Here is a 57,671-nt window from a genome sequence, read left to right as displayed (position 1 = left end):
ATTGATTAATTGGGTTTTCATCTGACAGTTCATCTAATTTGGAACGCATTTTTTTCAATGATACAGGCGATAAACTTAATAATTGCCAAGCATCTTGTGCTTTTAAGCAATGTGGCATTTCTTGCAATGCTTGTAATATATGGACTGAACGAATCGCTTCTTCATGATCTTCTAGCGATGCTTTTAACCATGCTGATTGTATTATAGCAATCAACGATGGCGATAAACTTGGTTTTGTATTAATGGTATGAGGCAATGCGTCTAGATAATTTAGTAATCCTGTCCAGACTTTATCCATATCAAATTGATAATGCCTTGCAATAATTGTAATATCACCTGAACCCTGTTCTAATAATTTTAATAACCAATGTTCAAGTGTAATTTCTGTATGTGCTCGTGTTTGGCATAAACCAGCCGCAGCTTCGAGTGATTTAGCACAATACGAATTTAGTCGTCTTAATAAAACAGAGGGATCAGCAATCATTACTACTATTCCTTTCTTTAATTCCATTATTTATTAGTTTAAAAATGCTGATCCAATTAAGACTAATTGGATCAGCGCGTTAATTAAAAATTAACCTCGGCTTTCTACCCAGCTATCTGAGTGGATGATGTTGCCATCTTTGTAAGTCCAAGTAATTTTTTCATAACGAAGTTCAACACGCTCTAAGTGATTGTATTGTTCTTTCGTTGGATCTTTGATGTTGTGCATTTCAGGTTTAACAGAAACAACTTTTACGCCATCCATTAAAGTATTGAAATATTCAACTTCTTGACCTGCATCGTTGATTTTGTACCATTTGATCTCAACTGATTTTAAGTTTTGACCAGTAGTAACAGCTTTGTAAAGGTATGGTGATGAAGCGTCAACTTCTTTAACAAATTCAAGTGCTTTATGAACACGAGTACCTGTTAATTTACCTGTATTACCATCTGTTGGGATGTATACTTTGTGATCAAACTCAACCACTTCTACACTACCTTCACGACCTACAACGGTTACAGAACCTTTAATTTCAGCACCGCCATCATCTTTTAAAAACATATATGCTGGAACAGCCATTGTTTATCTCCTTTTGTTGTTTTTGTTTCAAAAATTAGTTCTCTTTCATCAATATACAATTTGATGTTTGAGGAACTAAGTTTATTTCTACCCTTCGGTTTTTTGCACGATTCTCTGGAGTATCGTTACTTACCAAAGGTTTTTTTGCGCCATACCCTTGTATAGCGAAACAGGTATCAGGAATATCACTGGTTTTTAATATCCAGTCACGCACCGACATCGCTCGATTAAATGATAGTTGACTATTTTTGGCGTCATCTCCAATTGAGTCGGTATGTCCTGTAATTATGATTAACCAACCCGTTTCCGGATTAGCATTCATCTGTTTTTTTATTTCAATTAATGCATTGATTAAGAGCTTTTCTGAACCAGATTTTAAGCTTGATTGTCCACTTTCAAACAAGGCCATACTATCTAAACGAATTGGTGGAAGTGGATCTACTGTCACAATTTTAGGTTCAACAATGACGACTTCTCTTGGTTTTGCAACATAGTCGCTCATGGTCACATTGAGCGGTTCAGTTAATCGCAACCCTTTATAAAGCCCCAAACCTAAGCGAACTGGTTCACCCTTTGTATAATATTCATTTAGCATTGATTTATCTTCTTGTAAGGCCTCAAGTGCCTGACGTTTTGCATCATAATTATCCATTGGAATCAAGCGATAATGATGAATATCATTTTTTATTCGTTCGATAAGTTTTGCATTATTCCAAAATGATGCCCCTAGGCACCCCATAATAAATAGAGATGTGATAATCACTAAACCACAAATCATCGAGCTAATTGGTGAAAATGGGTAAGCAATAGGCATGAATTTCACTAATGCATCCGGAGGACTTACGTTGTCTTGTATGCTATGAGTATTAGGAAGCGATAATGTAGTCACACTTTCCCACAATTTTTGCATGACATTATTTTTTACTGTCGATTTATTAGTAGGATAAATTGCTACTCCCGATGGTATGCATTTAGCAATCGGTTGTTTGTCATTTACTAAAGTAGCTAATACTGTGCTTTCTAGCCAAGTTTCAGTTTCGTTTAAAAATGGGCGAATTCTTAATCGGCGTTCACGTTCATCAGTTGGGATTTTAATATCATTGACCCAATTATCTATTGGCGATAAATACTGATCAAGTAGATATAACTTTTGATTTAAAGATCGAAACCAATAAACTGGTAATGAGTTATATTCATCGTAGATTAAATCGTTAAGCCCGATATGCGTTGATACATATACCGGTAATTGATATTTTGCAATTCTACAGGTATCGACCCATGATTGGCGGAATGCCTGTAATTTAGCTATGAAAAACCCATGTTTATCTTCCACTTCTGGCGTAATTGCAAGAAATAGCCCTACTCGTCCTAACATGTCTGGCCATTTGGCAATTAATGAGTCATAAACTATAGGTAAATGCGAAAACTCGTCAACATAAATCCAAACGGCTTCTGAAGAAATAACTACATTAGATTCAGCTAAGGACAAATCTTCCGGGAAGAAATCTTTTGCCGCACTGCCTGAAACCAATAAAATTGGTAAACGGTAACGTTGCCTTGCTGGTAATAAGTCAAGCTTCTGAGTTAAAAACTGAATATTGGCTGTTGATGAGGCAAGTACTTTTCTGTAGCGTTGCATCTGCCAAAGAATTCCACCAGCAATAGCAAAAATTAAGCCAGTACCTATAATTTTCCAGCCAATTGCTACTGGTAAAAAAACAAACAATAGCAATAGGCTTAATATAACAGCATAGATAACCTGAATGCGCTTAGGATAATCGCTCATAATGCACCTTTAACCAACTAATTGTTTAACTAAATTATCTAGCTGATTATTAAATACAAAATAAAGGGCAAGAACCGAAATAACTGACAATACAGTACATGTTAATAACACTGTTTTTCTTCCCTTATATCGGTAAATTTTTGTTTGTTCGATAATTGGGTAAGATTGTTCTGGCTCGTACTCTCGTAAAGCTTCACGTAGTGCTATGATTAGGTGTTCTCGTTCCATTTGAGGTTTATCAAGATAGCATCCCTGAAAACCAAGTCCAAGAACTCTGTCAAAACAAGCTAATACAAGACCTTCTTTTTTATCCGCCTTTAAACGAGCTCGGATTTTTTCAAACAGATCATAACCTGCATTATGTGTGTTGAAAAAAATCACTTGCAGCGGAGAACCCAACCATTCATCATAGTCTTGGTTTTTCGGATTGTCTCGATGACAAAGTAATACAGTCTCATCTAATAAAGCACATAATGCATAACTGATATCGTCAATTACATCTTGGCTGTATTGTGCGTTATATAATTTTTCACGTACGCTTGTAACTTGCTGTTTACAAAGTTCGTATAATTTGTGTCCTGAAGGAATATCCGCTTTTGCTTTAAGTTGGACAACCACTAAGATTGAATCGCGTAATAATTCATCAATAACAATTGGTTTTGGTTCTATACTCATAATTTAATCCTATGTTCGCAAAACTGCGAATAGCTCCAATGAAATATCTTGCATTGCTCGAGGTACATAAAATTCACAACACCTTGTTTCTAACATATTTTTTGCCGCACTATGGGTCAAATCCAATGCAAAATATTGATTATCTAGACGCACAGGTATTGCTGCGGGTACATGGCTTAAGGCTTTAATTGGAATTCCAGATAGTGCTGAGTGGATGATTTGTTTTACATCATCTGGTGCACCGGCTTTACACAAGATTGGGAATCGAGATTGTAACTGATGTCCTGGCATGCTTGATCGAACAGAAAGATAGAAATCTGCATCTTCGACGATGCGTGAATCATTTAATCGTCCTGTCCATAGTGTATCTTTGTCATGAACTAGTTCAATCTTAATTACTCTTGATGGTAAACTTTCTTCAAGCAAATTGCGAATTAATCCAAATAGTGGTGGAAAAACTTCATTAAGCTTGTCATGTTTATAAGTCGGAATACCATCAACACTATTTAATAACGAAAATGTTAATAGTGCCCCTGTAAATGAAGTTAATACTTGATAAAGTCTTTCTGGATGTAAGGATGGATTATCACGTAAGAATTTAAGTTGAGGCTCAAATGTGTTTAATGCATTTAAGAGCCAAAATAACGAAACATCAGCAGTCGCAAATTCAGCTATTTGTTGATTACGCTCATGTCGCATTCCTGTTAGATGTAGGCGTTTTGCTTGCACTTGTACACATAAAAGTTCTAATTCTTTTATAAGTGTTCCACTTTGTGTGTAAAGGTTTACCATTGGGTGAAGATAATCAAGATCAAGGACAAATTTACCGTTAAGATCACGTTTTAAACGAGCTATAGGACACGTTAAATAATCATTGTGATTTTCAAAGTCAAATAAGAATTTCAATGCATAACGTTCAACTGCAATCGTTTCAACATTTTGCCCCAGTAAATCAGGTACTTCTACCCATTCTTGTCGATAACGTAATGGACGTTCAAGTCGCTGGTTATCTTGCAGACAGTTACCGCCATTGGATTGCAATAATGGAATAGCAATTAATACAGTTACTTCCTCAAGCTCAATAGGAATATCAGTATTTAATACTCTAGCTTCAGGTAATTTATCAGCGATATCAGTATTAACTACTACTCCATCAGGAAATCGAACACTTATTGACTCAGCTTGTAACCGATCAACTGTCAACGCATTTGTATCAATGGTTAAATGCTCAATTCCCCATGGGTTAGCAACCGACATAGCTGCTAACTTTTGTGAAGTAAATTGTTGCCACAAGCCTTGCTGTTGAAACTGCTGAGGCGTCAAAAAGACGCCTTCATTCCACAAAGGACGAAAAATTTTCATGTATCCTAAATACTCCTAGTTATTAGATATTAATCAAATCAGACTAAAATTTATGATTTAGCCTTAGGCATTTGTGACACCATTGATAAGTTAATATCCATCCCTTCCACTTGGAAATGAGGTACTAGGAATGTTTTAACACGGAAGAAACCTGGATTATCTTCAATATCTTCAACAATAACTTTCGCCTCTCTTAATGGATGTGCGGCTTGGACTTCATCACTTGGGTCAGTCATTTCAGTGACAAGGTTGCCAATCCATTTGTTTAGCTCAAGTTCTAACATTCGACGATCTTTTGTTGCACCAATATTTTCTCGTTGGATTACTTTTAAGTAATGTGCGATACGTGATAATAAGAAAATATATGGTAAACGAGAATTTATACGGCTATTTGATGACGCTTCTTTCGTGTCGTAAACAGCAGGTTTTTGAGCTGAGTTAGCAGAGAAGAAACAAGCATAATCCCTATTTTTATAGAATGAAAGTGGGATAAATCCTAAATTAGCAAATTCAAACTCACGTGTTTCAGGAATAAGTACCTCTGTTGGGATTTTGACTTGATTACCTGTTCCTAAATCGTAAAGGTGGATTGGTAGATCTTCAACAAGCCCACCAGCTTGTGGTCCACGAATTTGAACACACCAACCATTACGAACAAAACTTTGTGCCATGTTAGCTGCAAAAGCATAAGAAGCATTAGCCCATAAGTAACGGTTGTGCTCTACACCTTTAACATCTTCAATATAGTTAAAATTACGTACAGGAACAGTATCTGGACCATAAGGTAAGCGAGCAAGCACTCTTGGAAAAGTTAAGCCAACATAACGGGCGTCATCTGTTTCGCGGAAATTATTCCATTTAGTATATTCAGCACGATCAAAATAGTTACCTATATCTTTAATTGCAGCAACTTCTTCCATTGTTTCTTTACCAAAGAATTTTGGACCAACCGAACTTACAAACGGCATGTGCGCTGCAGCAGCAACTTTTGATACGTTTCTTAATAAAGAAATATCTTGAGGGCTACGATCAAATTCGTAATTCGAGATAGTTACTCCAATAGGCTCTCCACCTGGTGTGTCGTATTCCTGAGTATAAGTATGCCGATAAAAACCTGATTGGCTAATTTCTGGTGCATCTTCGAAGTCTTGACGCAGTTCTTCTTTTGATACATCCAATAATTCAATTTTAACATTACGGCGGAAATCAGTGCGATCAACTAAGAATTTCAATCCACGCCAAGTGGATTCAATTTCTTGGAATGTTTCATTATGCATGATTTCATCAAGCTGACGACTTATTTTTTGATCTATTTGACTAATATGGTAGTCTAATAAGTGTTTATCTAATTTTTCAACTTTATTTGATGAACCTTGTATTAATTGAAGCAAAATATTAATTGCCATGGTAACACGTTCATCTTGTGAAGATTCGAATAATACTTCGTTATCTTCATATCTATCAATTCCGCCCGCTTTTTTAATTGGGTTTAAATTTATTTTATCAAATAAAGATTGGTAAACACTGCTATTTTCTTCAACAACCGTTTTAGTAGCATTGTTTGTTTGATTTTGCACGTTCATTAATTTCTTCTCTTGCTTTTATCAAAACTTTATATTTTGTTTTGAAAATAATTACATTAATTTATTAAAAAAATATTTATTTATCACTTTCCGCTACGATTGATTCCAATTCTGCACGGAGTTCATCTGATAGTTGTTCGTCTTTAACGATTTTTTCTAATTCATAACGAAATGTAGCGTTATCTAATAAATTAGATTTTAAATCTCTTAATAAATTACGCATCGCAAGCAATGAACGTAGTTCTGGAACTTTTTTGGCAACTTGCTCGGGTGAAAAATCATTCATTGACTCAAACGCCAAATTTACAACAATTTCGCTACCATCATCCGCAATTTTGTTTGGAACAGTAATATTGGCTTCAGGTTTAAAATCATTTAATACAGCATCAAAATTATTTTTATTAATCGATACTTTTTGTTTATCTGAAAGTGATCGTTTGTCTTTACCTCGACCATAATCACCTACAGATAAAATTTTGAGAGGTAATTCAACTTTTTTTGTGGCTCCACCTGTGTGTAAATCAAGATTGATACTGACTCGAGCAGAAGGAACTTCGTTTTGATAACTACTAGACATAATTTCTCCTTTAATTTCCTTTTCCTTTAAAATAATGTTTAATTAGCAGGCTTAAGTGGAGAGTAAATTACACGATTTACGAATAAATTACAATCTCATCCTGCAATTTAAATGTATTTAATTTTTATAAAAACTCTTAAAAACTATCGCTAATCAAGTAATATTAAGGGTTTTTAAAATTTTTAGACTATGAAATAGTTGGTTAATTTTTAAACTAGTTTATTGCAAATAATCTTTTGATTGGTGCAATTTTGTCCTTATTGAGTTAGAATTAACAAATAATTTTCATTTTTCTATAATACCAGCTCTTATAAACTTTATTTTTTCTAATTAACTATTATTTTAATAGATAGGAATTATCTGCTATCTATTTTATTTTTTTATAAAATATTCTAATAACTTTGACTTTTTCATTTAATGATAATAATTCTCATTATTATTTTAATAAACTTTTGTATTATCATATAATGCAATAACGTTGTTATAAGATTGCATATGAAACAAGGAGTAGCTAATGAAGCTTATTTTTTTTAAAAGCCGAAAACCGGTATTAAAAGCCATATTGACCTCTTTAATTCTTTTGACTGCTCTTTTAGATTCTGCTTTAGCAATCGATAAAAAATTTAAAGTTGTTACAACCTTTACTATCATTCAAGATATCGCGCAGAATGTTGCTGGCAATGCTGCTACAGTCGAATCTATTACAAAAATAGGGGCTGAAATTCATGAGTACGATCCTACTCCTCAAGATATTACTAAAATGCTTTCCGCTGATTTAGTCTTGTGGAATGGGCTTAATTTAGAATTACGGTTTAAACGCTTTTTTGAAGATATTCAAGATGTACCTTCTGTTGTGGTAACTGAAGGTATTGAACCAATATCTATTCAAGAAGGCACTTATAAAGGTAATCCTAATCCACATGCTTGGATGTCGCCAACACTCGCTTTAATTTATATTGAAAATATCCGTGCAGCTTTGGTTAAATATGATCCTAAAAATGCCGGAGTTTATAATAAAAATGCCAGTGATTACATCGCAAAGATTAAAGCACTTGATACCCCTTTGCGAGAACGTTTAGCAAAAATTCCAGAAACTAAGCGCTGGTTAGTGACCAGTGAAGGGGCTTTTAGTTATTTAACAAGAGATTACAATTTGAAAGAAGCTTACCTATGGCCGATTAATGCCGAGCAACAAGGTACACCGAAGCAAGTTAAAAATCTAATTGATTTGGTTAGAGCTAATAATATACCTGTCGTTTTTAGTGAAAGCACAATTTCGGATAAACCAGCAAAACAGGTCAGTAAAGAAACTGGAGCAAACTATGGAGGGGTATTATATGTCGATTCATTATCAACTAAAGATGGTCCAGTCCCAACTTATATAGATCTATTGAAAGTTACCGTTGAAACAATTGCTAAAGGATTTGAAAAATAATGAATCGAATTTGCCTAAATGTTAATGATATAACCGTGACATATAATAATGGTCACACAGCAATACATGATGCAAGTTTCACTCTCAATGGAGGAACGATTTGTGCATTAGTTGGCGTAAATGGTAGTGGTAAATCAACATTGTTTAAGAGCATTATGGGCATGATACGACCAACTAGAGGAAAAGTGACTTTAAATGATATGTCTGTCAAAGAAGCACTAAAACAAAATGTTATAGCTTATGTTCCTCAAACAGAGGAAGTCGACTGGGACTTTCCTGTTTTAGTGTCTGATGTCGTCTTGATGGGGCGGTACGGTCATATGTCTTTTTTTCGTATTCCAAGTAAAGAAGATAAGAAGCAGGTAGATATTGCTCTTGAGCGTGTCAATATGTTGGATTTTAAATATCGCCAAATTGGAGAACTTTCCGGTGGACAAAAAAAACGTGTTTTTTTAGCTAGAGCTTTAGCTCAGCAAAGTAAAGTTTTATTATTAGATGAACCTTTTACCGGTGTTGATGTAAAAACAGAGAATGCCATAATAGATTTGTTAAAAGATCTTCGAAAAGATGCTCACCTTATTTTAGTTTCGACCCATAATTTGGGTAGTGTCCCTGAATTTTGCGATCAAGTGGTGTTAATTAATCAAACAGTTCTGGCCTTTGGTCCAACTAAAACAACTTTTACACCGCAAAATTTAATGACCACTTTTGGTGGTGCACTACGTTATCTTAGCTTGTCAGGAGAGAAATTGCATGATGATGAAGATCCTCGTAAAGTATCCATCTTAACCGACGATGAACGTGCTGCAATTTTTTATGGAGAAGGGAAAGATGATTCGCCTCATCGAGATTTGTTGGTTGACCATGTCAAAAACGAACCAAAAGGGCAATTATAAATGGAACTTTTATTTGAACCATTCACCTATAATTTTATGCTCAAAGCGATTTGGGTAAGTAGTATTGTTGGCGCTACTTGTGCTTTTTTATCTGCCTTTTTAATGTTAAAGGGTTGGTCACTAATGGGAGATGCACTGTCACATTCTGTTGTACCTGGCGTGGCGGGAGCTTATGCTCTAGGCTTACCCTACTCTGTTGGTGCCTTTTTTACTGGCTCACTGGCTGCTCTGTCAATTACAATAATACGTACAATGACTCGTTTAAAAGAAGATGCCATTATTGGTTTTATTTTTTCAACTTTTTTTGCTACCGGTTTATTGATTATTTCACTTAACCCAACTTCCGTTAATGTGCAAACCATTATTTTTGGTAATATTTTAGGTATTGACGATAGTGATATGTGGCAAGTGCAAATCATTATTTTGATTTCGTTGATATTACTACTGCTGTTTTGGAAAGATCTTTTAGTGGTGTTTTTCGATGAAACTCACGCACGCTCAATTGGCTTAAAACCATTGATGTTTAAAATCCTTTTTTTTACTATTTTAAGTGCTTGTACCGTTGCTGCATTACAGACCGTTGGTGCTATTTTGGTTATTGCCATGGTTGTAACTCCAGGTGCAACAGCTTATTTATTAACAAGTCGATTTTCTAGGCTATTGGTTATTTCGGTGATTATTGGTGCTACGACTAGCGCTATCGGCGCTTGGTTAAGTTACTTTCTAAATGGTGAAACAGGTGGTGTGATTGTTACATTACAAACACTAATTTTTATTGTGGTATTTTTGTTCGCACCGAAACAGGGGTTGATTTCAAACAAACTAAAAATCAGGCAAAGCAGATTAAATAAGAGAGCGAATTTATGACAGATTTATGGGAATATATTTATTATCCTTTCACGCTACCTTTTATTCAACGAGCCATATTAGCAGCATTAACAACCAGTATCGTTTGTGCACTTCTTTCTTGCTTTTTAGTATTAAAGGGTTGGTCATTAATGGGGGATGCGATTTCTCACGCAGTGTTGCCTGGCATTGTGATAGCTTATTTAATTGGTATTCCTATTATTTTGGGGGCATTTGCATCAGGCTTATTCTGTTCGGCCGCAACAGGCTATATCAAGGATAACTGTCGAATTAAAGAAGATACTGTAATGGGGATTGTTTTTTCGGGAATGTTCGCTTTTGGGTTAGTACTATTTTCGAAAGTCGATACTTCACTGCATTTAAATCATATCTTATTTGGTAGCGTGTTGGGTACTAGTTACGCTGAATTGAAACAAATTATTTTAATTGCAACTATAGTGTCGTTATTGGTAATTATTAAACGTCGTGATCTTATGCTTTATTGCTTCGATTCTATTCAAGCCAAAGTAGTAGGCCTACGAGTTAAATTATTGCATTATGGGTTACTAAGTGTTATAGCATTAACTATTGTTAGTTCTTTAAAAACAGCAGGAGTTATTTTAGTTATTGCAATGCTTATTGCGCCAGGCATAACAGCATTTTCATTAACTCGGCGTTTTGAAAGAATGTTACTTGTTGCGGTAATTGTTTCAGTATTTTCTTCGGTGATTGGTACGTTAATTAGTTTTTATTTTGATGCCTCAACCAGCGCTTGTATTGTCATATTACAGGCTGCTATTTTTTTGTTTGTGCAAATTTATCAATTTATTATTAGGAAAATGATACACCGTTAATCTCAATTGTTTGAAATGCAACATGCGTGTAAATCTTTTCAACGCGCATGTTACCCTAACTTTTATCCTGTAAATTGGAATAAAATTATTCATCATCCATATATTTACTGGCATCGGCATAGTTATCAAACCGTGAGAATTGCCCTTGGAATTTTAAACGAACCTTACCGATAGGACCGTTTCGTTGTTTGCCTAATATAATTTCGGCAATGCCTTTATGTTCAGACGCTTCATTATAAACTTCATCACGGTAGATAAACATAATCACATCGGCATCTTGTTCGATAGAACCTGACTCACGTAAATCCGAGTTTACAGGTCTTTTGTCGGCACGCTGTTCTAAACTACGATTGAGTTGTGATAATGCAACAACCGGAATTTGCAGCTCTTTTGCTAAAGCTTTAAGTGACCGAGAAATTTCAGCAATTTCTAAGTTTCGGTTTTCTGACATATTCGGCACGCGCATAAGCTGTAAATAATCAACCATGATCATACTTAATCCTTTATGCTCGCGATAAATGCGTCTTGCCCGTGAGCGCAGCTCCATTGGCGTTAAACCAGAAGAATCATCAATATAGATGTTTTTCTTTTCGAGCAATAATCCCATAGTACTTGAAATTCTTGCCCAATCATCGTCTTGAAGTTGTCCAGTTCGAATGCGTGTTTGATCAACTCTAGATAATGAGGCAAGCATACGCATCATTATCTGTTCTGAAGGCATTTCTAGACTAAATATTAATACCGGCTTTTCCTGTTCTAGCGCAGCATTTTCACACAAATTCATAGCAAAGGTGGTTTTCCCCATTGAAGGTCTTGCGGCAATAATAATTAAGTCTGAACGCTGTAATCCTGCGGTTTTTTTATCCAAATCAATATATCCAGTAGAAACCCCCGTTACGCCATCGTGTGGGCGTTGGAATAGCTCTTCAATTTTAGCTACTGTTGACTCTAATACTTCGGTGATACTTTTTGGTCCTTCACCCTGTTTAGTTCGGCTTTCAGCAATTTGAAAAATTTTACTTTCTGCCAGATCCAATATTTCACTGCTATCACGCCCTTCTGTAGCATAACAGTTGTCAGCAATTTCGTTTGAAGCGCTAATTAGTTCACGCAAAATTGCTTGTTGACGGATGATATCACCATATGCCACCACATTAATTGCACTTGGTGTATTTTTAGAAAGCTCAGCTAAATAAGCAAACCCGCCAACATCACTTAGTAAATCTTTACTTTCTAAGCTTTCTGATAAGGTAATTAAATCAATTGGCGTACCTTTGCTAACTAACGTATGCATTTCTGAAAAAATTAGTTGATGATGACGCGAATAAAAATCACGTTCTGTTATCATTTCGGAAACCGCATCCCAACGTTGATTATCAAGCATTAGGCTTCCTAGCACAGCTTGCTCTGCCTCAATTGAATGTGGAGGCATTTTGATATTATGCAACTTTGAGCTTTTCGACTCTTCATTTCTTGAGTTTCTACTTGAACTTGTTTCGCCAGTATTCATACATTCATCTTTTTAATTCATCTTTAAGCAATGTGCTTATGTTAAAAATAATGGTCCTAATACAAGATTAGGGATTTGATACTCTTTTGGATATTCTACTTGAACTAAATACAACCCTTCTGGTTTAGCTGTCGCCGCGGCTTGAGTTCTATTCCTTACTTGTAAAAGCTCAGCAATCCATTCAGGCGGTTTATTACCAGTGCCAACTTCAAGCAAACTTCCCACAATATTACGTACCATGTGGTGTACAAAGGCATTCGCTTTGATATCAACAATAATATATTCACCCTGCCTTATCACTTCAATATGATGTATATTACGCCAAGGAGTTCGTGATTGACATTGTGCAGCTCTAAACGATGAAAAATCATTTTCACCTAATAGATATTGTGCTGCTTGGTGCATTAATATTTCATTTAAAGGCAAATAATAATGCGATACCCCTTTAGCTAAAATGGCTGGACGATAACGATGATTATAGATCACATATCGATAACGACGAGCTGTCGCACTAAACCTCGCATGAAAACTATCATCAACTATTTGTGACCAACGCACCGCAATATTATCCGGTAAATGAGAATTCACTCCCATTGTCCAAGCACTCGGTGAACGTGTTGATTGGGTTTCAAAATGGATAACTTGCCCTGTTGCATGCACGCCAGCATCGGTTCGACCAGCACAAAATACGTTTATTGTTGAATTAGCAATTATCGATAGTGCGGATTCTAACCTTTCTTGAACAGAATCAACAGATTGTTGTCGCTGCCAGCCAAAGTAATCGCTGCCATCATATTCAATGCCAAGAGCAATCTTATAGGTAGTCATGAATGAGAATCTCTAGTGTCTCAATTAACATTAATGCACCTAAATAACGAATATTATCAGCAACTGACCAAAATTGAATTTGTTCATAATGACCGTAACTGTGTCTCAAATTAGCCAATTTAATAGTTAGCTGACCTTCAGACTCTATACTAACTTCGGTCACTGGAGTTGGCAGATTATCGCTTTGCACTTCAACCCCAAACTCGCTAAAACGTGTCATATCTAACTCAATCGGTAAGCTACTTGATACATTAATAGCTTGTGACACCCCATAAAACACAGGCACAATCACTGATTCAATAGAGACAGGAAGTTCATAATTACTTAATATTTTACGAATTTGATTAACTTGTGACTTTTCACCTAATATTGAATCATCATGTTCGTGCGATACGGGTAATAAGTTAAATGCTAATTGCTTGTCAAATAACTGATTATCAACTGGCATGCCATTTAATAAGCGAGCGCTCTGCCCAGCCAATTCATCAACACCTTGCTTACCATACAATGAGGCAGGAATAAAACTGGTGGCATGCAAATTGGTTAATAACTCAATATCAGTTAACGACGCAACACAACGCAACAATTGGCACACAGTGGCACTAGCTACCGCTATAATGTTTTCATTACGGTATTCAGTTAATACGCTATTATTAACTTTAGGTACTACTAATGGTATATGCTCTTGCTGAGCAAAATAGCCACTAGAATCAATCACTACACAGCCTGATTCTGCCGCAATTTGTGCATATTTTTCACTTGTTTCAGAACTAGCAACAAAAAAGGCAAAATGGCACTGACTCCAGTCCATTTGTGCACTATCAGTAACAGTTAAATTTTTACCAGCAAAGCGAACAACTTCACCAGCACTATTGTCACTGCCGACCAAATAGAGATTTTCAATTTTTAGATTATTGTCTTGTAAACTACGTTTTTGTAGCAATTCAACTAGCGCAGAACCTACTTGTCCTGTCGCCCCAACAACAGCAATATTCCATACAGACATATTTAGAACCTAAATAAAAAAATTTAATGCTGATTATATCACTATATTGTCAAAGATAGCGTAAAAAAGCTGTTTCACTATTTTGGAATATAGATCGATAAAATGAATTTTGGTCAATTACAAATTATGTAATCGTCGTTAAAGTAATAAGCCAAATTAATTGAACTATTTTTGTCATCATGGTAAAAACAACGTTATCCACTATTGCTAAAAAAGCTAATTTATCAATTGCTTCTGTTTCAAGAGTATTAAATACACCCAATTTAACTTCACCACAGACTCAATCAAAAGTTTATCAAGCTATACAAGAGTTACATGTTGATACTTTCAATAATTTTAAACCATATCAAGCTGGACCTGAAACTAAGAAAATTTTAATTATTGATAATCAGCTTTTTTCAAAAAGTTTAATTAACTTAGGTTTAGAACAAGCTTTGAAAAAAGAAGAATATGTCTTTTTTTATTTACGTTTTCCTTATTCTGATAACCATGATATTCATTATTTAATTCGATATGTGACCCAAAATATCTTTGACGGTATTGTGATAATTAATGACGCCCCTTATTTAGAAATACTCAGATATTATAAAAACACATTACCTCCTATAATTTTAGTTAATCATTATTCAATTGATTTTACGTGTATTTATTTTGATCACCTAATGATTGCTTATCAGTTAACTCAATATCTAGTTTGTAATTCACATTCAAAGATCGCTGTTTTATTAAATGATCATGATAAAATTAGTTCAAGTTTGTTTTTAGAAGGCTATAAACAAGCTTTGTTACGAGCAAACATCATTGTTGATCCTAACTACATCATTGAAAATTGTTTTAGCTTTGATCATGGTCGAACTGCAACTAAAAGATTATTTAAGAGCAACAAACCGCCTTCTGCCATTATTTGCGCTGATAATATCAGTTTAAATTACTTAGATGAAAACTATTATAATCAACAAAATTTTTATTCGTCTTATAGCGCAGTGTTGGGCGTTTTGCATCAAGCAAATGAAATCCTATCTAATACAGACAATCCATTGACTTTAACTTATATTAGCCATTCAAAAGATCGACATTATAATGAATTAGATAAATTGAGCAGAATCTATAAGCCTTTATATAAAATGGGGCAAAAAGCAGCAATATTAATTAATGAGATAATTCAAAAAAACGATCCATTAATAAAAAATAATTATCTTATTGAAGCTGAACCAATTTTCTATTAAATAGAATATAGCTAATAGAAAATAATGCTCGCTCCAATAATTATTACTATATTTTAAACTTAAATTTGTTTAAACCACCGTTGAAACTAGGCGTTTAGGTGATAATTGGTCACCCACTAGTATACCTGCACCAATAAACTGATCCCCTTGATATATTCTGACTAGGGTTTCAGTTGGCATGGTATTTTCAAGCGTTATAGTTCGTCCTAATAAAATATTTTTACCTTGTTGTTCGGTAAGTATAACTTTAGAGTATTCATTTAATGGGCTATCACAAGGTAATAATACTTTATCCCGTTCAAGCATCACTTGTAATGCATTTAAAGTGATCATATTTTCTATTGGATAATTAGAAACTTGCAAACGTCTTAAATAAATCACATGTGCACCACAACCCAGCAACTCGCCTAAATCATCAATAATAGTTCGAATGTAGGTTCCTTTAGAGCAGTGTATTTCTAACGTTAATTCACTATTATTGGCGTTAAAATCAATAAATCGATTTTCGTAAATGGTAATAGGTCTTGCTTCACGTTCAATAACAATACCTTGGCGAGCATATTCGTAAAGTGGTTTTCCTTGATATTTTAGTGCCGAAAACATGGTTGGCACTTGTAAAATATCACCGCAAAAATGTGTTAAAGCTTGTCTGATTTGTGATTCAGTCACTTTAACGGGTTTGGTACATATAATTTGCCCATCGGCATCAGATGTATCGGTTCGTTCACCAAGTTTGGCAATCACACGGTAACGTTTATCCGAATCCAATAAATACTGCGAGAATTTGGTCGCCTCGCCAAAACAGATAGGGAGCATCCCAGTAGCTAATGGATCAAGTGCGCCTGTGTGCCCTACTTTTTTAGCATTAAATAACCATTTCACTTTTTGCAATGCATCGTTGGATGTCATGCCTTGCGGTTTGTCTAGTAACAAAACGCCGTTAATGTCACGGCGAATTTTTTTTATATTCATCATCTTTTTATACTGAAAAACATAGCGTTCTGAAGCTTTTTGACAAAATCAGGGCTATTTTTAATCTTAATCTTTATGACGTTCGTTATCTTGTTTGATAACATCTGCTACCAAATTAGACATTTGCATACCTTTAATTAGCGATTCATCATAAAAGAATTTGATTTCGGGAATGATTCGTAAACGCATCGCTTTACCAATTAAAGTTCTAATATAACCTTTAGCATCATTAAGTACTGCTAAACCTTGTTCAATCACTTGTGGATCATCATCATTTAAAAAAGTGACAAACACTTTGGCATACGAAAGATCGCGCGAGATATCAACACCCGAAACTGTGACCATACCGAGCCGAGGATCTTTAATTTCACGTTGTAAGATAATTGCAATTTCTTTTTGCAATTCATGTCCAACTCTAGATGAACGATTAAATGCTTTTGCCATATCTATGTTCCTTAAAATATGAATAAGCAAGGGTTAAACCTTGCTTATAAACTTATTACATGAAATTCGTAATGGCTAAATTGTACGTTTGATTTCGATAGTTTCAAATACTTCAATTGCATCCCCAACACGAACATCATTGTAGTTACGCACACCAATACCACACTCCATACCGTTACGAACTTCGTTAACATCATCTTTAAAGCGACGTAATGATTCAAGTTCGCCTTCATAGATAACCACATTATCACGTAGAACACGAATTGGGTTATGACGTTTAACCACACCTTCAGTAACCATACAACCAGCAATTGCGCCAAATTTAGGTGATTTAAAGACATCACGTACTTCAGCAAGACCAATTATTTCTTGTTTGTATTCTGGTGCCAGCATACCACTCATAGCTTGTTTAACTTCATCAATTAAGTCATAAATAACAGAATAATAACGAAGATCAAGGTTCTCTGTTTCAACTACTTTGCGGGCCGAAGCATCAGCACGTACGTTAAAACCTAAAATAATGGCATTTGATGCTGCCGCAAGCGATGCATCAGTTTCGGTAATGCCGCCTACTCCTGAACCAATAATTTTAACCTTAACTTCATCAGTTGACAGTTTAAATAATGAGTCAGAAATCGCTTCAACTGAACCTTGAACATCTGCTTTTAAGACAATATTAAGTTCAGAAACGTCACCTTCTGTCATATTAGTAAACATGTTTTCAAGTTTCGCTTTTTGTTGACGAGCTAGTTTTACATCACGGAATTTACCTTGGCGATAAAGGGCAACCTCGCGTGCTTTCTTCTCATCACGCACAACAGTGGCTTCGTCACCTGCTGATGGCACACCAGACAAACCGAGGATTTCAACCGGTATTGATGGTCCCGCTTCTGTCACTTCTTTTCCAAGTTCATTACGCATTGCCCGAATTCGACCATATTCAAATCCACAAAGAACGATGTCACCTTTACGTAACGTACCTGATTGCACTAACACTGTCGCAACTGAGCCACGTCCTTTATCAAGGAATGATTCAATAACCACACCACTTGCCATTCCAGTTTCGTATGCGGTAAGTTCAAGCACTTCTGCTTGTAATAAAATTGCTTCAAGTAGTTGATCAATACCCGTTCCCGATTTTGCTGAAACATGAACAAACTGCGTATCGCCCCCCCAATCTTCTGACATCACGCCATATTGAGCAAGTTCGCCTTTAACGCGCTCTGGATCTGCTTCTGGTTTGTCAATTTTATTTACCGCAACTACCATCGGCACATTTGCCGCTTTAGCATGTTGAATCGCTTCAATGGTTTGTGGCATCACACCATCATCAGCGGCGACAACAAGGACTACAATGTCCGTTGCTTTAGCACCACGAGCACGCATTGAGGTAAATGCCGCATGCCCCGGAGTATCTAAAAAGGTAATTTCACCACTTGCCGTTTTAACATGATAAGCACCAATGTGCTGAGTAATACCGCCTGCTTCGCCTGAAGCTACTTTTGCTTTACGAATATAGTCAAGCAATGAGGTTTTACCATGGTCTACGTGCCCCATAATAGTAACTACAGGCGCACGAGAGACTTTTTCAGCCCCAGTATCACGATCACTCATCAGTGATTCTTCTAGTTCATTTTCACGACGAAGTACCACTTTATGCCCCATTTCTTCGGCAACAAGTTGTGCTGTTTCCTGATCGATAACTTGGTTGATCGTTGCCATCGCCCCCATCTTCATCATGGTTTTGATTACTTCTGATCCTTTTACAGCCATTTTATTTGCTAATTCGGCAACAGTAATAGTTTCGCCAATAACAACATCACGGTTAACTGCTTGAGCTGGTTTGTTAAAGCCCTGCTGCAACGCACTTTTTCCTTTCTTTTTATGATTACCACGGGTTGCCGCACGCGCTTCTTCCCGTTCTGCTTTTCCTTCAGATAGCTTACTGTTTTTTTTCTGTTTGGTTTGTTTGGCATTGCGACCACGACCGCGCGCACCTTCAACTTCACGATCAGTATCATCTTCTGCAGCTCTGGCATATTTCGATGTTGTAACATGATAATCATCATCATCATTGTTATTATCGATTTCAACTGCATCACTGTATTTTTCAGCTAATTTACGCGCCTCTTCGGCCATACGTTTAGCCTCTTCTTCAAGTTTACGACGATTTTCTTCTTCGGCTTTACGTTTAATTTCATTAGCTTCTGCTTCTAAGCGTGCTTTCTCTTCTTGCGCTTTTTTCACTTTTGGATCTGTCTTTTGCTCCTGAACCGCTTTAACGGCTTGTTTAGCTTTATCTTCTTGGGCTCTTTTTTTTGCCTCATCTTCACGCTTTTTGGCTTCCTGAGCGGCTAATTTCTCTTTTTCTTCTGCCTCTTGGCGTGCTTTCAATTCAGCTTCTTGTTTCGCTTTTTGTTCAGCTTCTAAACGTGCTTTTTCAAGTTCAGCAGGATCTTGTTTAACAATAGTCCGTTTTTTTCGGACTTCAACTTTAATCTCTTTACTTTTGCCACCCCCGCTTGACACATTCAATGTTGAGTGCGTTTTGCGTTGTAATGTTAATTTTGTCGGGCCTTGCTGAGGATTTAAATGCGCAAGCAAAGCTTCTTTCTCCTTTTGAGTAACAGTATCAGATGCGGTTTTCTTAATACCAGCATCGGCAAACTGTTGCAAAAGTGTTTGCACTGGAGTGTTGATTTCTTGAGCCAGTGTTTCTATTGATACTTTGGTCATGTATTGCTTTCCCTCAATTATTCATTTGCAAACCAACAAATATTACGTGCAGCCATAATAAAATCGCCAGCTTGTTTACTTGTTAAACTGTCTATCCCCACTAGATCATCAGTACCTTGTTCAGCTAAATCTTCCAAAGTAATTACATCATGTTGTGCTAATTGATAGGCTAACTCTTGTGTCATTCCTGGTAGATTTAATAAATCTTGGGCTGGTCGTTTATCGCCACTATTTGCTAATGCTATTGTTGTTAACGCATCTTTAGCTCGATTTCTTAACGCTTCAACCAAATCTTCATCAAGATCTTCAATTTCAAGCAACTCATCAACAGGCACATAAGCAAGCTCTTCTAAAGAAGTAAAGCCTTCTTCAACCAATAACTTTGCTAATTCCTCATCAATATCAAGATGCTTCATTAGATTATTGATTGCAGCAAAAGACTCTGCATGATGTTTTTCTTGCAAGTCTTCGGTGCTCATAACATTTAAAGTCCAACCTGTAAGCTGAGATGCTAAACGGATATTTTGTCCATTTCTACCAATCGCTTGCGGTAAGGTTTCAGCATTAACCGCTACATCCATGGTATGTTTGTCTTCATCAACAACAATGGAAACAACATCTGCTGGCGCCATGGCATTAATAACGTATTGTGCTGGGTTATCGTCCCATAAAACTATATCGATGCGCTCGCCACCAAACTCATTGGATACGGCTTGAACACGTGCACCACGCATTCCCACACAAGCACCAACGGGATCAATACGGCGGTCATTACTGCTTACCGCAATTTTAGCACGCGAACCAGGATCGCGAGCTACACCCTTAATGTCAATCGTCTCTTCGCCAATTTCAGGCACTTCAATACGAAATAGCTCTTCCATCATTTCAGGGTTTGAACGACTGAGGCAAAGTTGCGCAGGTTTATTATCTTGTTCAATAAGATATAAAATGCCTCGAACACGATCACCGATGCGAAAGTTTTCACGTGGTAACATATCATGGCGTGACATCATTGCATCAGCATTATTGCCTAAATCAAGAATCACACTATCACGATTCGTTTTTTTGACGATTCCTGTCACAATATCGCCGAGACGATTTCTAAACATGTCAATCACCATGGCACGCTCCGCTTCGCGGACTTTTTGCACGATCACTTGTTTTGCGGTTTGCGTAGTAATACGATCAAAGGCAACAGATTCAATTTGTTCTTGAACATAATCACCAATTTTTACGTTTGAATCTTCGTATTGTGCAGCATCTATTGTCATTTCTTTGGTTGGTTGGGTTACTTCATTAACAACTAACCAACGTCGGAACGTATCGTAATCACCTGTTTTATGGTCTATTTTTACGATAACGTCAATATCAACAGCGTGTTTCTTTTTAGTGGCCGTTGCTAATGCCGTTTCTAGTGCTTCGAAAATTTTGTCGCGCGTAAGCGCTTTTTCGTTTGATACAGCTTCAACAACAGCTAAAATTTCTTTATTCATCCTTTTACATCCGTACTCTATTTAAGGTTAAAATTAGGTACAATATTTGCTTTTTGTACATTACTAAAAGCAAACACTTCATCATTATCATCGACAGTTAATGTAACCATTTCACCGTCGATAGACTTAATTCGTCCTTTCCATTTTCGACGGTTAGCAACAGGAATACGTAGACTCACTGTGACTTCTTCGCCGATAAAACGCTGGTAATGTTCAAGCGTAAATAACGGCCTGTCCATTCCTGGCGATGAAACTTCAAGATTGTAAGCATCTTTGATAGGGTCTTCAACATCAAGAACTGCACTGATTTGTCGGCTAACATCAGCACAATCATCAACCGTTATACCATTTTCACTATCGATATAGACTCGTAGTATAGGGTAACGACCACGACTATATTCAACCCCGACTAATTCAAAACCAAGTGCATTAACTGGTTCTTGGATAATGCCGGTTAATTGTTGTTCTATATTAGCCAAACAAACCTCCACTGCAGAAAATAAAAAAGGGCATAAAGCCCAACATTTTTTAAACTTACGTTTAAATGATAACACGAAAAAAAACCTCGACATGCGAGGCTTACATTTAAATACTAACTATAATGAAGCCACTTGTTTCGAACTTTCATAAATAAAAAAGGGTAGATTGGTTTATGAATGAAAATTTAAGTGGTTGCGGGGGCTGGATTTGAACCAACGACCTTCGGGTTATGAGCCCGACGAGCTACCAAGCTGCTCCACCCCGCGATAGATGAATGAGAATTATACGGCATTTTAAATAAAATGCAACCGCAAATCACACTGGTTTTATAAGTAAACTTAAAGTTATTAAAAATATGTTACACATCAATTTTAATATACATACCACTTAACTTAAGCATAACTGTTTAACTCATATTGGCACAATAATTTCATTTTCAAGTCTATTATTGTGCCCACTATTTAGTACTATAAAGTAATATAAATTACTTGCTAGTTGCCTGTTTCATTGATTGAACAAATTTGGCTAATTGGCTAAGCATTTGTTCGGGATTGTCGAGGTTTTTCTCAATAATTTTTACTGTTGCCGATCCGCTAATTGCCCCAACTGCACCGGATTTAATCGCTTCGCTAACTTGAGTTGGTTCTGAAATACCAAACCCTTGTAACGCAGGTGGAGCGCCAAACTCAATTAATTTCTTTATCAGATGGGTAAGCGGTTTGTTAGCTCGATTTTCAGCACCAGTAACACCTGCTCGTGATACCAAATAAGTATAACCTTTACCTTGCTTAGCAATACTTTGAATGACTTTATCATCAGCATTAGGTGGGCAAATAAAAATTGGCGCTATATTGTATTTTTTTGCGGCCACTGTAAATTCTTGTGCATATTGAGCTGGCAAATCAGCAATCAATACTGAATCAACTCCCGCTTTGGCACACTTGGCATAAAATTCGTCGATACCATTTTTGAAAACTAAATTAGCATAAATAAGTAATCCTATTGGAATATTGGTGTATTGTGCTCTGACATTGGTTAAAATTTCAAAACACTTTTCAACTGTTATTCCTGCTTTAAATGCCCGAATATTGGCATTTTGAATAGTTGGACCATCGGCCATCGGATCTGAAAATGGGATCCCAAGCTCTAGTGCATCAGCGCCAGATTCAATTAAAGTTTGAATGATTTTAAATGACAGTTCTGGCGTTGGGTCACCGACTGGAACAAAAGGAACAAAAGCGCCTCGTTTTTCGGCTGTTAATGTTGCAAACAGTTTTTGATAACGGCTCATTCGATTTCTCCTTTTGCTTTTAAAATATCATAAACGGTAAAGATATCTTTATCGCCACGCCCTGACAGGTTAACTATTAGTAGCTGTTCTTTAGTTGGATTTTCTTTTATCATTTTCATAGCATAAGCTAATGCATGCGATGATTCTAACGCAGGAATAATACCTTCATGTCGTGATAACGCTTTAAATGCATCAAGCGCTTCATCATCAGTAATTGACACATAATCAGCTCGACCAATACTATCTAAATACGCATGCTGTGGACCAACTGATGGAAAATCTAACCCTGCCGATATTGAATAAGATTCTTCAATTTGTCCTTCTTCCGTTTGCATCATCGGCGATTTCATACCGAAATAGATGCCAAGCTTACCATGTTTTAGCGAAGCTCCATGTTTGCCACTTTCAATCCCATGACCTCCTGGCTCTACACCAATTAATTTGACGGATTTATCATCAATAAAATTAGCAAACATACCAATTGCGTTTGAACCACCACCAACACATGCAATTACTGCATCAGGCAAACGTCCTTCTTTTTCAAGGATTTGTTGTTTAGCTTCACGGCTGATCATCTGTTGAAATTCACGTACAATTGTTGGAAAAGGATGCGGACCAGCTGCAGTACCTAACATATAATGCGCTTTCTCATAACTGCCAGACCAATCGCGTAATGCCTCGTTACACGCATCTTTTAATGTTGCTGAACCCGTTTCAACTGGGATGACTGTTGCGCCCATCAGTCGCATTCTAAATACGTTAGGTGCTTGGCGTTTAACATCTTTGGCGCCCATGTAAATTCGGCATTTTAAGCCAAGTAGTGCGCAGGCTAAAGCTGAAGCAACTCCATGTTGCCCTGCACCTGTTTCGGCTATAATTTCAGTTTTACCCATTCTTTTAGCAAGCAATGCTTGTCCTAAAACTTGGTTAGTTTTGTGCGCACCACCATGCACTAAATCTTCTCGTTTTAAGTAAAGCTTGGTTTTGGTGCCTGCCGTTAGATTTTTACATAAAGTTAATGCTGTTGGTCTACCAGCATAGTTAACTAATAAGTCGTTAAACTCTTTCTGAAAGTTTGGATCGTTGACTGCAGAGATAAAAGCATCTTCAAGTTGTTCAAGCACTGGCATTAATATTTGAGGAACATATTGCCCACCAAATTCGCCAAAGTAAGGATTTAACTTAGACATAACTATTCCTTTTTTTTAAATAAAAATTAAATTTGTTCAAATACAGCTTGGATTTTTTGTTTATCTTTAATTCCTGGGGATATTTCAACACCAGAGTTTAGATCAACACCTATCACTCCTGTTGCTAAAGCTGACTTTATATTTTTTGAGTTAATTCCCCCAGCTAAAATGACATTATTTAAATTGTGATTAGAGAGCATTGTCCAATCAAAACATTTACCTGTACCACCACCGCCGTTATCAAACAGATAACGTGAGATTAAGGGATTATTATGTTTAGGGATGGTGCTACCAATACTTAATGCTTTCCAAATTTGGCAAGTTCTGGGTAATTCTTGTCGCAACGTTTCGATATAGTTTTCATCTTCATTTCCATGAAGTTGGACAGCATACAAGGATAACTGTTTTGTTATTTGAACTACTGTTTCGATCTCTTCATTTCGAAATACACCAACCCAATTAAGTGGTGCTGCAGCAATAACTGTTCGAGCCCTAATTGGCTGTATATAACGCGCTGAATTTGTAACAAAAATCAAACCACCATAGACTGCACCAGCTTGATAAGCACTAACAGCATCTTCGGTTCGAGTTAAGCCACAGACTTTATTTTCGCCTAACATCACCTTACGAATTGCCAAAGTTAAATTTGGTTCAGACATTAACGCACTGCCAATTAAGAATCCATCTGCAAAACAACTGAGTTCTTTAACCTGATTGTGAGTATAAATACCTGATTCACTAATAATAATGCGATCGTTAGGAATTGATTTGGCTAAGACTTTTACCCGATTTAGATCAACCGTTAGATCCCTTAAGTTACGATTATTAATACCGATTACTTTCGCCCCCAGTTGGATGGCTCTTTCAACTTCGTTTTCAGTACTAGCTTCTGTCAATATACCCATATTGAGCTTATGAGCAATGTTACTTAGATGACGATATTCATCATCCGTTAATACAGATAGCATTAATAGTACTGCGTCTGCTTGATAATAACGCGCTAAATAGATCTGATATTCATCAATAATAAAGTCCTTACAAAGTACTGGTTGTGTGACTTGATTACGAACTGTAGGTAAAAATTCAAAGCTACCTTGAAAATATTTTTCATCAGTTAATACTGAAACTACTGAAGCATAATCTTTATAAACTTTAGCAATAGAGGCTGGATCAAAATCATCCCGAATCAATCCTTTTGATGGCGACGCTTTTTTACACTCTAAAATAAAAACCGTTTTAGGTTGATTTAACGCTTGATAAAAATTGCGATCACTAGGGAATATCGCTGATTTAAAGGTATTAATTGGCTTTACTGCTAACTGCTCAGTTAACCATGTTTGTTTATCTTCAATGATTTTTTTCAATACTGTTGCCATTTCAACATTTTTTTCTAATGCTGCAATTGCCATATTATTCTCCACTTATTATCTTGCTGCTAGTTGTTGTAATAATGCATAAGGTTTACCACTTTGCATCATTTCAATTGCCCGTTGTGCATTTTGTTTTAAATTTGACTCGCCAAATAAGCTCATTAACATCGCAACATTAGCGGCAATTGCTGATTGGTGTGCTGGTTTTCCGTAACCTTGTAAAATGGCAATTAACATATCACGATTCTGCTCAGGTGTACCCCCTTCAATATCTTTTAAGGTAAATGTTGGCAAGCCAAAATCGTCAGGTTTAAGCGTAAAATAACGAATTTCACCATCTTTAACTTCAGCAACGTCAGTTTTACCATGAATAGCAACTTCGTCCATTCCTGCACCATGCACCACATAAGCATGTTTATAATTAAGCATTTTTAATGTTTCAGCAATCGGTTGGATCAAATCTGGATGATACACGCCTAATAAAATACGTTTAGGACGAGATGGATTAATCAATGGCCCTAACACATTAAAAATGGTCCGAGTTTTTAATTGTTGGCGTATTGGTGCTGCATGGCGAAAACCTGAATGATATTGCTGGGCAAATAAAAAGCACACGCCAAGTTCATCTAATGCCTTGCGAGATGTTTGTGCTGACATATTTAATTTAATGCCTAAGGCAGAAAGCACATCAGAAGAGCCCGATTTACTTGATACACCACGATTACCATGTTTAGCCACTTTATAACCTAATGCTGCAGCCACAAAAGCACTAGCTGTTGAAATGTTAATGCTATTGGTGCCATCACCCCCAGTACCAACAATATCAGTAAAATCATAATCTGGAGAATCAAAAAGATCGGCATTCTCAAGCAATGCTAAAGCTGCCCCTGCTATTTCATCCGGTTTTTCACCGCGAACTTTCATACTAATTATTGCGGTAGCCAATACAGTTGGTTCAATCTTACCTTGGATAATTAAACTAAATAGTATTTTACTTTCTTCTTGTGTAAGAGCTTGCCCTAAATATAATTTATTAACAATAGGTTGAATATTGTACTCTTGCTTATCAACAATAGCCTCCTGTTTTGGCTTATCTTGTTTTTGAGGAGGATTTAGTGCCCATTTAATAGTTTGTTCTAATAATTCTACACCTTGAATAGTTAATATTGATTCTGGATGAAATTGAAAACCGCAAACCCGATCCTCATCATTACGAACTGCCATGACAATATTATTGCAAAGCGCATTGATGGTTAGTGTTTTTGGAATATTTTCACCTTTTAAAGAGTGATAACGAGCGACCGGTAGCGGATTCGGTAATCCTTTAAACATCGCTTGCTCGTCATGCTCAATTAAAGATGCCTTACCATGCAAAATATCGCCAGCCGGCACAATACTGCCACCATAAGATTCAACAATCGCTTGATGACCAAGGCAGATACCAATAATAGGCAATTTACCTTTTAAACGTTTTAACAGTTCTGGCATACATCCAGCGTCACTTGGTGCTCCTGGACCTGGTGATAACATTAAAATAGGGTTTTGCATTTGTGACAGTTTTTCAATAATTATATTTGCTGGAATAGTATTTCGATAAATTGTCACACAATGCTGACTATTACGTAATTGATCAACTAAGTTATATGTAAAAGAATCAATATTATCAATAAATAAGATATTAGCCATTAGAATACACCTTCTACATTATGCGCCGCCATGATAGCTCGAATTACTGCACGTGCTTTATTACGTGATTCATCAGATTCTGATTGTGGCTTTGAATCTAGCACCACACCACTACCCGCTTGTACTGTCGCTATGCCATCTTCGACATAGGCACTACGAATCACAATACAGGTATCAAGATCGCCATTCGCAGTAAAATAGCCAACAGCACCACCATAGCTACCACGTTTAACTTTTTCTGATTCAGCAATTAATTGCATCGCACGAACTTTGGGGGCTCCTGTTAATGTTCCCATATTCATAGTGGCTTGATAAGCATGGAGCGCATCTAAATCACTTCGTAACTGCCCAACCACACGTGAAACTAAATGCATCACAAAAGAGTAACGATCCACTTTTAACAAATCTTTGGTATAACGGGTACCAGGTTTACAAATACGTGCTAAATCATTTCGCACTAAATCAACTAACATTAAATGTTCAGCTAGTTCTTTTTTATCGGTACGCATTTCAAGCTCTAACCTACTATCTAAATCAAAATCCACTTCACCATTTGTTGTTAATCCACGTGGACGAGTACCGGCAATTGGGTAGATTTCAACTTGATTAGTTGCTTTTGTATACTTAAGTGCACTTTCAGGCGAGGCGCCAAATAATACAAAATCACTATCTTGCATATAAAACATGTAAGGACTTGGATTATTGGTTTTTAATACCTGATAAGCCGATAATGGCTCAGGGCAAGGCAATTTAAAACGCCGTGAAGGTACTACTTGAAAAATCTCCCCCTGCTCAATTGCATCTTGCATTTTTTTGATAACTGTATTGAAATCATCATCACTTTTATTACATGTCACATCAATATTAGCAAGGGACTGAGTATGAATGGCTTTCATTGGGCTATTTAATGTTGCTTGTAAATTAGCTAACCGTTGTGTTAAGCGCTCAGTTTCTTTTGAATCAGAAGTAAAAATCGTCGTTTTTAAAATAGATTTATAATCTTTATGATTTATTTCTAATATTGTTTCAGCTAAATAAAAACAGAAATCTTCACAACGCTGCTCAGTAGGTAAATTAGGTAAGTTTTCAAACCCAGCTACAAGATCGTAACAAAATAGCCCACCAACAAAAATCGCATCTTGACCACATTGTTCAGGGGTATCTACTATAGTCAATAGTGTGCGTAATGCATCAAAAACTGATAGTGACTTTAATCTTGAATCTTCATCTTGCATACTATCAATAGAAGGAAATACCAATTTAAGTGTTTGTTCATCGAGTTGTACATTATCTAACTTGTCAGTAAAAGCCTGTTGTAATAAAGGTAATAGCTTTTCACCATTTGTAGTCAATGCTTTAAAAGTCACTTCATTATTTATTGCCGAAATACGTAATGCACTATCGACAATCATGACACTTTTAATTCCTTGCTTATTATCAATTTCGGCTGATTCTAGTAACAACGTTGCCGGTTTATTATCACACAATTGATAAAACACTTGAGTTGGATCTTGATAATAACCTATCGTCTTGGTTATCTGAGTTAATATTGGCTTATTCATTGTTTGCTCTCTACATTTAAATTTTTATTTAGACTGATTCGTTTAACATCCAGAAACTAAAAAACCCGCATAAAGCGGGTTTTGTAAAAAAACAATATATCATCACATCACCCACAAAAAGTAATGCACCACCAACCAAAACTAGTGAATTGACGAGTAATAAAATGTAAATATTGTGCTATCATCATTTTTATCGGTTTAAAATAAATTATGTACTATTAAACTAGTTCAATAGCACATTGTCAAGAAATTATTTATTCTTAAAAATAAACTTGAAAATGGACGTGAACAAGCCTTTTCATTTATAACTAGCAAAAAAATTCAATAACCTATAAAATGATTAGCTCATTTTTATTATAAAAAATTATAAGGATTTTTGAACTATGCCAGTATTTTATATAGTCATCGGCGTTATCGTTTTACTTGCGTTAACTACTGTTTTAAAGGCCATAACAATTGTTCCTCAAGGATACCAATATACTATTGAACGTTTTGGTAAATATACCCATACACTTGAACCCGGTTTAAATATCATTATTCCATTTATGGATGGTGTTGGTCGTAAAATTAATATGATGGAGCAAGTACTCGATATTCCATCACAAGAAGTCATTTCAAAAGATAATGCTAATGTGCAAATTGATGCGGTTTGCTTTATTCAAGTACAAGAAGCAGCTAGAGCTGCATACCAAGTCAATCAATTAGAGCGTGCAGTAATTAATTTAATGATGACTAATATTCGTACTGTTTTAGGTAGCATGGAATTAGATGAAATGTTATCACAACGTGATCATATTAACTCTAAGTTACTAAGTATTGTTGATGATGCAACTAGCCCATGGGGAATCAAAATTACCCGTATCGAAATTCGAGATGTTCGCCCACCTGCTGAATTGATTGCAGCGATGAACGCGCAAATGAAAGCAGAACGTAATAAACGTGCTGAAATTCTTGAAGCAGAAGGTGTTCGCCAAGCAGCGATTTTACGCTCTGAAGGTGAAAAACAATCTGAAATTTTAAAAGCAGAAGGTGAAAGACAATCTGCCTTTTTACAAGCCGAAGCGCGTGAGCGTGCAGCCGAAGCCGAAGCAAGAGCAACTCAAATGGTATCCGATGCTATTGCTGCAGGTAATATTAATGCAATTAATTACTTTGTTGCCCAAAAATATACTGAAGCGTTACAACAAATTGGCTCATCTGATAACAGTAAAGTTATTATGATGCCACTTGATGCCTCAAGTTTAATGGGTAGCATTGGCGGTATTGCTGAATTAATAAAAAATACGAAATAAAAAATCAATTTTTATACTTAAACATAGTGTTTTCTTAAAACTTTTTGACAAAATCTATAAACGCTATGTTTAAGGTTTTTACTGAATAAATTTTAAAGGTAATTGATAATGAATGATTTTTTTATGGTTTTTTATAATTCACCTCATTGGGTATTTATTGCTTTAGGCGGCATTTTGCTGATTATAGAATTGCTGGGTACCGGCGGATACGGGCTTTGGAGTGGGATCGCAGCCATTATTGTTGGTTTAATTGCTTGGATTTTACCTCTTTCTTGGCCACTTTTGTGGATCTTATTTGCAATTCTAACGCTTGTATCAGCTTACCTTTGGTGGGTTTGGCTCAAAAAGCAAGGAAAAGATAAATCAAGCAAAGGCGAAATCAATCAGCCACAACAAGATTTAATTGGTATTAAAACTATTGTTACTGATGCTATTGTCAATGGTTCAGGACGAGTAAAAATCAAAGATGGAACATGGTCTGCAAGATGTGATAAAGATTTAAAAGTTGGCCAATCAGTAATAATTATTGCTGTAGATGGAATAATGTTAAGCGTTGAACCAATAGTATAATAAAGAAATGTTATTTATTTAATTCGACAAAAAGTGCGCCTTATTTTATTAAATCTAAATTGTGCAATATTAAAAAAATCATTAAGTTTTATAAAAAATAATTTGTTATTTTAATGTTCTTATTATCGTTGGATAAATAATTTATAGTAATATAAGCTGGCTAATGATAAATGATGCCATTAGACTGCTGAGCTCAATTGAAGCATGACATCTTAAAAAATACAATTTAGCTATTTTATTGAAAAAAATAAAATCAAAAATTCATTACAATAAAAGGTGCTTATAAGCACCTTTTAAGTATTCACTAATGTGACATTGACGTCTTTACGCCACCTTCAGGAATGGGTACATAAGCAGTTTCTTTATCGGTTCTTTGTTTATTATTACGTACTTTCAGTGCTGTTTTAATACCAAAAAAGATAATACTGTAAACAACCAATAAGAATAAAATACTTAAACCGGCATTGGTATAATTATTAATAACAATGTGATGCATATTATCGATCTGATGTGGCGTTAAATTACTACCTTGCGTAATGCGACGATTATATTCCTTCGCTAAATAGAAGAACCCTTCTAGTTTTGGATCCTGACTGAATAACTTCAAAGCAAGAGCCCAAGTGGTACAAATTAACAACCAGATAGCAGGAATAATAGTTACCCAAATATATTGCGCACGTTTCATTTTAATTAATACAACGGTTGCTAAAACTAATGCAACTGCAGCTAACATTTGATTAGAAATCCCAAATAGTGGCCACAAGCTTTTAACACCACCTAATGGATCAACAACGCCTTGATAGAGTAAATATCCCCATAAGCCTACACAACCTAACGTACCAATAAAACCTGCAATAAGCGAGTCTGTTTTTTTCAAAAATGGAACAAAATTACCTAATAAATCTTGTAGCATAAAGCGTCCAGAACGAGTACCTGCATCAAGTGCGGTTAAAATAAATAGCGCTTCAAACAAAATACCAAAATGGTACCAAAAGCCCATATTTGCGCCTGGGATAATTTGGTGGAATACATAAGCAATACCCACAGCTAAAGTCGGGGCTCCGCCAGCACGATTAAGTACTGATGGTTCACCAATATCTTTTGCCGTTTGCAAAATATCTTCAGGAGAGATAACAAATCCCCAAGAACTTACAGTAGCGGCAGCATGTGCCGTCACGTTTTTTAATTGCTCCATGATCATCGGTGCATCATCTGTACCTAGCTTATGAAGATCGGGCATAGTGATACCTAAAGCAGAAGGAGGAGTATTCATTGCAAAATAAAGTCCCGGTTCAATAATTGATGCTGCAACTAGAGCCATCATTGCTACGAAAGATTCCATTAACATTGCTCCATAACCAATAAAACGCGCATCAGTTTCATTAGCTAGCAATTTTGGTGTCGTACCTGAAGAGATTAATGCATGGAAACCTGAAACCGCACCACAAGCAATAGTAATAAATAAAAATGGGAATAATGAACCTTTCCAAACTGGTCCACTACCATCAATATATTTGGTGATATCAGGCATTTTTAAGTCAGGATTTAAAATCACAATACCAATAGCTAAACCAACAATCACACCAATCTTTAAGAATGTTGCTAAATAATCACGTGGTGCCAAAATTAGCCATACAGGTAACATTGCAGACACTAGAGCATAACCTATTAATGCATAAGTGATAGTAGTTGCTTTAAATGTTAATGCCGGTCCCCAGTAAGGATCATGCGCTATAACACCACCAAACCAAATAGATAAAATAAGCAATACAATACCAATAATAGACACTTCACCTACACGACCTGGTCTTAGGAATCTCATATAGATTCCCATAAATAAAGCGATTGGAACAGTTGAACAAACAGTAAATACTCCCCATGGACTTTCAGCCAGTGCTTTAACAACAATAAGCGCTAATACTGCCAATATGATTAGCATAATTAAGAAACAACCAAATAATGCAATGGTACCGGGAATAGATCCCATTTCTTCTTTAATCATTTCCCCTAAGGAAGAGCCATTTCGGCGAGATGATAAAAACAACACCATAAAGTCTTGTACCGCACCTGCAAAAACAACACCAGCAAGTAACCAAAGTGTGCCGGGTAAATAACCGACTTGTGCCGCTAGTACCGGACCAACTAATGGACCTGCACCAGCAATTGCGGCAAAATGGTGTCCAAATAATACATATTTATTTGTTGGAACATAATTTAAACCATCATTATTAATGACCGCTGGTGTTGCACGAGTTGGATCTAACCGCATGACGCTTTTGGCAATATACATACTGTAATATCGATAGGCAACAAGGTAGATCGAAACTGAAGCAGCAACAATCCAAAGGGCACTAACATGCTCACCTCGCCGTAATGCAACGACAGCTAAACAACATGCACCAATAAAGGCTAGAACGATCCATGGAATATGCTTAAAAGCTTTATTATTCATAATGATTCTCTTTGTTATTTTTAGGATTTGTTAACATTATAATAACCATTAAATTAAAATAATAAAAATCAAAATGGTAAGCTACAGTCAATAACTGTAAATTTTTTCATAAAAAAAGACACTAAGTAATACCTTCCACTTTTTTTCAATGTAAATAATTATCAGAAAACATAGCGTCTATACCTAATATAGGTTCTGAATTGCACGAGTATTAACAAACAGCTCCATATCATATTTTTATCATGGTTAACATTTATGATCGTTAAGTGAAGATATAGGTTAATAACATAATGCTTTCATTATTAAAAATCTCGTTATTTACAACAGTAGTTATCAACAATTAAATTCTTTTAGCATATAAAACAACACAATTTTATTGCTATAAAATTATTATAATGGAATGACACTATCCTAAAACTAGTTTTCGGTTTGCATGATGGATTTTGAAAGGAAAATCGCCGATGAATATCGGCAAATTATTATTGAAAAAATTAGTCTCTAAAGTTAGTAAATTGAAACGGCTGTCCTAATTCACCATTTTTAACTAACGCTATAACGGCTTGCAAATCATCACGAGATTTACCCGTTACACGAACCTGCTCACCTTGGACTTGTGCTTGAACTTTAAGCTTACTGTCTTTGATCAGTTTGACAATTTTCTTAGCCAACTCTTTATCAATACCCTGCTTAAGTTTAACTGTAACGCTATAAAATTTACCGCTATGTTCCATTTCTTCAGGAATTTCAAGCGCGCCTCCATCAATACCACGTTTAGCCAGCTTATCACGTAGAATATCAAGTAATTGCTGTACTTGGAAATCAGATTGGCTTGTTACTTTAATTGTTTCATTTTTTTCATTTAATTCAAACGATGCTTCAACGTTTTTAAAATCCCAGCGAGTAGCTAACTCTCGAGTGGCATTTTCAACACCATTTTTAACTTCAGGCATTTGAATTTCTGAAACAATATCAAAAGAAGGCATAAATTCTCCTCTTCTAATGGTTATAAATCTAAATTATCTAATTAATAAATAGAATAATTGCCGCCTAACAATAATTAGGCGACTTTAAAATATAAGTGTGAATTAGTCGATAGTACGAAGCAATTCATTAATACCTACTTTACCTAATGTTTTAGCATCCACTTTTTTCACAATAACCGCACAATAAAGACTATATTTACCATCTTTCGTTGGCAAGTTACCAGAAACAACCACAGAACCTGCTGGTACACGTCCATAATAAACTTCACCTGTAGCACGGTCATAAATTTTGGTACTTTGACCAATAAATACACCCATTGAAATCACACTGCCTTCTTCGACAATTACGCCTTCAACAATTTCACTACGTGCACCGATAAAACAGTTGTCTTCAATAATGGTTGGATTTGCTTGAAGTGGTTCTAAGACACCACCAATACCTACACCACCTGATAAATGCACATTTTTACCAATTTGTGCACAAGAACCAACAGTTACCCATGTATCTACCATCGTACCTTCATCGACATAAGCACCAATATTGACATAAGATGGCATCAATACAGTATTCCGAGCAACATAGGCACCTTTACGAGCAATAGCTGATGGAACAACACGGAAACCTTCTTGTTGGAATCTTGCTGCATCATATTCAGCAAATTTTAATGGCACTTTGTCATAATAATTAGTCGGACCGCCATCAATCAGTTGGTTTTCGTTAATACGGAAAGAGAGCAAAACAGCTTTTTTTAACCATTGATGAGTTACCCAATCACCATTGATTTTTTCAGCGACACGCATCTTACCGCTATCTAATAAATCAATAGATTGATTAATTGCATCACGGGTTACTGTATCGACATTGGAAGGTGTAATTTCAGCGCGGCGTTCAAATGCTGCTTCAATAATAGTTTGTAGTTGTTGCATCTCAAGTTTCCTTTAACTTATAAGCCCATTAGGTAATATAAATAGATCCACAGTATAATATAATAATCAGTACTTTTTAAGTGCGTTTATCATATCCCCACTATTTTACTTGAAAAAAAACAAAAATATCTGTGAAACGAAGCCCAACTTTATCTTCTAAAAATAACATTAATCAACTAGCAGTTACAATAACAGCTATATCATCATTTTTAATAAAGAAAAATTTATGCAAAATTCGGGATTTTCATTATTAGAGCTTTTAGTGATTATTTGCATAAGTGCCATTATGATTTCAATCGGTATATCTCATTGGAAAACGTTACATCTTCGTAATGAACTAATGACAACAACAAAACAGCTAGCCTATTTTTTAAATGAAGCTCAGTTTAAAGCTTATACCAATAATAAAACCTACAACATTTATCTTTTTTTATCCCCTTGGTGTTTATCAATTAGTGAAGGAGAACGCCCAACTACTTGTAATCAAGGAGAGTTTCAATTTATCAAACCAAACAACTCAGTTACAATCAGTGGGTTAACAGATAAAAAAACGCTTGCATTTTGGGGACGTCGAAATATGGCACAAACCGCATCATTTCAACTTAAAAATGAAACTGGCGAAACAAAAGTGTTAATCTCCTTTCGTGGGCGTGTTCGTTTTTGCCACCAAAAAAGCTATTTATCTGGTTTACCGCCATGCTAAAAACATCAGGTTTCTCGCTTCTTGAAATGTTAATAAGTGTTATGTTATCGAGTTTAATTATCATTGGCAGCGCATCTTTTTATTCTCAGCTACAAATAAACAGCCAGAAATATTATCAAATGATGCATTTACAACAAACCATTAATCACGCTTTGTCTGGATTATCTAAAGACATAAAACGCGCAGGCTTTATTGCTAACCATCCTACTTCAACAAAAGTAAAGGCTATAGAAATAAATCAACAACAAAATTGCATCATAATCCGATACGATAGCAAAAGTCGCCATGAATGGGTTTATGACTCTATTCACCTCAATAATTCAGATATATTTACCTTTCGATACTATAAAAATAATCTTGAATACAAAACAGGGGCAATTGATTGCCAAGGCACTAACTGGCAAAGGATATTCGATCCTGCTGAAATTAGAATCACTAAATTTTTGATTAAACAACAAACACACACTATCAAAATATTTTTAGCTGCTGAATTAAAAAAACATGAACAAATTAAGTATGAAATAACTAAAATTATCAAAAATGAAAATTCAAATTAAACAAAAAAATATTTCTATCTTGGGATTGAGCGCAATTGCCATGGTAATAATTTTAATGATAATTGGTTTAACTTTATTAACTGGTTTGGACTTCTTGGCGAACTCATGGAAAAAATCAACCATAATAGAACAACATTATTATCAGCAATATAATCAAGCAAGCTCTTCACTCAATTGGGCTGTAACACAAGATTGGCAACCGCCTTCTAATCATTGGCAATGTAAAACCGAGCCAATATTGCACTTAAGAGTATGTATCAAATTATCACTATTAAAAATAGACAATTACACATTAATCCGAGGTGAAGCCGATGATTTTTCTCTTTATATGCTAGCACATTATGATAATCACAAATTACTTGTCGAAAAAGGCCATTGGCTAGATTATTGCCCTGAAAAAAGGAATAGCGATTGTGAATAACCAAAAGGATGCAGGATTGAGCTTAATTGAAATCATGATAGCGTCATTACTTTTTGCCATTGTTTTGCTTGGTCTTACAAAATATCAGCAAATAATGTTAAAAAAATACCACTTTTTTACAAACAGATTACAAGCAGCACAAATTGCTTTTCAGCTGCTTGATAGTTACCCCCAAACAGCTGATTATTTAGTCCCTTCTGATTGGCAATATAATATCAAAATCACCCCATATAATAACCAATGTAAACTTATTATTGTAAAGATAACCACACCTTATAAGAAACAAACGCAACAGCAACGTTTAATTTGTAATTAATATACTTATTCAATTATTATCATTAGTTAATTTAGCTGTTATATTCTAACCAATGATGTAACAATTGTAATACTTCCCCTGTTTTTTCCGCATGAACATTATGACCAGCACCATCAACAACCTCAATTTTAGAAAGAGGAAACTGTGCGGAAATCGCTTCATAATACTCATCAGCAACGTAAGGAGAATTACCGCCTCTTATGAATAATGTAGGAATTAAACAAGGTGAAATAGATTGCCAATCACAGATGTGGCTATATTGATTATTAATAGCTTCAATATTAAATAACCAATGTTGGTCTTTAAACGATTTCAGTAAGAAAAGGATCACAGCATCATTAATTCCAGCTTGTTTCATCACATTAATGATTTGTTTTTTATCAGTGATCTTGTTTGAAAGGCAATACATTAATGCCCTTAAAATAATGGCATTAGGTGAACGAGCATATTTTATTGGCGCAATATCGATTATTCCAAGTTTTTGAATAATAGTGGGAAACACTTGCGATAACTGCAGAGCAACCTTTCCTCCCATTGAGTGACCAATTAAAATCACATCTTTTAATTTCAAAGCATCACAAAGTTCAGCAACATCTTCAGCCATAACCTGATAATTCATTTTATCTGACCAAGGTGAATGACCATGATTACGCAAATCAACTTGAATGGTTTGATAATTGGATACAAAATCTTTTGCTAACATGTTCAAATTGTCTAAACTGCCAAAAACACCGTGCATAAATATAATTGGTTGTCCTTCACCTTGTAACTTATAGTTTAATTTCATTGTGCTACTCGATAGTTGATTATAAAATTTTCAAAGGGATGTAAATATTACCAATACATAAGCGACTAATTCAATAACCCAAATAGACATAAGTATGATAAAATCCAGAGAAAGTTTTCAAATATTGTTAATATAATATGTTTCAGAATAATCCTTTACTTGCACAATTAAAGCAAGAACTGCATCAACAAACCCCACGAATTGAAGGCACAATCCGCGCACATGAAAAAGGATTTGGTTTTTTAGATGTTGATAATAAAAAAAGTTATTTCATCCCTATTGCAAAAATGAAAAGAGTTTGCAATGGTGATAAGGTCTCAGGCACAGTAATAAGCAATAATGATAAAGAATTTTTTGAACCTGAATTATTAATTGAAAGTGCGTTGCAAAAATTTATTGGTAAAATAGGTTTTCAAGATCGAGCGATGGTTATTTATCCTGAAAATATGCCTACAAATCTCGCCATACGCTGCCAAATAAACAAGCAAGTTAGCGAAAAACTAAAAGAAGGTGATTGGGTTGTAGCAACGCTTGTTTCTCATCCTTTGCAAGAAGGACATAATCATTTCCTTGCTGAAATTGTTCATTTTGTTGCTGAAAGCAATTCACCTTATCAGCTTTGGCTAAAAACATTAGCCCGTTACGATTTAGAAACTCACGCCCCAAAAAGCGAAACATTAGTAATTAATGATGCTGAATTTAATCACCGTCAAGATTTAACCGATGTTAACTTTTTCACCATCGATAGCGAAGATACCGAAGATATGGATGATGCAATAGCGGTTTCTAAAAATGAACAGGGAGATTATCAATTAATGGTTGCCATTGCTGATCCCACTGCTTATGTATTACAAGATAGTGAACTTAATAATATTGCTAAGGTTAGAAACTTTACAACTTATTTGCCTGATTTTAACATCCCTATGCTGCCAAAAGAACTTGCTAATGATTTATGCTCATTAAAAGAAAATCAAAAACGTCCAGCAATGATATGTAAAGTGAGCATTGACCAAGAAGGCAATATTATTACTAATGATATCACCTTTATATCCGCTTGGATTGAATCAAAGGCCAAACTAACTTATAACAATGTCTCTAATTTTTTAGAAAACATTGATGAATTAGCATCTAATAGTCCTATCATTAAACAGCAACTTAAGTGGTTATCTGACTTAGCAAAAGCCCGTATAACATGGCGGCAAACCCATGCATTAATCTTTAAAGATAATGGAGATTATCGTTTTGAACTTGATGAAAACCGTCAGGTTAAATCAATAATTAAAGAGTTTCGCCGGATTGCTAATCATATCGTTGAAGAAGTCATGGTTATCGCCAATCAGGCGCTAACCTTACATTTAAAAAATAAAATAGGTTTTGGTATTTTTAATACGCATTCAGGTTTTGACAGCAAATATTTCGATCAAATACTAAAAATTTTAAATGAGCAAGGCATTACTTACTTTGATAAAGATTTATTGTCATCTTTTGAAGGGTATATAAAACTACGTCGATTGATTGATAACAATGAATTTTTAACTGCGCGGTTACGTAAATTTCAAAGTCCTGCTGATTTTTCTATTGAACCACAACCTCATTTTGGTCTGGGATTTGAGGCTTATGCAACTTGGACATCACCAATCCGTAAATATGGTGATATGGTCAATCATCGATTAATCAAAGCTTATTTACAATCCCAACCATTAACTCAGCCAGATAAAGAACAATTAAAGGTAATGAATGAAAGGCGTAAAACGCTTCGTTTAGCTGAACGTGATATAGCTGAAAACCTTTTTGCTCAATACCTATCTGACAAGATTGGCAAAAATTACGCTGCTCAAATCGTCGATATTAATCGAGGAGGAATGCGAGTACGTTTAACTGATATTGGCGCTTTTGCGTTCATTCCACTCTCAATGATGCATTCAGTTAAAGAAGAAATAACTTCCTTACCTGATGAAGGTATTATCAAAATAAAAGATACTATTTGCTATAAACTAGCTGATAATATTTCCGTTTCCATTTACCAAGTAAAACCAGAAAATCAATCTATCATTGCAAAATTAACCAATGATAATCAATAAAGATTTAACCGTATCAAAAAGGTAACCTAATTGGGTTACCCTTTTTCCATCAATAGCATATCAATAGGAACAAAATACTATTTATTGACAATATTTTAACATTGCCCCCCCTTTTTTTTCCTAATGATATCTGATATCTTGCTTCTTATATTAAAGCCATTATTAATCCTTAAATAAACGATATTGAGAGGATATTATGTTATCCATTCATGGGCATGAAGTTTTAAATATGATGATAGGAAACAGCTACACAGAATCATCATTGCTTGAAAGCATTGCACAAAAATTTGGGAACGATGCTAAATTTCATACTTGTTCTCAAGTCGATATGGATGCAAAACAGCTTATTGCTTTTCTAAAATCAAAAGGTAAGTTCAAACCTGTGAATGACCTTAAATTTACAATTAATCTTCAAAAGATTTGTCGTCATTAGTTTTTTAGGTTGTAGTATATTTTTATAGCAATTTTTTATAAATTTAAATGAAACGCTTAGTGTATTTAATACAATAAGGGTATATAATTTTTGCTCAAACTAAATACAACCTGCCCTAAAATAACAATTCAAGAATATGTTCATGGAACTTTATATATGAAAATAGGTAATATTTTAACATTAACCATTGTTTCTATTCTTGTTGCAAGTTGTGCAAATAAATCAACTTCATTGCAAAATCACAATGAACAAAATATAAGCACTAATCAATTGGCGCTATTGAAACAAGAAACAGAGCTTAACAATTCTTTTGTTATTAACGCTAAAAACCAATTATTGAAATTAGTAGGCGAAAAAAATTTCGATAACTATATTACCAAGCATGGTATTTTAGCTTGTAATAACAATCCAAACCAATCGCTTTGTGTTTTAAATTTCTATTTACAAGAATATTATAGGCTTAAATATGATGGGCAAATTAAGAAAATTGTTAAGGAAAATCAAATAAAAAGACATATTGAATTAAGTAAAATAAATGCAAGTAAAATTAATATTCAAAATTATTGTCAGCTTTCTGCTGATTTTATTAATGCAATTTACTTAAACGATACTGTAAAAATATCCTCCTATTTTCAACCTTTATTCAAAATGTCTGAACAAGATATAGCAACATTACGTACTAAGGTCAATAAGGATGGTTATTCTCAATTTTTGATCAACGAAAACCCAAGCATATTACAAGAGATGAAAACCGATTATGTTGAAAAATGCTTAAATGATCCAAAACATAATGTTATCAATTATTTCCATATCTTTAGATAATACTAACGTGAGCATTTTATGTACAAATTTTTAATAACGAATCAATTTAGCAAAAACATCGCTTGCAAAATAATTTGCATATTCTCCGCTTTGCTTATAAGTTTTTCCACTTGGGCTTTTTCATACGATGATGTGGTTAAAAAAGCAGAAAAATTATCAAAACAGGCTTATGAACAGCCATCTAAGAATATTCCAAGTCAATTAGCTTCCTTACAATTTGCTGATTATCAGAAAATTTTATTCAATCATCAAAAAGCCTACTGGAAGGATCAAAATACACGTTTTAAACTTGAGTTTTATCATGAAGGAATGTATTTTGATACTCCCATAAAAATCAATGAAGTTGTTAATAACCAAGTTAATGAAATCAAATATGATCCAAGTTATTTTGATCTCAGCCAAATTAACTTAGGTAATTTAGATACAAAAAATCTTGGCTTTGCAGGATTTAAAGTACATTATCCGATTAATTCATCAAACAAAACTGATGATGAAATTTTTACAGCACTTGGTGGCAGTTATTTTCGTGCCGTAGGCAAGAATCAAATTTATGGTCTATCAGCGAGAGGACTGGCGCTTGATACAGGCGAAATGTCAGGAGAGGAATTTCCTCGATTTAAAGAATTTTGGATAGAAAAACCAGAACCGAACCAAAAACACCTCATTATTTATGCATTACTAGATTCACATAGTGTAACAGGGGCTTATAAAATTACATTAGTACCAAGTGTCGACACAACTGTTACCGTTGAAGCTAAAGTCTTTTTCCGTAATGCGGTTAAAAAATTGGGTATTGCACCATTAACAAGTATGTTTTTGTATGGACCAAATCAGCCATCACCTTTACTTAATTATCGCCCTGCTATGCATGATTCTAACGGGTTATCAATTTTAGCAAGTAATAAAGAATGGATCTGGCGGCCTTTAAACAATCCAAAACGATTATCATTTTCTTCGTATAGTTTAGAAAACCCTAAAGCATTTGGTTTGATTCAACGCGATAATGGTTTTAGTGATTATCAAGATCTTGACGATCATTATGAAAAACGCCCAAGTGTCTGGACAGAAATTCTTGGTGATTGGCAAAAAGGACGGGTCGAACTTGTAGAGATTCCCACTCCCGACGAAACCAATGATAATATTGTAGCCTTTTGGGTACCTGAAAAACAATATAATGCTGGAAATATGCTCAATATTAAATACCGATTGCATTATACATTAAATGAACAACAGCGTTACCCCGATAACGTAGCCAGAGCAGTAAGTACACGTTTATCATTAGGTGATATAAAACAAGCTAATTTAATTCGTAAACTTGACGGTTCTAATGCTTATGTTATTGACTTTGCTGGTCCTCAATTATCAGAAGACAAACCTGTAAAAATCATTTCAAGCATTAACAACGGAACTATTGTTAGCAGCCAATCACAATACAATCCGATTATAAAAGGTTGGCGTGTCATAGTACGATTCAATGTTGAAGATAGCAAAAAAGCAACCGATATTCGTATACAATTAGCCTCAGAAAAAACCAATGAAGTTTTATCTGAAACTTGGAGTGGGCAATATCCTGCACAATAACTTTAATCGAAAATATGAAAAAAGATTACTTTTCAACACTTTCTGACGCTGATTATTGGCGTCAGAAAAATCAAAATAAAGCACCACTATCTAGTGATGTCGAGTTTTTGAAGTATCGCTTAAACCAAATCAGCGATACCTCAACATTTATTGACGAAAGACAGCAACAGCCTAGTTATCCGAAAATAGAACGCGTTGCCATCCAACCACAAATTTGGAAGCAATTTTATAAATCAAAATCGGAGAAAAGCTTCATTGTCACGATTCGACGCTTTATCATGTTATTACTTATTATTGTGCAAACTTATTTAGGAACGGGTTACCTTTCTTCACTATTGCCTTATCAAAGTTGGGACAAAATCAATTTTATGGCAAATTGGGAAATAAACCCCGAACTTGCAGTTTATAGCGTTATACCTTATATCATACAAGGTTTTATTATTGCTTTATTTGCTATTTTATTTTGTTGGATTTCCATAGGATTTTGGACCAGCATTATGGGGCTAATTTTAGCTATCATGGGGAAAGATCGTTATACTGTTCAAATCCCCAAAAATCCAACTGAACATATTGATGCTCGACATCGAACTGCATTAGTAATGCCAATTTGTAACGAAAATGTGGCACGAGTTTTTGCTGGATTACAAGCAACTTACCAATCTTTGGTTGAAACAGATCATGCAGCCTATTGTGATTTTTTCATTTTAAGTGATACCAATGATCCCGACCTTTATGTCAATGAACTCAAGGCTTGGGCTGAGTTTAATACAAAAAAACAAAATAATGGCTGCAATATTTTTTATCGTCACCGTAAGCGCCGGATCAAACGTAAAAGTGGTAATATCGACGACTTTTGTCGCCGTTGGGGACATCAATACGAATACATGATGATTCTTGATGCTGACAGCATCATGACAGGTGATTGTATATTAAATATGATTGCCATGATGGAAATGACACCTAAAGCAGGAATACTGCAATCTCCACCTAAATCAGTAAGAATGAAAACCCTTTATGGTCGTATTCAACAGTTTGCTAATCAAATTTACAGCGATATATTTTGTGCTGGCACCCACTTTTGGCAGTTAAGTGAAGCACAATATTGGGGACATAATGCGATAATTCGCTTAAAACCGTTTATTAAACACTGTATTTTATCCCCACTGCAAAAACGTAAAGGTCCTTTGCACATTTTGTCACATGATTTAGTAGAAGCTTCTTTAATGCGTCGAGCAGGCTATGGCGTTTGGATTGCCTACAATATAAATGGTAGTTATGAAGAATTACCAGGCAATATGATTGAAGATCTAAAACGAGATAACCGCTGGTGTATGGGAAATCTGATTAATCTTAAATTAATTTTCGAAAGCGGAATCACTTTAACCCACAGAGTTATGTTTGCAACCAGTGGTATGGCTTATATATCTTCATTACTTTGGTTAATTTTTCTAATATTTTCAACATTACTTTTATTAGTATTTAATATATCCGAACCGCAATATTTTTATCAATCAAACCAATTTTACCCGACATGGCCGAAATGGGATGAACAATTGGCTATGCAGTTATTATCAACAACACTGGTATTGTTATTTGCTCCTAAATTTTTTAGCTATGGCATTATTATTGCTAGAACAAGAGCAAAGGATGTTGGCGGTATATTTAAATTAACCTTATCCATACTTATTGAAATGGTTTGGTCAATGGTTCTGGCTCCAATTCGCATGATCTTTCATAGTAAATTTGTACTAAAAGCATGGATGGGTAGTAAAATACAATGGAAATCACCATCCCGAAGTGACGATTCTTTAACATGGGGGGAATCATTTTATTTTTGTTGGCCACTTTCATTATTAGGTATTGTCTGGTTAGGAGTAATTATCTGGTTAAATCCACAATTTACTTATTGGTACATAGCCATATTAATACCTTTAACCATTTCTCCTTTAGTAATTAGAGTATCGGGACTTTCAAGTATCGGCATGAAAGCCCAAAAAGCAGGACTATTTTTAACTCCTGAAGAAACGCATCCTACAAGAGCTGTTACTCTTACAGGCGAATATTTAATTAAAACTGAAACTGCATTTGTTGAACATGGCTTTGTTATGGCGTTGGTCGATCCTATATATAACGCACTAGCTTGCGCTTTGTCGACTTCAAGACATAGCGTTAATAATAAAAACCAACAAAAACGCAATGAACTTATTAAACAATATCAACACATAGATTTAGAAAAAATGAGTAAAGAAAAGCAATTAGCCATTTTAGAAGATCCTATTATTCTTTCAGCATTACATAGCCACATTTGGCAACAACAAGAAAAATACGACAATCTATTTGCATTATGGCAAAATAAAGACCAGCAATAAGAGATAGGGTTTTGCCCTATCTCTCACCTTTTAGTAAATAATCAAAACCCATTGGATATTTTTATGACTTGGCAACCTTCTGCACCTATTAATAATTTACTTAAGCGCGCAAAAATTGTATCTCAAGTAAGACAATTTTTTTCTGATCGCTGTATTTTAGAGGTCGAAACACCTACCTTAAGCCAATATGCTGTAACAGATGTACATTTAAGCTCTTTTCATACATCATTTTTAAAACCAGGTGAAATAGACGAGCACAAAGGACAAAAAATGTCATTAATAACTAGTCCTGAATACCATATGAAACGTTTATTAGCTGCTGGTAGTGGACCTATTTATCAAATTTGTAAATGCTTTCGTAATCATGAGGAAATAAGCCGCTATCATAACCCTGAATTTACCATGCTTGAATGGTATCGTATCCAATTTGACATGATGCAAATGATCAATGAAGTTGATGATTTTCTACAAACAATTTTAGACTGTGAACCTGCTGAACGAATCTCTTATCAAAAAGTGTTTCAGCGTCATCTTAATTTAGATCCATTAGAAGCAGATCATGCAAGTTTAGTTAATGCAATCAAACAGCTTAATATTGAACTTGATGCCGAACATTATGATAAAGATACACTATTACAGTGCCTATTTTCCTTTGGCATTGAACCTCATATTGGTCAGGACAAGCCTATCGCAGTATACCACTTCCCTGCATCGCAAGCGGCACTAGCTGCAATCAGCTCAGAAGATCATCGAGTTGCTAGTCGTTTTGAATTTTATTATAAGGGTGTTGAATTGGCCAATGGTTTTAAAGAGCTAACTAATCCTCAAGAGCAAAAAATGCGTTTTGAACAAAACAACATTGATCGTGCTAATCAAAACTTACCACAACAAAATATTGATATTGAATTATTAGCTGCTATGGAAGCTGGATTACCTGATTGTGCTGGTGTAGCTATTGGTTTAGACCGTTTAATAATGCTCGCCCTTGGTGCTAATACTTTAGATGATGTGATTTCATTTACCTTTAAAAGGGCTTAATTATGTTCGGAGTTTTAGGTTTAAGCGAATGGATTGCCATAATTATCGGCATTGTTTCATTCATCTTATTAGTATTGGTTTTAAAGTCTCAACTGACCATTAATAGCCAAAATCAATTATTTGATCTACAGTTAGCACAAAAAAAAGAAGAAAATCAATCGTTAGTTTTTCAGGTAAAACAGTTGGAGCATGAGTTAGCTCAACATCGACAACAAAATCTTGCACAAAATGTCAAAATCAGTGAACTTAAAACACGTTTAGAAGAAACATTAAATGCAACCCACGAACGCCAAACTATTCTTGAACAGAGCGAACAACGATTAACCACACAATTTGAAAACCTGGCTAATCGCATTTTTGAACATAGCGGAAAAAAAATAGAGCAACAAAATAGACAGAGCCTCAACTTTTTACTTTCGCCACTAAAAGAGCAGTTAGAAGGGTTTAAAAAACAAGTACAAGATAGTTTTGGGCAAGAAGCAAAAGAACGCCACACCCTTACTCATGAAATACGTAATTTGCAACTGCTTAACGAACAGATGAGCAAAGAAGCGATAAACCTAACCAATGCGTTAAAAGGCAATAATAAAACTCAAGGCAATTGGGGAGAATTCGTTCTTAGCCAAATATTGGATAATTCAGGATTACGTTTAGGCTATGAATACGACACACAAGTAAACTTAACTAACGAAAATAATCAACGATTACAGCCCGATGTTATTGTACACTTACCACAAGGTGGCGATGTTATAATTGACTCAAAAGTCACATTAATTGCTTATGAACGCCATTTTAATAGTAATGATGAAACCATTAAGGCTAAAGCCATGACGGAACATTTAGCTGCAGTACGTAATCACTTAAAACAGCTTAGCCAAAAAGATTATCATAAACTTATAGGGGTTAATTCTTTAGATTACATACTAATGTTTATTCCTGTCGAACCTGCATTTTTAAGTGCGATAGATCATGACCCAACACTCATCAATGAGGCATTAAAAAATAACATTATGATTGTAAGCCCAACTACTCTTTTAGTCGCATTGCGTACTATTCATAATTTATGGCGATTTGAATACCAAAATCGAAATGCCGAACTTATTGCCGATAAAGCAAGCAAATTATACGATAAAGTGCGTGGATTTGTTGAAGACATGGAAAACCTAGGAAACTGCTTAGACAAAGCACAACAAACTTATCAAAATTCAATGAATAAATTATCTAAAGGTCGTGGTAATGTAATTGGACAAATTGAACGATTCCGTGAACTTGGCGTTGAAGTAAAAAAAACAATCAACCCCAATATAGCTATATCATCTAAAGATGAACTAAATGGCGATAGTGAAAACGATTTGCATTAGCTAAATTACACACGGCTGATTATTGTCACCAGTTAAAATACAAACGCCTTAATAAACAAGCTAACATTAGTATAAAAAACAGTATAAAAGCATGATTCACCATTATCCAAAATACGTGTATACTCACTTAGCATGAAGAGGAGTAAAAAATGGCAAAAAACCAAAATAAAGAACCCAGTTTTGAAGAGATACTTAAACAACTTGAAACGATTGTGTCCCAACTTGAAAATGGTGATTTCCCTTTAGATGAAGCTTTAAATGAATTCGAAAAAGGGATTAAATTAGCTAAGGCAGGGCAAAAACAATTACAGCAAGCAGAACAACGTATTCAAATTTTATTATCTGAAAATAGTGATGCACAATTATCAGAATTCTCATTGAAAAATAATGAATAGCTTACAACCATTACAACAACGAATTGATTCGTTTTTAACTGCCTATATTGCCAAACTTCCTTCTTCTAAATTACAAGAAGCGATGAGTTACAGCTTACTTGCCGGTGGCAAACGAATTCGTCCTATTTTGGTCTATTTAACTGGGCAAATGTTCAACTGCCCACTTGCTAAGTTAGATGAGCCTTCAGCAGCCATTGAAGCGATTCATACCTATTCACTAATTCATGATGACCTACCTGCAATGGACAATGACAACTTAAGAAGAGGAAAACCAACTTGCCACATTCAATTTGGTGAAGCGCAAGCCATTTTAGCAGGTGATGCCTTGCAAAGTTTAGCCTTTTCATTATTAGCAAAAAGTGAGCTAATTGATACTGAAACTAAAATTAACATGATAGCCGAACTTGCCCATGCTAGTGGGGTTAATGGCATGTGCCTTGGTCAATCACTAGATTTAGCGGCAGAACGCCAATTAATTAGCATTGAACATTTACAAAAAATCCATTGTTATAAAACAGGTACCTTAATCAAATCTGCAATTAGATTGGGTGCTTTTGCCAGTGGTGATATTGCAAAACCCTATTATAAATTGCTCGATAATTACGCAGAATCGATTGGATTAGCATTTCAAATTCAAGATGATATTTTAGATATCGTTGGAGAACCGACTATCATGGGCAAATCTCAAGGTTCGGATATAACTCATGAAAAGAGTACTTATCCAGCACTAATTGGGCTTGAAAACGCAAAAAAATTAATGCAACAACTTTATTATCAAGCTATCGATAGCCTAAATCAGATACCATATAATAGCCAAACATTACACGACCTTGCTAATTTTATTATTCATAGAACTAACTAACAAATAGCGAAAATAAATTTAAATAATGAATTTAGACAATTACCCTTTATTAAAGCGAATTAATTCACCAGAAGATTTAAGACTCTTCCCACAATCTCAGTTACAAGCTATTTGTGGTGAACTTAGGCAATATTTATTGACCTGTGTTAGTCAATCAAGTGGTCATTTGGCTTCAGGGCTTGGAGTGGTTGAATTAACCACAGCACTACATTATGTCTTTCACACGCCTTTTGATAAAATTATTTGGGATGTCGGTCATCAAGCCTATCCGCATAAAATTTTAACTGGTCGCCGAGACCAAATGCTCACTATTCGCCAAAAAGGAGGGCTTCATCCATTTCCTCATCGTAATGAGAGCGAATATGATGTACTGACCACTGGACATTCTTCAACTTCGATTAGTGCAGCACTTGGAATAGCAATTAGCGAACAAAAGAAACAATCGGGTAAAAAAGTAGCCGCAGTAATTGGCGATGGAGCCTTAACTGCTGGTATAGCATTTGAAGCTATGAACCATGCAGGGCATATCAAACCAGACATGCTAGTGATTGTAAATGATAATGATATGTCGATTTCAGAAAACACAGGCGCACTTAATCAGCATCTAACCCAAATTTTATCAAGTAAAGCTTATGCATCTTTTCGTGAAAATGGTAAACGTGTACTTGCTAATATTCCACCATTAAAAGAATTATTTAAAAAAACAGAAGAACATTTAAAAGGTTTGGTTACCCCCGCTATCTTATTTGAAGAGCTTGGATTTAATTATATTGGTCCTATTGATGGGCACGATATTAATGCATTAGTTGCAACACTACAAAAAGTCCGACAATTAAAAGGTCCACAGCTGCTTCATGTTATTACTCAAAAAGGCAAAGGCTATGCACCTGCTGAAAAAGACCCAACTTTATGGCATGGCGTACCAAAATTTAATCCCAATGATGGAATATTACCTGCCCCCCCAAAAGCAACGCCAACTTATTCACAAATTTTTGGAGATTGGCTATGCGAAATAGCGCAAAACGATAAACGATTAATGGCAATAACTCCAGCCATGAGCGAAGGATCGGGCATGACAAAATTTGCAAATAGCTATCCTGATCAATTTTTCGATGTTGCAATTGCCGAACAGCATGCAGTTACCCTTGCAGCAGGGTTTGCAATTAGCGATTTAAAACCAGTTGTTGCCATTTATTCAACATTTTTGCAACGTGCTTATGATCAGGTTATCCATGATATAGCCATTCAAAACTTACCTGTTTTATTTGCTATTGATCGTGCCGGTATTGTAGGTGCCGATGGCGAAACGCACCAAGGTACCTTCGATTTAAGTTATTTACGTTGCGTGCCAAATTTTGTCATTATGACACCAAGCGATGAAAATGAATGCAGACAAATGCTTTATACAGGCTATTTACATCATGGACCTTCTGCAGTGCGTTACCCAAGAGGAGAAGGAATTGGAGTAGCACTAACACCATTATCTCCTATACCAATAGGGCAATCTAAGCTATGCCGACAAGGGGAAAATATAGCTTTACTCAATTTTGGCACATTGCTTCCTGAAGTTTTACAAGCGGCAAATAAAATTAATGCTACAGTCATAGACATGCGTTTTGTAAAACCACTAGATAAAAAAGTCCTTTTGCAGATTAGCCAAACACATAATATACTGGTAACTATTGAAGAAAATTGCATCAATGGTGGCGCCGGTAGCGGTGTCAATGAATTTTTATTATCGAAAAAAACAAAATGTGATATTTTAAATATTGGATTACCTGACAAATTTATTCCTCAAGGTTCTCAAAATGAGATGAGAGAAGAGTTTGGATTGACCTGTAAGCACATAATAGAGAAAATCAATAATTTTAAAATTAATAGGTAAAATATGGAAACTGAAGCTATCACTATTCAAATTTTCGGGCGAACTTTAAGATTTAACTGCCCTGTTGATGAAGTTGATGCACTTAAGAATGCAGCAAAAGATTTAGATACACGCTTATCCAATTTACGAGAAAAATCGCCTCAAGTTGGTAGTGATCAACTCATCATGACCGCTGCATTAAATATTTCTTATGAACTAACAAAAGAAAAAGAAAAAAGCGGTGAATTTAGTAACCGATTAAAGATGTTGCAGCAATTGCTTGATTCAGCCCTAAATACTGATAATTAATTCACATAATTGTAAATTTAGTACAAATGATATTGTATCGCCCTCTAAATTTTGTATTATTATGCTCACCTCTGGGATGTTCGCGATAAGGGTTAGTCCCCTGAGCCGATATTCTAAACTTTAGAACGATGTGATTTTTAATTGGTGTGTATGCCTTACTTGTAAGGAAACCTAAAAATTAAAACGCAATGTTCACCTTGAACCTTGGGTTCAAGGGTTACAACCCTAACGGCATCTTGGAGTTTTTTCTTTACAGAGATAACAGATGAATATTCGACAGGTTATTCGTCAAAAAAGACGACAATTGTCTCAAACAGAACGGCAAACCGCACAGCTAGCGATTTATCGTAAAATTGCGGATCATCAAGTTATTCAATCTTCCCAAAATATAGCTATTTTTTTATCCTTTGATGGTGAAGTCGAAACCAAACCAATTATTGAATATTTATGGCAACAGCATAAATCTGTTTATTTACCCATTATTCATCCTTTTTTTTCAACTCACTTACTCTTTTTAAAATACACTCACCAAACGCCTTTAATTAAAAATAAATTTGGTATATTAGAACCAACCTTGAATGCATCAACCATAATCCCCTCTCATAAATTAGACGTCGTATTTACGCCGCTAGTTGCATTTGATGACAGAGGTTATCGTATAGGCATGGGAGGTGGTTATTATGATCGCATGTTAGCCAATTACCAAAGCCAACAAATTTACCCTATAGGACTGGCGTTTGCATGTCAAAAAGTACCATATATAGACAATCAGCCATGGGATATTCAATTACCTGAAATTATTTATGCATAATTTGATAATTCAACAAATTAATAAAGATAATCGGAATAAAATTCGTATTATTATACGTTGATTTGCAGTATAATTATCACAATTCATCTCGAATGTTCTTCCAATAAAAATAAACGATCATTCTTTACTAATTTAATGGCTGTAGCTTAAAAATTATTTTTACCGTGTGATTTTTCTAACATAAAATTTTTACTATATGCTTTACCATTCTATTTTTTATTTTAATCACGTTATATACCGTCACTCACAAGATTTTTAATTTAACCAAAGCGGTTTTATATTATAAAAAGGAGTGTTGTAATGTCAGAAAAAAAAGTCTTAACCACTAACAATGGGGCACCAATTGCCGATAATCAAAACTCACGCACAGCAGGACCTCGTGGTCCGGTTTTAATTGATGATTATCAACTTATCGAAAAACTTGCCCAATTCAATCGTGAAAATATTCCAGAACGTCGTGTTCATGCTAAAGGTTCTGGTGCACATGGTACCTTTACTGTCACTAATGATATTACAAAATATTCTTACGCTAGTTTATTTGCCAATGTAGGCAAACAGACGCCAATTTTTGCTCGATTTTCGTTGGTAGGTGGTGAACGAGGCTCATCTGATACCGCGCGAGATCCCCGTGGATTTTCAGTCAAGTTTTATACAGATCAAGGAAATTGGGATATCGTCGGCAATAATACTCCCGTATTTTTTATTCGTGATCCACTCAAATTTCCTGACTTTATTCATACCCAAAAACGTGACCCTAAAACTAATTTAAAAGATCCGCAAATGATGTGGGATTTTTGGTCTTTATCGCCTGAATCACTTCATCAAGTCACAATTTTATTCTCGGATCGTGGTATTCCTGATGGTTATCGTCATATGCACGGCTATGGTAGCCATACTTATAGCTTAATCAATAAAGATGGCATTCGCACTTGGGTAAAATGGCATTTTAGAACAGAGCAAGGAATTAAAAATATTCATCCTAAAAAAGCAACAGAAATAGATGGAACTAATCCAGATTCGGCGCAAGAAGATCTATTCAAAGCCATTGAACGTGGCGACTATCCAAAATGGCGAGTTTACATACAAGTTATGACTGAAGAGCAAGCCAATAACCATCGAGAAAACCCGTTTGATGTCACTAAAGTATGGTCACAAAAACAGTACCCATTAATTGAAGTCGGCGTTATGGAACTGAACCGTAATCCAGAAAACTATTTTGCAGAAGTTGAACAATCTGCCTTTGAACCAAGTAATGTGGTTCCGGGTATTGGCTTATCACCAGATAAAATGCTTCAAGGACGAATTTTTGCTTATGCCGATGCGCACCGCTATCGTATTGGTACTAATTATCAACAACTACCAATCAATGCGCCAAAATGTCCTGTACATAATTATCAACGTGATGGCGCAATGCGTTTTTATACTCCTGATAATGCGCCTAACTATGAACCAAATAGCATTGATAGCGCACCAAAACAGCAACCACAATATGCCGAGCCACCAATGCATGTACCAGCTGGCACAATGGATAGGCATGATCATCGTGTGGATGGCGATTATTACTCGCAACCACGTGCACTATTTAATTTAATGCAACCAGATCAAAAACAGCTGCTTATTGATAATATCGCAGGATCAATGAAAAACGTAAATCGAGACATTCAAATCAGGCAGCTAAAGCACTTCTATAAAGTGCATCCTGACTATGGAACTGGAATTGCAAAAGGATTAGGCATTGATATTGATCTAATTAAAAGTTAGCACTTAAAATAACAATGCCGACTAACTTAGTCGGCATTTTACTGTATTTATATTCATAAAAAACACTTATCAAAAACCTATAACTGTTGACTGTTATCACGCTCTATTTTTCTGTTCTTAGGACAATTTTCATTAAGGAAAAATTGCTAAATTATATGCTTTACTTACATTATTAAATAACGGTTTTACTTAGTCACACTTGTTTAATAGTGTTAGCGTTTTAAGTTTGCAAGAGCGCAAAATAGTAAAGCAATTAATATAATGACTACCTTATAAAATAGGACTAAATTATTTTTAGTAGCGCTATTTTTAAAAGGTAGTATTTAAAAAACCTCGTATTTTATTTTTTGATTATCGATTTTTTTGCCGAACAATCTCAAACAAACAAACACCAGTTGCAACCGATACATTTAGTGATGACACAATACCCGCCATAGGAATGCTCACCAATTCATCACAGTGTTCTTTGGTTAAACGGCGCATCCCCTCGCCTTCAGCGCCCATTACTAAAGCAAGTGAAGTTGGGGTGGATGTTTTATAAAAGTCAGTTTGATAAAGCGTTCTATCTGCTTCACCAGCGGTGCCCACAATCCAAACTTGATACTCATCTTGTAGCATTCGCATAGTGCGAGCCAAATTAGTCACTCTAACCACAGGAACGCTTTCAGCTGCACCACACGCAACTTTTTGAGCGGTTGAATTAAGTGGCGCTGAACGATCTTTTGGTACAATAATAAAACTAACCCCAGCAGCATCAGCAGTACGAATACAGGCACCTAAATTATGCGGATCGGTCACTCCATCTAAAATTAAGATAACTGGGTTTGGCTGCCCTTCCATAAGTACAGGAATATCGTTTTCTTGATAACCTCGGCTTGGTTTAACCATGGCTAAAATACCCTGATGTACCCCATTTTTAGATTTTTCATCTAACCATTGGCGATTGGCGACTTTAACAGGCAAGCCTAGCTGTTCTAATTCAAGAACCAAGGCATTTAGACGTTTATCTTCACGCCCTTTAATAATAAACACTTCAATAATTCTTTCTGGCGAACGTGCTAATAATGCTTCTATTGCGTGCAAGCCATAAACTGTTTCACTCATTTATTTATTACTCTTTATCTTATTAACTATTTAGTTTTATTCGTTGATTTTGATTTACTCCGTTTTTTACTTTTGGCTTTCAGTTCAACTTTAGCACTTGATTTCATGCTTGATTTAGTGCGTGATTTTGCTTTTTTTGGGTTACTTGGCTTAGCACTACTTTTTTTACTGGTTGATTTTTTGCCTTTTCGCTTAACGGATAAATCAGCTTGTTGATCTTTTGGGGCTTGTTTGGACTTCTCTTTTGCCGTTTTCCCCTGACGTTTTGGCTTATTATTACTGCCCACTAATGAAAAATCAATTTTACGTTCTTCAGGATTCACATTATCGACTTTTACTTGCACTTTATCGCCCAAACGATAAACGAAACGGCTGTTTTCACCAATCAAACGATTACGCGAACCATCAAAAATATAATAATCATTTTCTAGCGACGACACATGCACTAAACCATCGATAAATAGATCGTCCAACCGAACAAAGAACCCAAAATTAACCACGCTTGAAATCGTACCGTTAAAAACTTCACCCACATGATCTTGCATGTAATCACACTTAAGCCAATCAACTACATCACGCACGGCTTCGTCAGCACGACGCTCAGTCATTGAGCAGTGTTCACCAAAGTAAAGCATTTCATTTGTATCATAACGATACCCTCCCGTTTTACTGGTTTTATGTTTTTCATTAGCCAAAATCCATTTAATAGCGCGATGCAAAAGCAAATCAGGATAACGACGAATTGGTGAGGTAAAGTGCGCATATTCGTCAAGCGCTAAACCAAAGTGCCCTCGATTTTCGGGATCATAAATGGCTTGCTTCATTGAACGTAAAATCACGGTTTGCAACATATCATGATCGGGGCGAGCTTCAATAGCAACCATTAATTCGGCGATATCTTTCGGTTTTGGGTTGCTTCCTCCTGCTAGTGATACGCCTAGCTCACTTAAAATACTACGCAGATTATTCATGCGATCTTCATCAGGTCTATCATGCACTCGGAATAATGAAGGCACATCAGCTTTAATCACTAATTTCGCTGCTGCTACATTAGCTAAAATCATGCATTCTTCAATGATTTTATGTGCCACATTACGCTGTGCCAGCTCAATACTTTCAATACGTTTATCGGCATTAAAAATAAATTTTGGCTCTTCGGACTCAAAGCCTATCGCACCACGGACCACACGGGCTTTATCAAGCACATTATAAAGTCCATAAAGATTTTCAAGATGAGGGACTAAATCATGATAATGCTCACGAAGTTCTTCATCTCCCTCTAAAATCTTCGCCACTTTGGTATACGTTAACCGAGCATGCGAATTCATCACGGCTTCGTAAAACTCATACCCTGTTAATCGTCCTTTGTTCGATACGGTCATTTCGCACACTAAGCATAAACGATCAACTTGCGGATTTAACGAACAAAGCCCATTGGATAACACTTCTGGAAGCATTGGTACAACTCGTGAAGGAAAGTAAACCGATGTCCCCCGTAAACAAGCTTCTTTATCTAACGCCTTACCTGGTCTAACATAGTAACTTACATCTGCAATAGCCACCCATAAGCGATAGCCGCCTCCGCGGTTTTTTTGACAATAAACCGCATCATCAAAATCACGCGCATCTTCACCATCAATTGTTACCAAAGGCAATTGACGCAAATCTCTTCGCCCTTTTTTGGCGCTTTCTGGCACTTGTTCGGTAAACTTGCTAACTTCTTTTTCAACAGCCTTTGGCAATTCATAAGGGATTTCATGATTCCGCAGGGCAATATCAATTGCCAAATTAGTTCCCATTATTTCGCCAAGCACTTCTTTTATTACACCTACCGCTTTTTGACGGCGTTCAGGACGTTGTTGTAACTCAACTACCACCACTGTTCCCATACGAACTGTGCGGCTAGGTTTGCCTGCAATTAAAATATCAAAGTTTAAACGACTATCATCAGGGACAACAAAACCAACCCCTTGCTCAATAAAATATCGCCCGACAATAAAATTACTACGAGGCTCTAAAATTCGAACCACTCGAGCTTCAGTTTTACCACGATATTTAGTCCCCATTGGCTGCGCTAAAATCACATCACCTTGTAACACCTTTTTCATTTGCTCTGGCGATAAAAAGTAGTCTTCAGGAGTGCCTTCTACCCGTAAAAAACCAAAGCCGTCACGGTGTGCAATCACACTGCCTTTTACCATATCAAATTTTTCAGGCAGGGCATAACATTTCCGGCGAGTAAACACCACTTGACCATCACGCTCCATTGCACGTAAACGACGATGTAACGCTACTTTTTGTTCATCATTTTTTATCGCCATTGCTTGAGCAATGGTTTCTAAACTTGCTGGTTTGGCTTCTTGTTTAAGGTAATCTAAAATAAGTTCACGGCTAGCTATTGGGGAATCATACTTCTCGGCTTCGCGGTCAAAAAAGGGATCTTCTATCATAAAGGGATATCCTGTGACTAATATTAACGCTAGCATAACATAGAGTTATATAACTTAAAATGAACATTCATTTTTACCCATGCTATTTCTCTATGTGGTTAAATGCGCTCAAAGGAAAAATACTGTTACCAATAATTTACTAAATATCAATAAGGTATTAATAGCACAACCATTTTATCTATAAATATCACTCTTCTAACTCTTCATCAACATCCGATGCCCATTTATAAACGCCACTTACCCCATTTAATGTTTCTAATTTATTCTTTCCAAATACTTTATAGCTATGCATTCCTTGTACTGGCTCACCATTAACCAGTTTTTCAGAATAACCAAAACGTTTATAGATTTCAGGGTCTTTCACCCAATCAGGAATATTTTCAACATGATAGGTAATGTACACATCGCGCACGGTGCCGCCCCCCACGCCATTAATGGTGTCTTTAGTGCGTTTAATTTTATCGACAACCACTCGACCAAAACAAAAATTAGTATTACCAAATGTCCATTTTACATATTTGCGCCCTAAATCGGTCAGGTTATAACGGTAT

Annotated in this window: 51 protein-coding genes, 1 tRNA gene and 1 other RNA gene (1 of these 53 running past the window's edge); 25 read left to right on the top strand and 28 right to left on the bottom strand. The window is 35.5% G+C overall.

The features are described 5' to 3' along the window. The 7 genes from tssH to tssB all read right to left on the bottom strand — a co-directional run. On the bottom strand, positions 1-484 hold the beginning of the coding sequence (tssH, locus tag A9G48_RS06060) for a type VI secretion system ATPase TssH (protein ID WP_065575947.1). 2,360 nt of this gene lie to the left of the window's left edge; 484 of the gene's 2,844 nt are visible here — the first part of the coding sequence; its start codon is at positions 482-484; its stop codon lies beyond the left edge, outside the window. A 90-nt stretch (positions 485-574) separates the two neighbouring features. After that, positions 575-1,063, bottom strand: coding sequence for an Hcp family type VI secretion system effector (locus A9G48_RS06055; protein WP_034943666.1), 489 nt, complete (start codon positions 1,061-1,063; stop codon positions 575-577). Positions 1,064-1,097: 34 nt separating this feature from the next. Next, complete coding sequence (locus tag A9G48_RS06050) at positions 1,098-2,849, bottom strand: OmpA family protein (protein ID WP_051825030.1); 1,752 nt, start codon at positions 2,847-2,849, stop codon at positions 1,098-1,100. A 9-nt stretch (positions 2,850-2,858) separates the two neighbouring features. Next, positions 2,859-3,524 (bottom strand): type VI secretion system protein TssL, short form, encoded by a 666-nt coding sequence (tssL, locus tag A9G48_RS06045; protein ID WP_051825031.1) that lies wholly within the window; start codon positions 3,522-3,524, stop codon positions 2,859-2,861. Positions 3,525-3,533: 9 nt separating this feature from the next. Then, entirely contained in the window at positions 3,534-4,886 is a 1,353-nt protein-coding gene (tssK, locus tag A9G48_RS06040; RefSeq protein WP_034943669.1) for a type VI secretion system baseplate subunit TssK, read from the bottom strand. Between the two features lie 50 nt (positions 4,887-4,936). Further along, positions 4,937-6,469 (bottom strand): type VI secretion system contractile sheath large subunit, encoded by a 1,533-nt coding sequence (gene tssC / locus A9G48_RS06035; protein ID WP_034943672.1) that lies wholly within the window; start codon positions 6,467-6,469, stop codon positions 4,937-4,939. A gap of 76 nt (positions 6,470-6,545) precedes the next feature. Then, entirely contained in the window at positions 6,546-7,046 is a 501-nt protein-coding gene (gene tssB / locus A9G48_RS06030) for a type VI secretion system contractile sheath small subunit (protein ID WP_034943675.1), read from the bottom strand. A gap of 514 nt (positions 7,047-7,560) precedes the next feature. Here tssB and A9G48_RS06025 point away from each other — a divergent pair. The 4 genes from A9G48_RS06025 to A9G48_RS06010 are packed head-to-tail and all read left to right on the top strand — an operon-like array spanning position 7,561 to position 11,077. Then, entirely contained in the window at positions 7,561-8,481 is a 921-nt protein-coding gene (locus A9G48_RS06025) for a metal ABC transporter substrate-binding protein (RefSeq protein WP_034943678.1), read from the top strand. After that, the gene (locus A9G48_RS06020; protein WP_034943681.1) at positions 8,481-9,377 is read left to right on the top strand and encodes a manganese/iron ABC transporter ATP-binding protein; all 897 of its coding nucleotides are present in this window, start codon (positions 8,481-8,483) and stop codon (positions 9,375-9,377) included. Before A9G48_RS06025 ends, A9G48_RS06020 begins: the two co-directional genes overlap by 1 nt. Then, positions 9,378-10,244, top strand: a complete 867-nt coding sequence (locus tag A9G48_RS06015) for a metal ABC transporter permease (protein WP_034943684.1) — start codon at positions 9,378-9,380, stop codon at positions 10,242-10,244. Then, a complete protein-coding gene (locus A9G48_RS06010; RefSeq protein WP_034943686.1) occupies positions 10,241-11,077 on the top strand; it encodes a metal ABC transporter permease in 837 nt (278 codons plus the stop codon). Before A9G48_RS06015 ends, A9G48_RS06010 begins: the two co-directional genes overlap by 4 nt. A gap of 85 nt (positions 11,078-11,162) precedes the next feature. Here the strand turns inward: A9G48_RS06010 and dnaB are convergent, their stop codons facing one another. Genes dnaB through A9G48_RS05995 form a run of 3 tightly spaced genes read right to left on the bottom strand, consistent with a single transcriptional unit; the run spans position 11,163 to position 14,421 of the window. Further along, positions 11,163-12,587 (bottom strand): replicative DNA helicase, encoded by a 1,425-nt coding sequence (gene dnaB / locus A9G48_RS06005; RefSeq protein WP_034943689.1) that lies wholly within the window; start codon positions 12,585-12,587, stop codon positions 11,163-11,165. A gap of 36 nt (positions 12,588-12,623) precedes the next feature. Beyond that, a complete protein-coding gene (gene truA, locus A9G48_RS06000) occupies positions 12,624-13,415 on the bottom strand; it encodes a tRNA pseudouridine(38-40) synthase TruA (protein WP_034943691.1) in 792 nt (263 codons plus the stop codon). Then, a complete protein-coding gene (locus A9G48_RS05995) occupies positions 13,402-14,421 on the bottom strand; it encodes an aspartate-semialdehyde dehydrogenase (protein WP_034943694.1) in 1,020 nt (339 codons plus the stop codon). The genes truA and A9G48_RS05995 overlap by 14 nt, the downstream gene beginning before the upstream one ends. A 179-nt stretch (positions 14,422-14,600) precedes the next feature. Here A9G48_RS05995 and A9G48_RS05990 point away from each other — a divergent pair, with 179 nt between their 5' ends. Beyond that, positions 14,601-15,647: a LacI family DNA-binding transcriptional regulator gene (locus tag A9G48_RS05990; protein ID WP_034943696.1), complete on the top strand. Its 1,047-nt coding sequence runs from the start codon at positions 14,601-14,603 to the stop codon at positions 15,645-15,647. 69 nt (positions 15,648-15,716) lie between these two features. On the opposite strand, the gene truB is transcribed toward A9G48_RS05990, so the two are convergent. The 11 genes from truB to A9G48_RS05935 all read right to left on the bottom strand — a co-directional run bounded on the left by truB (position 15,717) and on the right by A9G48_RS05935 (position 28,871). Then, positions 15,717-16,622 carry a tRNA pseudouridine(55) synthase TruB gene (truB, locus tag A9G48_RS05985; protein ID WP_034943699.1) on the bottom strand — a complete coding sequence of 302 codons (906 nt, stop codon included), beginning with the start codon at positions 16,620-16,622 and terminating at the stop codon, positions 15,717-15,719. 63 nt (positions 16,623-16,685) lie between these two features. Continuing rightward, positions 16,686-17,063 carry a 30S ribosome-binding factor RbfA gene (rbfA, locus tag A9G48_RS05980; protein WP_034943701.1) on the bottom strand — a complete coding sequence of 126 codons (378 nt, stop codon included), beginning with the start codon at positions 17,061-17,063 and terminating at the stop codon, positions 16,686-16,688. A gap of 75 nt (positions 17,064-17,138) precedes the next feature. Beyond that, a complete protein-coding gene (infB, locus tag A9G48_RS05975) occupies positions 17,139-19,799 on the bottom strand; it encodes a translation initiation factor IF-2 (protein ID WP_034943702.1) in 2,661 nt (886 codons plus the stop codon). Between the two features lie 17 nt (positions 19,800-19,816). Further along, on the bottom strand, positions 19,817-21,292 hold the full coding sequence (nusA, locus tag A9G48_RS05970; protein WP_065569387.1) for a transcription termination factor NusA: 1,476 nt from the start codon (positions 21,290-21,292) through the stop codon (positions 19,817-19,819). 17 nt (positions 21,293-21,309) lie between these two features. Then, positions 21,310-21,771: a ribosome maturation factor RimP gene (gene rimP, locus A9G48_RS05965; RefSeq protein ID WP_034944727.1), complete on the bottom strand. Its 462-nt coding sequence runs from the start codon at positions 21,769-21,771 to the stop codon at positions 21,310-21,312. 190 nt (positions 21,772-21,961) lie between these two features. After that, a tRNA-Met gene (locus A9G48_RS05960) sits at positions 21,962-22,038 on the bottom strand. A 218-nt stretch (positions 22,039-22,256) separates the two neighbouring features. Further along, positions 22,257-23,063: a tryptophan synthase subunit alpha gene (gene trpA, locus A9G48_RS05955; protein WP_034943708.1), complete on the bottom strand. Its 807-nt coding sequence runs from the start codon at positions 23,061-23,063 to the stop codon at positions 22,257-22,259. Beyond that, a complete protein-coding gene (gene trpB, locus A9G48_RS05950; protein WP_034943712.1) occupies positions 23,060-24,253 on the bottom strand; it encodes a tryptophan synthase subunit beta in 1,194 nt (397 codons plus the stop codon). Before trpB ends, trpA begins: the two co-directional genes overlap by 4 nt. A 26-nt stretch (positions 24,254-24,279) precedes the next feature. Next, a complete protein-coding gene (gene trpCF, locus A9G48_RS05945; protein ID WP_065575946.1) occupies positions 24,280-25,662 on the bottom strand; it encodes a bifunctional indole-3-glycerol-phosphate synthase TrpC/phosphoribosylanthranilate isomerase TrpF in 1,383 nt (460 codons plus the stop codon). Positions 25,663-25,677: 15 nt separating this feature from the next. After that, positions 25,678-27,309, bottom strand: coding sequence for a bifunctional anthranilate synthase glutamate amidotransferase component TrpG/anthranilate phosphoribosyltransferase TrpD (gene trpD / locus A9G48_RS05940; protein WP_034943718.1), 1,632 nt, complete (start codon positions 27,307-27,309; stop codon positions 25,678-25,680). After that, positions 27,309-28,871, bottom strand: coding sequence for an anthranilate synthase component 1 (locus A9G48_RS05935; protein ID WP_034943721.1), 1,563 nt, complete (start codon positions 28,869-28,871; stop codon positions 27,309-27,311). The genes trpD and A9G48_RS05935 overlap by 1 nt, the downstream gene beginning before the upstream one ends. 383 nt (positions 28,872-29,254) lie before the next feature. Between A9G48_RS05935 and A9G48_RS05930 the strand changes: the two genes are divergently transcribed. Together A9G48_RS05930 and A9G48_RS05925 are read left to right on the top strand one after the other, a co-directional pair. Then, on the top strand, positions 29,255-30,163 hold the full coding sequence (locus A9G48_RS05930) for an SPFH domain-containing protein (RefSeq protein ID WP_034943724.1): 909 nt from the start codon (positions 29,255-29,257) through the stop codon (positions 30,161-30,163). Between the two features lie 108 nt (positions 30,164-30,271). Continuing rightward, complete coding sequence (locus A9G48_RS05925; RefSeq protein ID WP_202807409.1) at positions 30,272-30,733, top strand: NfeD family protein; 462 nt, start codon at positions 30,272-30,274, stop codon at positions 30,731-30,733. A 304-nt stretch (positions 30,734-31,037) separates the two neighbouring features. Here A9G48_RS05925 and A9G48_RS05920 read toward each other — a convergent pair whose 3' ends face one another. The 3 genes from A9G48_RS05920 to dapD form a co-directional block, all read right to left on the bottom strand. Further along, positions 31,038-33,185, bottom strand: a complete 2,148-nt coding sequence (locus tag A9G48_RS05920) for a carbon starvation CstA family protein (protein WP_141670382.1) — start codon at positions 33,183-33,185, stop codon at positions 31,038-31,040. A 491-nt stretch (positions 33,186-33,676) separates the two neighbouring features. Then, a complete protein-coding gene (locus A9G48_RS05915) occupies positions 33,677-34,168 on the bottom strand; it encodes a YajQ family cyclic di-GMP-binding protein (RefSeq protein ID WP_034943734.1) in 492 nt (163 codons plus the stop codon). A 102-nt stretch (positions 34,169-34,270) separates the two neighbouring features. Beyond that, positions 34,271-35,095 carry a 2,3,4,5-tetrahydropyridine-2,6-dicarboxylate N-succinyltransferase gene (gene dapD, locus A9G48_RS05910; protein ID WP_034943736.1) on the bottom strand — a complete coding sequence of 275 codons (825 nt, stop codon included), beginning with the start codon at positions 35,093-35,095 and terminating at the stop codon, positions 34,271-34,273. Between the two features lie 226 nt (positions 35,096-35,321). Between dapD and A9G48_RS05905 the strand changes: the two genes are divergently transcribed. The 4 genes from A9G48_RS05905 to A9G48_RS05890 are packed head-to-tail and all read left to right on the top strand — an operon-like array spanning position 35,322 to position 37,092. Beyond that, complete coding sequence (locus A9G48_RS05905; RefSeq protein WP_034943739.1) at positions 35,322-35,798, top strand: hypothetical protein; 477 nt, start codon at positions 35,322-35,324, stop codon at positions 35,796-35,798. After that, positions 35,756-36,355: a prepilin peptidase-dependent protein gene (locus A9G48_RS05900; protein WP_141670706.1), complete on the top strand. Its 600-nt coding sequence runs from the start codon at positions 35,756-35,758 to the stop codon at positions 36,353-36,355. The genes A9G48_RS05905 and A9G48_RS05900 overlap by 43 nt, the downstream gene beginning before the upstream one ends. After that, positions 36,339-36,776 (top strand): DUF2509 family protein, encoded by a 438-nt coding sequence (locus A9G48_RS05895; RefSeq protein ID WP_034943747.1) that lies wholly within the window; start codon positions 36,339-36,341, stop codon positions 36,774-36,776. Before A9G48_RS05900 ends, A9G48_RS05895 begins: the two co-directional genes overlap by 17 nt. Then, entirely contained in the window at positions 36,769-37,092 is a 324-nt protein-coding gene (locus tag A9G48_RS05890) for a type IV pilus modification PilV family protein (protein WP_051825032.1), read from the top strand. Before A9G48_RS05895 ends, A9G48_RS05890 begins: the two co-directional genes overlap by 8 nt. Positions 37,093-37,123: 31 nt before the next feature. Here the strand turns inward: A9G48_RS05890 and A9G48_RS05885 are convergent, their stop codons facing one another. Then, a complete protein-coding gene (locus tag A9G48_RS05885) occupies positions 37,124-37,879 on the bottom strand; it encodes an alpha/beta fold hydrolase (RefSeq protein WP_034943749.1) in 756 nt (251 codons plus the stop codon). A gap of 137 nt (positions 37,880-38,016) precedes the next feature. On the opposite strand from A9G48_RS05885, the gene A9G48_RS05880 reads away from it, so the two are divergent. The 14 genes from A9G48_RS05880 (at position 38,017) to A9G48_RS05815 (ending at position 53,566) form a co-directional block, all read left to right on the top strand. Further along, positions 38,017-39,960, top strand: coding sequence for an exoribonuclease II (locus A9G48_RS05880; protein WP_034943753.1), 1,944 nt, complete (start codon positions 38,017-38,019; stop codon positions 39,958-39,960). A 196-nt stretch (positions 39,961-40,156) separates the two neighbouring features. Further along, complete coding sequence (locus A9G48_RS05875; RefSeq protein ID WP_034943757.1) at positions 40,157-40,393, top strand: YecH family metal-binding protein; 237 nt, start codon at positions 40,157-40,159, stop codon at positions 40,391-40,393. 156 nt (positions 40,394-40,549) lie between these two features. Further along, on the top strand, positions 40,550-41,215 hold the full coding sequence (locus A9G48_RS05870; RefSeq protein WP_065575945.1) for a hypothetical protein: 666 nt from the start codon (positions 40,550-40,552) through the stop codon (positions 41,213-41,215). Between the two features lie 18 nt (positions 41,216-41,233). Next, complete coding sequence (locus tag A9G48_RS05865; RefSeq protein ID WP_051825033.1) at positions 41,234-42,796, top strand: glucan biosynthesis protein G; 1,563 nt, start codon at positions 41,234-41,236, stop codon at positions 42,794-42,796. 14 nt (positions 42,797-42,810) lie between these two features. After that, positions 42,811-45,165, top strand: a complete 2,355-nt coding sequence (mdoH, locus tag A9G48_RS05860; RefSeq protein WP_051825034.1) for a glucans biosynthesis glucosyltransferase MdoH — start codon at positions 42,811-42,813, stop codon at positions 45,163-45,165. A gap of 63 nt (positions 45,166-45,228) precedes the next feature. Further along, a complete protein-coding gene (gene epmA / locus A9G48_RS05855) occupies positions 45,229-46,203 on the top strand; it encodes an elongation factor P--(R)-beta-lysine ligase (RefSeq protein WP_034943762.1) in 975 nt (324 codons plus the stop codon). A gap of 2 nt (positions 46,204-46,205) precedes the next feature. Further along, entirely contained in the window at positions 46,206-47,564 is a 1,359-nt protein-coding gene (rmuC, locus tag A9G48_RS05850) for a DNA recombination protein RmuC (protein ID WP_065569396.1), read from the top strand. Between the two features lie 149 nt (positions 47,565-47,713). Then, positions 47,714-47,959 carry an exodeoxyribonuclease VII small subunit gene (gene xseB, locus A9G48_RS05845; protein ID WP_034943764.1) on the top strand — a complete coding sequence of 82 codons (246 nt, stop codon included), beginning with the start codon at positions 47,714-47,716 and terminating at the stop codon, positions 47,957-47,959. Further along, on the top strand, positions 47,952-48,821 hold the full coding sequence (ispA, locus tag A9G48_RS05840) for a (2E,6E)-farnesyl diphosphate synthase (RefSeq protein WP_034943767.1): 870 nt from the start codon (positions 47,952-47,954) through the stop codon (positions 48,819-48,821). Before xseB ends, ispA begins: the two co-directional genes overlap by 8 nt. A gap of 25 nt (positions 48,822-48,846) precedes the next feature. Beyond that, positions 48,847-50,706, top strand: a complete 1,860-nt coding sequence (gene dxs, locus A9G48_RS05835; RefSeq protein WP_034943770.1) for a 1-deoxy-D-xylulose-5-phosphate synthase — start codon at positions 48,847-48,849, stop codon at positions 50,704-50,706. Between the two features lie 3 nt (positions 50,707-50,709). Then, on the top strand, positions 50,710-50,994 hold the full coding sequence (gene zapA / locus A9G48_RS05830) for a cell division protein ZapA (protein WP_034943774.1): 285 nt from the start codon (positions 50,710-50,712) through the stop codon (positions 50,992-50,994). 65 nt (positions 50,995-51,059) lie between these two features. Further along, positions 51,060-51,241, top strand: a non-coding RNA gene (gene ssrS, locus A9G48_RS05825) — 6S RNA. Positions 51,242-51,259: 18 nt separating this feature from the next. After that, the gene (locus A9G48_RS05820; RefSeq protein ID WP_065569398.1) at positions 51,260-51,805 is read left to right on the top strand and encodes a 5-formyltetrahydrofolate cyclo-ligase; all 546 of its coding nucleotides are present in this window, start codon (positions 51,260-51,262) and stop codon (positions 51,803-51,805) included. Between the two features lie 300 nt (positions 51,806-52,105). After that, positions 52,106-53,566, top strand: coding sequence for a catalase (locus A9G48_RS05815; RefSeq protein ID WP_034943780.1), 1,461 nt, complete (start codon positions 52,106-52,108; stop codon positions 53,564-53,566). Positions 53,567-53,917: 351 nt separating this feature from the next. Here the strand turns inward: A9G48_RS05815 and rlmB are convergent, their stop codons facing one another. From rlmB to A9G48_RS11615, 3 genes are all read right to left on the bottom strand, one after another. Beyond that, positions 53,918-54,670, bottom strand: coding sequence for a 23S rRNA (guanosine(2251)-2'-O)-methyltransferase RlmB (gene rlmB / locus A9G48_RS05810; protein WP_034943783.1), 753 nt, complete (start codon positions 54,668-54,670; stop codon positions 53,918-53,920). Positions 54,671-54,696: 26 nt separating this feature from the next. Continuing rightward, positions 54,697-57,120: a ribonuclease R gene (rnr, locus tag A9G48_RS05805; protein WP_034943786.1), complete on the bottom strand. Its 2,424-nt coding sequence runs from the start codon at positions 57,118-57,120 to the stop codon at positions 54,697-54,699. Positions 57,121-57,307: 187 nt separating this feature from the next. After that, the coding region (locus tag A9G48_RS11615; RefSeq protein WP_218057814.1) for a hypothetical protein at positions 57,308-57,671 on the bottom strand (364 nt) is incomplete at its 5' end.

Source organism: Gilliamella sp. wkB18 (genome assembly GCF_001690875.1).
Classification (GTDB): domain Bacteria; phylum Pseudomonadota; class Gammaproteobacteria; order Enterobacterales; family Orbaceae; genus Gilliamella; species Gilliamella apicola_A.
This window is presented reverse-complemented; position numbering and strand designations above follow the sequence as displayed.

Coding starts and splice junctions, on each gene's coding strand:
- A9G48_RS06055 (WP_034943666.1), bottom strand. CDS start 1,063: ATGGCTGTTCCAGCATATATGTTTTTAAAAGATGATGGCGGTGCTGAA.
- A9G48_RS06050 (WP_051825030.1), bottom strand. CDS start 2,849: ATGAGCGATTATCCTAAGCGCATTCAGGTTATCTATGCTGTTATATTA.
- tssL (WP_051825031.1), bottom strand. CDS start 3,524: ATGAGTATAGAACCAAAACCAATTGTTATTGATGAATTATTACGCGAT.
- tssK (WP_034943669.1), bottom strand. CDS start 4,886: ATGAAAATTTTTCGTCCTTTGTGGAATGAAGGCGTCTTTTTGACGCCT.
- tssC (WP_034943672.1), bottom strand. CDS start 6,469: ATGAACGTGCAAAATCAAACAAACAATGCTACTAAAACGGTTGTTGAA.
- tssB (WP_034943675.1), bottom strand. CDS start 7,046: ATGTCTAGTAGTTATCAAAACGAAGTTCCTTCTGCTCGAGTCAGTATC.
- A9G48_RS06025 (WP_034943678.1), top strand. CDS start 7,561: ATGAAGCTTATTTTTTTTAAAAGCCGAAAACCGGTATTAAAAGCCATA.
- A9G48_RS06020 (WP_034943681.1), top strand. CDS start 8,481: ATGAATCGAATTTGCCTAAATGTTAATGATATAACCGTGACATATAAT.
- A9G48_RS06015 (WP_034943684.1), top strand. CDS start 9,378: ATGGAACTTTTATTTGAACCATTCACCTATAATTTTATGCTCAAAGCG.
- A9G48_RS06010 (WP_034943686.1), top strand. CDS start 10,241: ATGACAGATTTATGGGAATATATTTATTATCCTTTCACGCTACCTTTT.
- dnaB (WP_034943689.1), bottom strand. CDS start 12,587: ATGAATACTGGCGAAACAAGTTCAAGTAGAAACTCAAGAAATGAAGAG.
- truA (WP_034943691.1), bottom strand. CDS start 13,415: ATGACTACCTATAAGATTGCTCTTGGCATTGAATATGATGGCAGCGAT.
- A9G48_RS05995 (WP_034943694.1), bottom strand. CDS start 14,421: ATGTCTGTATGGAATATTGCTGTTGTTGGGGCGACAGGACAAGTAGGT.
- A9G48_RS05990 (WP_034943696.1), top strand. CDS start 14,601: ATGGTAAAAACAACGTTATCCACTATTGCTAAAAAAGCTAATTTATCA.
- truB (WP_034943699.1), bottom strand. CDS start 16,622: ATGATGAATATAAAAAAAATTCGCCGTGACATTAACGGCGTTTTGTTA.
- rbfA (WP_034943701.1), bottom strand. CDS start 17,063: ATGGCAAAAGCATTTAATCGTTCATCTAGAGTTGGACATGAATTGCAA.
- infB (WP_034943702.1), bottom strand. CDS start 19,799: ATGACCAAAGTATCAATAGAAACACTGGCTCAAGAAATCAACACTCCA.
- nusA (WP_065569387.1), bottom strand. CDS start 21,292: ATGAATAAAGAAATTTTAGCTGTTGTTGAAGCTGTATCAAACGAAAAA.
- trpA (WP_034943708.1), bottom strand. CDS start 23,063: ATGAGCCGTTATCAAAAACTGTTTGCAACATTAACAGCCGAAAAACGA.
- trpB (WP_034943712.1), bottom strand. CDS start 24,253: ATGTCTAAGTTAAATCCTTACTTTGGCGAATTTGGTGGGCAATATGTT.
- trpCF (WP_065575946.1), bottom strand. CDS start 25,662: ATGGCAATTGCAGCATTAGAAAAAAATGTTGAAATGGCAACAGTATTG.
- trpD (WP_034943718.1), bottom strand. CDS start 27,309: ATGGCTAATATCTTATTTATTGATAATATTGATTCTTTTACATATAAC.
- A9G48_RS05935 (WP_034943721.1), bottom strand. CDS start 28,871: ATGAATAAGCCAATATTAACTCAGATAACCAAGACGATAGGTTATTAT.
- A9G48_RS05930 (WP_034943724.1), top strand. CDS start 29,255: ATGCCAGTATTTTATATAGTCATCGGCGTTATCGTTTTACTTGCGTTA.
- A9G48_RS05925 (WP_202807409.1), top strand. CDS start 30,272: ATGAATGATTTTTTTATGGTTTTTTATAATTCACCTCATTGGGTATTT.
- A9G48_RS05920 (WP_141670382.1), bottom strand. CDS start 33,185: ATGAATAATAAAGCTTTTAAGCATATTCCATGGATCGTTCTAGCCTTT.
- A9G48_RS05915 (WP_034943734.1), bottom strand. CDS start 34,168: ATGCCTTCTTTTGATATTGTTTCAGAAATTCAAATGCCTGAAGTTAAA.
- dapD (WP_034943736.1), bottom strand. CDS start 35,095: ATGCAACAACTACAAACTATTATTGAAGCAGCATTTGAACGCCGCGCT.
- A9G48_RS05905 (WP_034943739.1), top strand. CDS start 35,322: ATGCAAAATTCGGGATTTTCATTATTAGAGCTTTTAGTGATTATTTGC.
- A9G48_RS05895 (WP_034943747.1), top strand. CDS start 36,339: ATGAAAATTCAAATTAAACAAAAAAATATTTCTATCTTGGGATTGAGC.
- A9G48_RS05885 (WP_034943749.1), bottom strand. CDS start 37,879: ATGAAATTAAACTATAAGTTACAAGGTGAAGGACAACCAATTATATTT.
- A9G48_RS05880 (WP_034943753.1), top strand. CDS start 38,017: ATGTTTCAGAATAATCCTTTACTTGCACAATTAAAGCAAGAACTGCAT.
- A9G48_RS05875 (WP_034943757.1), top strand. CDS start 40,157: ATGTTATCCATTCATGGGCATGAAGTTTTAAATATGATGATAGGAAAC.
- A9G48_RS05870 (WP_065575945.1), top strand. CDS start 40,550: ATGAAAATAGGTAATATTTTAACATTAACCATTGTTTCTATTCTTGTT.
- A9G48_RS05865 (WP_051825033.1), top strand. CDS start 41,234: ATGTACAAATTTTTAATAACGAATCAATTTAGCAAAAACATCGCTTGC.
- mdoH (WP_051825034.1), top strand. CDS start 42,811: ATGAAAAAAGATTACTTTTCAACACTTTCTGACGCTGATTATTGGCGT.
- epmA (WP_034943762.1), top strand. CDS start 45,229: ATGACTTGGCAACCTTCTGCACCTATTAATAATTTACTTAAGCGCGCA.
- rmuC (WP_065569396.1), top strand. CDS start 46,206: ATGTTCGGAGTTTTAGGTTTAAGCGAATGGATTGCCATAATTATCGGC.
- xseB (WP_034943764.1), top strand. CDS start 47,714: ATGGCAAAAAACCAAAATAAAGAACCCAGTTTTGAAGAGATACTTAAA.
- ispA (WP_034943767.1), top strand. CDS start 47,952: ATGAATAGCTTACAACCATTACAACAACGAATTGATTCGTTTTTAACT.
- dxs (WP_034943770.1), top strand. CDS start 48,847: ATGAATTTAGACAATTACCCTTTATTAAAGCGAATTAATTCACCAGAA.
- zapA (WP_034943774.1), top strand. CDS start 50,710: ATGGAAACTGAAGCTATCACTATTCAAATTTTCGGGCGAACTTTAAGA.
- A9G48_RS05820 (WP_065569398.1), top strand. CDS start 51,260: ATGAATATTCGACAGGTTATTCGTCAAAAAAGACGACAATTGTCTCAA.
- A9G48_RS05815 (WP_034943780.1), top strand. CDS start 52,106: ATGTCAGAAAAAAAAGTCTTAACCACTAACAATGGGGCACCAATTGCC.
- rlmB (WP_034943783.1), bottom strand. CDS start 54,670: ATGAGTGAAACAGTTTATGGCTTGCACGCAATAGAAGCATTATTAGCA.
- rnr (WP_034943786.1), bottom strand. CDS start 57,120: ATGATAGAAGATCCCTTTTTTGACCGCGAAGCCGAGAAGTATGATTCC.